The sequence below is a fragment of the Ruegeria sp. AH7 genome, from assembly GCF_056541325.1.
Genome location: NZ_JBQFYF010000007.1, coordinates 171,001 through 223,409, shown reverse-complemented (window position 1 = coordinate 223,409; position 52,409 = coordinate 171,001). Strand labels below are relative to the sequence as shown.

Here is a 52,409-nt window from a genome sequence, read left to right as displayed (position 1 = left end):
GCGGCAATTTCACCACATCGCCCTTAGGCGTGAAGCAGAAGACCTGGTCGGAGTACATTTCCAGCTTTACGGCTTCGAGGAAATCTTCGTGGTCTTCTTCGTTGTCGAACTGTTCAGTCAGGTTCGAAATCCACTTGGCCGGGTCCACGGCAAACGGGTTTTCAGTGCGCACGCCATCGCGATACGACCAATGCGCTGCGACCCCGGTTTCGGCGACGTCATGCATCTGACGGGTGCGGATCTGCACCTCAACCCTCTTACCATCGCGGCCCGACACGGTGGTGTGGATCGAGCGGTATCCGTTCGATTTCGGCTGGCTGATATAATCCTTGAACCGCCCAGGCACCGCGCGCCAACGCTGATGGATGGCCCCAAGCGTGCGATAGCAATCCTCCTCGGTCATGGTGATGATGCGGAACCCGTAGATGTCGGACAGCCGCGAGAAACCCTGGTCTTTCTCCTGCATCTTGCGCCAGATTGAATAGGGTTTCTTGGCGCGGCCAAAGACCTCGGCCTCAATCTCTGCCTTTTCCAACTCATGGCGCATATCGCCGGTGATCCGATGGATCACATCGCCGGTTTCGCGTTGCAGGGTGATAAAGCGGCGGATGATCGACTGGCGGCCTTCGGGGTTGAGAACGCGGAAGGCGAGGTCTTCCAGTTCCTCACGCATCCATTGCATCCCCATCCGGCCTGCAAGTGGCGCATAGATATCCATCGTCTCGCGCGCTTTTTGGACCTGCTTTTCGGGGCGCATCGCCTTGATCGTGCGCATGTTGTGCAGACGGTCAGCCAGCTTGACCAGAATGACCCGCAGGTCCTTGGACATGGCCATGAACAGCTTGCGGAAATTCTCAGCCTGTTTGGTTTCGCGGCTAGAAAGCTGCAGGTTGGTCAGCTTGGTGACGCCATCCACCAGCTTGGCGACCTCATCCCCGAACAGCTCGGCCACTTTGCCGTAGCTGGCTTTGGTGTCTTCAATCGTGTCGTGCAAAAGCGCCGTGATGATCGTCGCATCATCCAGACGCTGTTCGGTCAAAATGGCGGCAACGGCAACGGGATGGGTAAAATAGGGCTCGCCAGAATGGCGGAACTGCCCCTCATGCATCTGATGGCCAAACTCATAGGCCCGCTCGATGCGCTCGGCATTTGTCTTGGGATTGTAATTGCGGACCAGCGCAATCAGGTCTTCTGCTGAAATCATCCGGTCCGCACCTTTATCGCTGGGGTTAACCCTGGCCTTGCGCCTCCATCAGAGCACGCAGGAGCTTTTCTTCGGACATGTCGTCATCGGCGGGCTTGTCCGTTTCTGCACCCATCAGCAATGCCATCTGATCTTCTTCGGGCTCATCAACCTCGATCTGGGTCTGGTTGGCTTCGATCAGACGCTCGCGCAATTCATCCGCGCTCTGGGTTTCGTCGGCGATCTCGCGCAGCGACACGACAGGGTTCTTGTCGTTGTCACGGTCAACGGTGATCGGACCGCCGGCAGAAATCTCGCGCGCCCGGTGGGCGGCAAGCATCACCAGTTCGAACCGGTTCGGAACCTTGTCTACGCAGTCTTCAACCGTCACGCGGGCCATTGGGCGCTCTCCGTTACTGAGTCCATGTCAGGAAGAGGTTTATCTAAGGCCGATTGTACGCCTTGACAAGCAAGAAATGCTGCCCCTGCACCAATCACAGTGGCGTGACCTCAGCCACGTCTGCAGCGGGTAAGGCAGCCATCATCTGCATCACAGTCTTGTTCAGCACCGGATGCCGCCAGTCCGGCGCAATGTCGGCCATAGGAATCAGCACAAACGCCCTGTCCTGAAGACGCGGATGCGGTAGGATCAGCTCGTCCGGGGCCGCCCGCGCCTGCAGATCCGGATCAAGATCACACCAAAGATCGAAAGTGGCGCGATCTGGCAATACCTGATCCGCGTAGCAGATCAGATCCAGATCAAGGGTCCGCATGCCCCATCGCTGCGCGCGTTCTCGACCGAACTCATGTTCCACGGCATGCAAATCCTGCAACAACTCCACCGGAGCCTTGGCCGTTTCAATCGACGCAGCCGCATTCACATAATCAGGCCCCGCACCTGCGGGAAAACACGGTGTGGAAAAAAACCGGCTGACGTCGCGAATCACCAGGCCCTTCTCCGAAAGTGCCGAAAGCGCCTGCCGTAACGTCAAGTGCGGCTCAGTTCGTCCCAAACTGAGATTTGCCCCCAAGGCAACGATGGTTTTTGGCACAGAATCACTCATATGAGGCCGTATATTCGGTCAACTGCATACTTGCGATGCCCAACAAAAGCCCTAATTATAGGGGCACCAAAGCGCGACATTTTTACACCCACTCACACATCACTCACCGCGCTGTATTATACCGGAAGGGACTATTTATGTTTTATAAAGACGAACGGCTAGCGCTGTTCATCGACGGCTCCAATCTTTATGCGGCCGCCAAAGCGCTTGGATTTGATATCGACTACAAGCTGCTGCGACAGGAATTCATGCGCAGAGGTAAACTGCTTCGGGCTTTCTATTACACAGCGCTTCTGGAAAATGATGAATATTCTCCGATCCGTCCGCTTGTAGACTGGCTGCATTATAACGGCTTCACCATGGTGACCAAGCCGGCCAAGGAATACACCGACAGCATGGGGCGTCGGAAGGTCAAGGGAAACATGGATATCGAGCTTACCGTCGATGCGATGGAACTGGCACCGCGGGTTGATCATATCGTGCTGTTCTCGGGCGATGGGGATTTCCGCCCGCTGATTGCCAGCCTGCAACGACAGGGCGTGCGCGTTTCGGTGGTCTCGACCATCCGCAGCCAACCGCCGATGATCTCGGACGAGCTGCGCCGTCAGGCCGATAACTTCATCGAACTGGAAGACCTGCGCGACGTGATCGGGCGGCCCCCCCGCGAAATGCCGGTTGAACCCCGCAGCGTCGCAGTCGCTAGCGGAACCTGATCGAAGCTTAACCTCCAAAGGCTAGTAAGGTTGCGCGGCCAGGGCTCACTGATCTGGCCGCGCTTCATTAACTATAGCTTGGTGCTCAAACACCGGCTGGCTAACACCGATTCATGTCAGATGGATGACAGATCTGGCGGCTGGACCAATGCCGGGAAAAGACTTACCTGTGCCGTAAGGAGACACCGACATGATCAAGCCACCATTGACATTGTACCTGGCCGCGCCTCGCGGATTTTGTGCAGGCGTAGACCGGGCCATCAAGATCGTCGAAATGGCGCTGGAGAAGTGGGGGGCGCCTGTCTACGTGCGCCACGAAATCGTTCACAACAAGTTTGTCGTCGACGGTTTGCGCGACAAAGGTGCTGTCTTCGTGGCCGAGTTGGACGAATGCCCGGATGATCGGCCTGTGATCTTCTCGGCTCATGGCGTTCCAAAATCTGTCCCGGCTGAGGCATCCAGGCGCGAGATGCTGTTTGTAGATGCGACCTGCCCGCTGGTGTCAAAGGTGCATATCGAGGCGCAACGCCATTTCGATGCCGGTCTGCAGATCGTGATGATCGGCCATAAAGGGCACCCGGAAACGATTGGCACGATGGGACAGCTGCCCGAAGGCGAAGTGCTGTTGGTCGAAACGGTCGAAGATGTCGCTGATATCGAGGTACGAGACCCGGACAAGCTGGCGTTCGTGACCCAGACCACTCTGTCGATTGACGACACGAAAGACGTGATCGCCGCCTTGCAAGACCGCTTTCCAGCCATCGTAGGGCCGCACAAGGAAGACATCTGCTACGCCACCACAAACCGGCAAGAAGCTGTCAAAGCCGTGGCCCCAAAGTCAGACGCCCTGTTGGTGGTCGGCGCTCCGAACTCGTCAAACTCGAAACGTCTGGTCGAGGTCGCCTCACGCGCCGGATGCAGCTATGCGCAACTGGTTCAGCGCGCACCCGATATCGACTGGCGCGCCCTTGAGGGCATTGCCAGCGTGGCCATCACAGCCGGTGCCTCGGCCCCCGAGCAACTGGTGAACGAAGTCGTTGACGCTTTCCGCGAACGCTATGACGTTACAGTTGAGTTGGCTGAAAACGCCGTGGAAAACGTGGAATTCAAAGTGCCCCGTGTGCTTAGGCAGCCGGCATGAATGGTGTGCCCAGGGCCGCACTGTACTTAGGTCTGGCGGGGTTGATCCCGTTTATCTGGGGTGCTTTGACTTATCTAAACAGTGATCTGAACGCGTGGGGTTCACGGCAGTTTGGCGCGCGTTTCGTAGGGCCATATATCCAGCTGTTTTACGGCTCGGTCATTCTGAGTTTCATGTCGGGGGTGCTTTGGGGTTTTGCAACCAAAGCATCAGGTAGCCGAGCAACAGTGGGGTATACCCTGTCTGTTCTGCCTGCGCTCTGGGCCTTCTTCATGACAGGTGGCGGGCCTGTGAATGCAGGCAACAATCTGATTGCTGGCTTTGCGGGGCTTTTGGTCTTGGATGCCATCTTTTGGTACTGGGGTTTGGCACCCAACTGGTGGATGCGACTGCGCATTCTGCTAACCGTGATTGTACTGCTTTGCCTAGCAGTTGGAGTTTACCTGTGAGCAACCGCAACACCATATCCGTCTATGACGCTCAGGCGACGCGCTACGCCGAGCTGACGAATGAAGACAATAAGGGCGATCCTCAATTAGGTCGGTTCATCCAAGCAGTGCCCGCCGGTGGCAAAGTGCTGGATTTCGGGTGTGGACCGGGCGCATCCTCTGCAATCATGGCCAAGGCCGGATTACAAGTCGACGCAATGGATGCATCGGAAGAAATGGTGAAACTGGCCTCGGAACACCCCGGTGTATCGGCCAGACAAGCCACGTTTTCCGACCTTACAGTCGTGGGCATCTATGATGGCATCTGGGCCAATTTTAGCCTGCTGCATGCCACGCGGGCAGAATTTCCCAAACACCTGAGCGCTATTCACCGCGCACTGAAACCCGGTGGTGCGTTCTTTATCGCCATGAAACTGGGCGAAGGTGACGGGCCTGACCGTTTGGGTCGATATTACAGTTACTACTCCGAGGACGAATTGAAGACTTATCTGGAAGATGCCGGCTTCAACATCACGAACCGAAGACGAGGCAGCGGTACTGGACTTGACGGCTCGGTCTCGGAATACATCGCACTGGCCGCCCATGCCTGAACTGTTCGCCTACACGGACGGAGCCTGCTCTGGCAATCCCGGCCCCGGTGGTTGGGGCGTGCTGCTGCGCGCGATCGAGGGTGAGAAGGTCCTGAAAGAGCGCGAGTTAAACGGTGGCGAGGCCGAGACAACGAATAACCGCATGGAATTGCTGGCCGCAATCAGCGCCTTGGAAACGCTAGAACGCGCATCCCGTATCACCATCGTGACCGACAGCGCCTATGTAAAAAACGGCGTCACCGGCTGGATTTTCGGGTGGAAGCGTAACGGGTGGAAAACGTCGAACAAAAAGCCCGTTAAGAATGTGGACCTATGGCAACGTCTGGATACCGCGCAAGAACGCCATGATGTGACCTGGGAATGGGTCAAAGGCCATGCGGGTCATCCCGAAAATGAAAAAGCCGATGAACTGGCCCGCGCCGGCATGGCCCCGTTCAAACCCAAAAAGGCGCAGGCGTGAACGGGCTTGCACTGCTCGACTATGCCTCGGTCCTGATCTTTGCATTGACCGGCGCGCTGGTTGCAAGCCGGGCGCAGCTTGACCTTGTTGGGTTTGCATTCATGGCCTGCCTGACGGCGGTGGGCGGCGGCACCGTTCGGGACCTGCTACTGGATCGTCACCCTGTCTTTTGGGTTGGTCAGCCCGATTACATCCTGATCGCAGTCGGCGCCGCTGTTCTGGTGTTTTTCACCGCTCATCTGGTTGAAAGCAGATATAACTGGCTGGTCTGGCTTGACAGTTTCGCCCTATCCATCGCTGTTGCTGCCGGAACAGGTGCCGCGCTATCGCTGGGCCAATCCGGGATCATCGTGGTGTTGATGGGAGTTACAACCGGATGTCTGGGCGGCCTGATGCGCGATGTGGTTTGCAATGAGGTGCCTCTGGTACTGAAACAGGGTGAGCTCTATGTTTCCTGCGCCTTTGCGGGCGCGTTAAGCGCGGTTTTGGCCACCAAGTTCGAGTTGGAGGGCCTGCTGGCTCTTGGGTTATGTGCTCTTGTTTGCTGGGTTCTCAGAGCTGGCTCTTTGCTGTTTGGCTGGCAACTACCGGTTTACAAGGCCCGTCCACCGCGACAATAAGCTCGATACCAACGCACCATCTTTGGGCTGTTTGCAGTCTGCCAAACTTTGGAGATCAAAGACTGATGAAAGCATATGCGATTTTGACGGGTCTAACCGTCCTGACCGCCTGCGCGGAGCAATATACACCCGTCAGCTTTGTCGCCCGAGGGGATCAGATCATTGCGACCGGCACCATTGATCACACAACGCTGGAGGCGTTTGAAGAGGTGATTGGACAGAACCCCCAAGCCAAAACGCTGGTATTGCAGCAAATTGAAGGATCGGTCGATGACGATGCGAATGTCATCTTCAGCCGCGTTGTTCATGAGAGCGGGATGACTACGGTGGTGCCCTCTGACGGGTTGGTCGCATCGGGCGGGACCGACCTTTTTCTGGCCGGGAACACCCGTGTTCTACAACCCGGCGCCTGCGTCGGTGTCCACAGCTGGAGCGGTGGGGGATTGGTTGCAACAGAGTTGCCAGAGGATGACCCTGAACATGACCGCTATCTCGACTACTTCGAAGATATCGGCGTGGACGAAGACTTCTACTGGTTCACGCTCGAAGCCGCCCCGGCTGAAGACATGCACTGGATGACCGCGGCCGAAGCGAACCGGTTCGATATGACCAGTCTCACCGCAACTCGTCTGAGCTCAGCAACAGTTTGCGACGAACGCTAAGACGCGCATTGCATTTGCTCGGACAGCATAGGGCCAAAGAAGCTCGCTATCGACGACGAATTGCCTGCCAAATCCAGATCACCAGCAACGCCCCGAGTACAGCCCCCACAAATCCAGATAACCAGCCCATCATCGTCGCCAGGGCCCGCAGAAGGAAACCACCAACCAGCGCTCCTACAATGCCAATCAACATCGTCGTAGGGATATCGGATTCGATCCGCATCAAACGAGTCGCCAGAAAGCCCGCAGCGGCACCGATGATGATCAGGGCGATAACGGGCATGTCACTTCCTCCAATGGGTCGGCACGATGATCAGCGCCCCGATAGAGGACAAAACTGCATCCAGCCCCGGAGGACCAAAGCTGATGCCGAACATGATGCGCACGAAATAGAACAGAAATGCCCCGCCCACGCAGATGATGATAGATTGCAAATAGCCATTGTGAGTGAAGCGGGTTTTCTCGGACAGGTAGCCAACAATCCCGGCGATCACCACAGTACCCATCAAGACCATGAACATGAATGCGCTACTCCGATACCAATCGCGTGCCGGGTGGGATCGGCCAGCCCCGCAGGAAGGTTTCCCGATCCTGCGCACCTTTGCCTGCCCTTTGCAAGCGCAGTAGCTCAACCGCGCCCTGCCCGCAGGCCACCCGCAGATCATCGTTCAAAACTTCACCGGGCGCGCCCTGCCCCTCAACCAGGCGCGAGGACAACAGCTTGATCCGCTCTCCATCGATCTCGGTCCATGCACCGGGAAATGGAGAAAGGCCGCGTATCTGGCGATCAACCTCGGTAGCGCTGCGTGACCAGTCGATCCGCGCCTCGGCCTTGTCAATCTTCGAGGCATAGGTGACGCCTTCGTCGGGCTGCGGCTCGGGCGTCAGATCAGACAGGCGGTTCAGCGCTTCAACGATCAGCTCTGCTCCCATAACTGACAGGCGGTCGTGTAGCTGTGCTGTTGTCTCTTCGGTCTGGATCGGTGTTGCTTGCCGCAACAGGACGGGGCCTGTATCCAGCCCAGCCTCCATCTGCATGATACAGACGCCGGTTTCTGCATCCCCCGACATGATCGCACGATGTATCGGGGCCGCCCCGCGCCAGCGCGGCAATAGGCTGGCATGGATGTTCAAACAGCCCTGCGCAGGCGCATCCAGAATGGCTTGTGGCAGGATTAGCCCATAAGCGACCACAACCGCCACATCGGCGTTCAAAGCAGCAAAGGCGACCTGTTCTTCCGCTGATTTCAGCGACACCGGATGACGTACCATCAGGCCCAGCGCCTCGGCGCGTGCATGAACTGGCGTCGGGCGATCTTTCTTGCCGCGGCCCGCCGGACGTGGCGGCTGACAATAAACGGCGGCAATCTCATGCCCGGCCTCGACCAGCGCATCCAGAACCGGGACCGAGAAATCGGGCGTACCCATGAAGACGACGCGCATCGTTACCCCTGTTTTTTGGCTTTGCGCAACAGCATGTCACGTTTGACATTGCTGAGCCTGTCGAAATACATCTTGCCGTTCAGATGATCGATTTGGTGCTGCACGCTGGTGGCTTCGATCCCCACGAAATCGCGGCGGTCGATCATGCCGTTTTCGTTCAGGAACTTGACCGTTACGGCACGCGGGCGTTTCACCTTGGCCGAAACACCCGGCAGGTTGGGACTGGCCTCATCATGCTCTCGCAGCTCGATTGAACTGTGCAGGATTTCCGGGTTTGCCAAACGCACCGCCCGGCCCCGTTCGGTTGAGCCATCCACCACGGCCAACCGCAACATCACGCCGATCTGCGTGGCAGCAAGGCCAACGCCTGGCATCGCCTCCATCGTGTCGATCATGTCGTCCCAGATGGCGCGGATTTCATCCGTGATCTCGGTAACGTCTTCGGCCTTGGTGCGCAGGCGCTTGTCGGGCCAGGGCAGGCAAGTCCGAACGCTCATGCCCGCGCCTTTTCACGCTTCAGCTTCTGCATTTTGCGCGTGATCATCTGCCGTTTCAGTGGCTTGAGGTAGTCGATGAACAGCTTGCCATCCAGATGATCGATTTCGTGCTGCACACAGGTCGCCCAGAGCCCATCGAAGGTTTCTTGCTGCAGGTTGCCGTTCTGATCCATCCAGGCGACATCAACGACCTTGGGGCGCGTCACCTCGGCATATTGTTCGGGGATCGACAGGCAGCCCTCTTCATAGACATTGGTCTCATCGGAGGCGGCAATGACCTCGGGGTTGAACATGATCAACGGGCGCGGCGCCTCGCCCTCTTCCTTGACACAGTCCAATACGATCAACCTATCCAGTACACCAATCTGCGGCGCAGCCAGGCCAACGCCGGGCGCGTCATACATCGTCTCCAGCATGTCATCAGCCAGCTTGCGCAAATCATCCGTCAGGTCAGCCACCGGTGCGCAGACCTTTTTCAGACGTGGATCAGGGTGGATCAAAATAGTGCGTTTCATGGGGCTGATTTAGGACATCGCGCGCGCCGCCGCAACGCCCCCCTTGCACGTGCTGCAATTCCGGATAGCTTGCGAAACGATCATACAGGAGACACCCATGAGCTTTGACGACCTCATCAACCGCCACGGCACCCATTGCGCCAAGTGGGACATGATGGAGCCGGTCTACGGCGTGCCAGCCGATGACGGCCTTGCAATGTGGGTCGCCGACACCGACTTTCGCGCACCGCCACCCGTTTTGAATAAGATGCGCGAGTTGCTGGATCATGGCGTTTTTGGCTACGTAAACCTCGACCAACCCTACACGGACGCCATCCGCTGGTGGATGCGCACCCGTCACGACTGGGCGGTCGACGCGGATGCGATCTTTACAACCACGGGTCTGGTCAACGGGGTTGGTATGTGCCTGGACACCTTTACCAACCCGGGTGACGGGATCGTATTGTTCACCCCGGTCTACCATGCCTTCGCCAAAGTCATCCGGAATTCAGGGCGCGAAGTTGTTGAATGCAAGATGATCAATACCGATGGACGGTATGAGATGGATTTCGACGCCTATGACGAACAGATGACCGGCACCGAGAAGATAGTCATCCTGTGCTCACCGCATAATCCCGGCGGCCGCGTCTGGAGCCAGGACGAGCTGCAAGCCGTTGCCGATTTTGCCAAGCGTCATGACCTGCTGATCCTGTCGGACGAGATTCACCACGATCTGGTCTTTCCGGGTCACACTCATATCCCGATGCAAAACGCTGCCCCCGAGATTTCCGACCGCTTGCTGATGCTGACTGCGCCATCAAAGACGTTCAACATCGCAGGTCTGCACACCGGTCAAGTGATCATCCCCGACCCTGAATTGCGCGGCAAATTCGCCAAACGTATGGCTGCCTTGTCGCTTGCACCCAACTCGGTCGGCCAATTTGCAACGGCAGCCGCGTATTCGGCAGAAGGTGCGGCATGGGTGGATGATCAGGTCGCGTATATCGACGCGAACCGCCAGATGTTCGACACGGCCATCGCGGGCATCCCCGGCCTCAGGTCGATGCCGCTGGAAGCAACATACCTTGCCTGGATCGATTTCTCGGGAACCGGGATGGAACGTGCCGAATTCACCAACCGTGTCGAACAGACCGCAAAAATCGCGGTCAACCACGGCACAACTTTTGGTACAGGTGGTGAAAACTTCCTGCGCTTCAATCTGGGAACCCAGCGCGCGCGGGTTGAGGACGCCTGTGCGCGGCTGAAAGAGGCCTTCTCGGATTTGCAATAAGCGATCTGCTTTTGCGTAGAAAACACAAAGCCGGGCGTACTTCCTTACGGAGCACCCGGCTTCGATCTAGCCTTAAGGCCCTAGTCCTCGTGTCCCAACAACGCGATTGGTGCGTCCGGTGCGCGGTAGAAATCCAGCGGTGCCTTATCATGCGCCGCTGTGCTGCGCTTGAACTCGTATCGCATCTCGCCGCCTTCATCCTCATCCGCGATGATCAGGCACTGGTACAGATGGTTCGCCCCGTCGTAGATATCGACCAGCCCGCGCAGGCGTGGCGTGGTGGCAGCCTCAACCGTGAACCCATCTTTCCACAATTTCAGAATCTTGTAGGTATTGTCGCCCATCTCAACCCGCAAACGGCTGGATTTTTTCAGGGCAGCGATTCGAGCGGCATCTAATTCGGCGCGAATCTCCTTGGAAACATAAGTACTCATCAAACTATTCCCCCTCTTGTATCCATTATTGTGGGCACGCGAGCGTAAAAATCCAGTGAACTTCGTCACATAGACCTGAGCGGGTGGCAAAATGTTGCGCAGCCATCGCAGGCCTAACTGTGCAAAGGTGCAGGCCAGATGCGCATAAGCTGATGTGGCGTGGCTATCCCTGCGCTCCTATCTTTGCTGCAGCCTCAAAATGCGGAGGATGACCAATGGGTTTGCTAGTCGATGGGACATGGCACGATACCTGGTACGATACTAAGTCCACCGGCGGGGCGTTCAAACGCAGCGCCGCGCAATTTCGCAACTGGCTAACGGCTGATGGTAGCGCTGGACCATCTGGTAAGGCCGGGTTCAAGGCGGAACCGGATCGCTATCACCTCTATGTCTCTCACGCCTGCCCTTGGGCACATCGCACATTGATCTTCCGCGAACTCAAAGGGCTGCGTGATCTGATCCCCGTCTCAGTCGTGCATCCGGACATGCTGGACAAAGGTTGGACGTTCGAAACGGACAATCACGGCGCAACGGGCGATGACCTCTATGACCTCGATTTCGCCCATCAGATCTATAGCAAGGCCGATCCCGCCTATTCCGGTCGCGTTACCGTGCCGATCCTTTGGGACAAACAACAAGAGACAATCGTGTCGAACGAAAGCTCGGAAATCATCCGCATGTTCAACACGGCTTTCGACGGGATCACCGGCAACACAGATGATTATTGGCCCGAAGAGATGCGCGCTCAGATCGAAGAGGTCAACGCTCGCATCTATTCTGACGTCAACAATGGCGTCTACAAATCTGGCTTTGCCACCTCGCAAGAGGCTTACGATGCCGCCGTAGGTCCGTTGTTCGACACACTGGATTGGCTCGAAGACCGCCTAAGCCGAAATCGCTATTTGATGGGGGATCGCGTGACCGAGGCGGACTGGCGCTTATTCACAACCCTGATCCGGTTCGATCCGGTCTATCACTTGCATTTCAAGTGCAACAAGCGCCGGCTGGTCGATTACCCGAACCTTTGGGCCTACACCCGCGAGCTATATCAATGGCCCGGAGTCGCACAGACGGTGAATATGAACCACATCGTGCGGCACTATCATTATAGCCACGACAGCATCAATCCGCACCGGATCATCCCGGTGAACCCGGTGCTGGACTACATGGAACCGCATGGCCGCGATCAGCGACCTGCTGCGTAGTGTTCAACCATCGCCGCCAGATCCTCTGGCGGCGTGCCACTTTGCACATAGGCACAGGCATTGGGGCTATGGGCAAAGATCGAACCATCTGAGAAGAACGTTGTGTTGGTAACAAAGATCACCCGCGCCTCGGGGCGACGATAGCTGGCAAAGTCAGCCACAGCCAAGGCACTGCCGCTTTCCAGCACCAGATCCAGCACGATAATGTCAAACGCAGTGCTATAGAGCGCGAGGATCGCAGCCTCTTGCCCCGTGACCAGTTCAACATCTGCACCTTGTCTTTCAAGATGTCTTTTCCAGACCCGACCAAGGTCGGGGTTACTCTCAACAATCAGAACTTTCATTTGCAACAACCTCGGCACTTGGTATGGTGAGTGGTGCCGACCCCCGTGGTCTGTGATCCCGTTATTTCCTTAACAAAGTGTTAACGACACCAGCGACACGCGCTGATCACGCGGATTTGCTTGTCAAAACGGCAAAAATCCGCTTGAAGCAACGCGAATTCGGCGGTTGAGGCTTGAGGCGCGATGACTGAAAACATGTTGAATCCGCGCACCGAACGCGACCATGGCGGCGGGCTGGATCAGGCGATCAAGCACTATGGCGGCACCCGAAGCGATTGGATAGACCTGTCGACCGGTGTCAACCCACACCCCTATGACCTGCCAGCCTTCCAACCCGAAGATTGGGCCCAATTGCCCGATCATGGCGCTTTTGAACGGCTCTGTGAGGCAGCGCGGGGTTTTTGGAATGTGCCCGAAACTGCACATATACTGCCTGCCCCCGGCGCATCCGCTGTGATTGCACGCCTACCCGCGCTTGCGCCCGTTGGGCGGGTGCAAATCACGACGCCTACCTATAACGAACATGCTGCTGCCTTTGCCGTGCAAGGCTGGCAAGTTCAAGAATACGGGTCGGCCGATGCGCGCGTTCTGGTGCACCCGAACAACCCAGACGGACGCCTCTGGCGTGAAGAGGATGCCAATGCGCCCTTGACCGTGATTGATGAAAGCTTCTGCGACGTGAGCCCAGAGGCGTCTCTGATCCAGTTATCCGCCCGCCCAGGTGTCGTTGTACTAAAGAGTTTCGGCAAGTTCTGGGGCCTGGCTGGGCTGCGGTTGGGCTTTGCGATTGGTCAGCCTGGCATGATCTCTCGGCTGAACGACCTGACCGGTCCTTGGGCGGTATCCGGACCAGCGTTGCGAACGGGAACCGCCGCTTTGCAAGACAGGAACTGGGCCGAAGAGACGCGCGCGAAACTGGCAACCAACGCCGATCGTCTGGACACTTTGCTACTGGACAGCGGCGCGCAGCTGGTCGGCGGCACCACGCTGTTTCGTCTTTACAAGGTCGACAACGCACGAGGTTGGCGGGACCGTCTGGCCAGCACACACATCTGGAGCCGCATCTTCCCCTATTCCGACACCTATCTGCGCCTTGGACTGCCCCCATCAGACGGGTGGAGCCGGCTGGAAAACGCGTTATGAGCACGGCCTTTGTGCTGGCTTGCGCCATGCTGCTGGACGCGGCACTGGGCGAACCCGATTGGCTCTGGTCCCGCGTGCGTCACCCTGCGGTGATCATGGGGAAAGCGGTTGGCACGCTTGATAAGACCCTGAACCAAGAGCCATATCAACGCTTGAAGGGCGTAGGTGCTTTGATCCTACTGATCGGCCTAGCTGGCCTGTTGGGCTGGGCGCTGGCCTTACTTGGCCCGGTTGCCGAAGGAGTCATCTGCGCCATCCTTCTGGCCCAGAACTCACTTGTTTCGCATGTGCGAGCCGTAGGTAACGGGCTTCAACAGTCAGTGGAGGCAGGTCGAGCCAAGGTCGCCATGATCGTATCCCGCGACACGACGGATATGACCGAGGCTCAAATCGCCCGCTCGGCCATCGAAAGCGCGGCAGAAAACCTGAGTGACGGGGTCATCGCCCCTGCCTTCTGGTTCCTGATTGGCGGCTTGCCTGGGCTGTTGATCTACAAAATCGTCAACACCGCCGACAGCATGATCGGCTACCGCACGGAAAAGCACCACGCATTCGGATGGGCCTCGGCCCGGTTCGACGATCTGCTGAACCTGATCCCGGCACGGCTGACCTGTCTGATGATCATCGCTCTGTCGGGCCAATGGTCCCGCTGGTCCGAGATCATCGCAGATGCGCGCCGCCATATCTCGCCCAATGCGGGATGGCCTGAGGCTGCAATGGCGCGGGCCCTGAACATCGCATTGGCTGGGCCGCGCAGCTATGATGGACAGCTCCGCGATCTGGCCTGGGTAAACGGAAACGCCGAGCGTGAGATCGGAGCTGAGGAGATTTTCCGCGCATGTACCATCTTGTGGCGGGTCTGGGGGCTTGCACTCGGCCTTCTGTCAGTGTGGGTTGGGATCACGTTTATTTTCTGAAGGACATCCAATGCGTTTGTTGCCCTCTCTGTTCGCCGCCGCCCTGTTTGCAGCACCTGCCTTTGCCCAATGCGGTGGCGGTTTCAACCAATTCGTAAACGGGCTGAAATCCGAAGCCGCGCAAAAGGGCTTTGATCAGGCCACGGTGAATGCCTTCTTTCAAGGCGTCCAACAGGACCCAGCGGTGCTACGCGCTGACCGGGCTCAGGGGGTGTTTCAGAAACCTTTCATCGATTTCTCACGCCGCCTGATTTCGCAAAACCGGATCGACCGGGGGCAATCCATGTCGCGCAAATACGACGCGGTGTTTGACCGGATCGAGCGTGACTACGGCGTTTCACGAGGCGTTTTGCTGGCTTTCTGGGCATTCGAGACCGACTACGGCGCGGTTCAGGGTGATTTCAACACCCGCAACGCGCTGGTCACCCTGGCCCATGATTGTCGTCGCCCCGATTTGTTCCGACCACAGGTTTTTGCGGCCATCGAGCTGTTCAGCCAGGGTAACTTCGACCCGAACCGCACCACCGGGGCCTGGGCCGGTGAAATCGGCATGGTGCAAATGCTGCCGCAAGACATTCTGGACAATGGCGTCGACGGCGATGGCGATGGCAAGGTTTCCCTAAAAACATCGGCCCCCGATGCGTTGGTGTCCGGTGGCAAGATGCTGTCACATCTGGGCTGGCAACCGGGCCAGCCCTGGTTGCAAGAGGTGATAGTGCCTGCCCAGATGGATTGGTCTTTGTCTGGCCCTGGCAAATCACGTTCAATCGCGGATTGGCAGGCAATGGGCGTTCAGGCGCGCAGCGGGTCTCTGGCCAGCCTGCCCGCATCGCTGATCCTGCCACAGGGGCACAAAGGCCCTGCCTTCCTCGCCTATCCGAATTTCGACGTCTACTTCGAGTGGAATCAGAGCTTTGTCTATGTGCTGACCGCCGCCTATTTCGGCACCCGACTTGAAGGCGGTCAAATCTATGACGCAGGCAACCCTCCTGCGGGATTATCGGGTGCGCAGATGAAACAGCTGCAAACCAAATTGCAGGCCAAAGGCTATGACGTTGGCAAGATCGACGGCATTCTGGGTGCGGGTACACGCGCCGCGGTACAGGCTGAACAAAAGCGGTTGGGGCTACCTGCGGATGCTTGGCCAACCGCAGACCTACTGAACCGGCTGTAACAGGGCAGCCTTAGGCAACCTCGACCTGATCCAAAGCCTCGAACGGCCTGAACGAGTGTGCCCTGACCAAGGACCCCTCGGTTTCAATCGCCGTATTGGGTTGGATTTCGATCCAACCCTCATTGTTTCCATCCAGCGGCTCGGATGAGATGATGATGCCGTCCGTGCAGGTTCGGTAGTGCAGACTGGGCGCGTATTTGTCGGACGCATAGCGCGCTGCGTATACGCGTTCGCCATCTGACCAGCATGCCGCGAACCTCATGTACGGCAATACTCTTTGCTGACTGGATACCTGTTCCACCCGCGCAACGGCGCGTGCCATCGCACCAATCGGATCCGTTTCCAGCCCTTCACCATGCGCGATCAAGAAAATGGCTTCGCTTTCTGTGGCCCCAAACCGCTGCCCGTATAGATGCGCCGGAATCATCGCATCCAGTTCCTGCCGTATCAGATCATGCCCGCCCGCCTGACCATTATGCATAAAGCTCCAGTGATCAACGCCAAAGGGATGGCAATTATTCCGGGATGTGGCTGTGCCGGTAGAGGCTCGCACATGGGCCAGAAAAAGTCGCGACTGCGTGTGATGTGCCAGTTGTTTCAGGTTGGCGTCCGACCAGGCCGGATTTGTGTCTTTGTAAAAGCAAGGCATCTTTCGGTCTGAATACCAAGCAAGGCCAAACCCATCCGCATTGATCGGTGTCTTTCCGATCAGGGCATTGCGGCTTTGGATGACAAGAGATTGCTCTTGCTCCAGCACCAGTTCATCAAGATATCGCTGCTTGCCGACCCAAGCCAAAAACCGACACATCTAATCACTTTCTTCACCATTCGAGTCGAGGGAAGACTATCAAAGCAGTACGCAGATTTTTTTCGGTTTTGCCTTACGAATTTCCTCTTCTTTCGATCAAATGATCTTCCAAGAAGACAAAAGCGGGTCAATTAATTCGGTCGCACCGGATATCGATCGCCTTTTTGATCAATCAGGATCAATCGCTCGCCATTGCGCACATACAGATCACACCGGTCAAACCCATTGCGGTAGGCGATGCAGACACTGCCATCTTCAGCGATGGAGTATGTCCCAAAGGCCGCGTCGCCGCTGGAATAGGTGTAGGAATACGCCCCACCTGCCGAAAATCTGGCCTGACCGTCATCATAGAATGTCAGTGTTTGGCCTGCCAAAGCGTCCAATTCGTCAGAGGACAAAGGAATGTCACCAGATTTAGTGGGCCAATCAGCGGCAAAGATCGGGCTGGCAGCGATGAGGGCGGGGATCAGAATGCGTTTCATAGACCAAAGTTAGCGCGATAATCCCGACATGATCGTAACGATCCGGTGAGGGGTCAGGCGACCATCTGCTCGGCCTTCTTCAGATCGACCGAGACCAGCTGGCTGACGCCTTGTTCCTGCATGGTCACACCAAACAACCGGTCCATCCGCGCCATGGTCACTGCGTGGTGGGTGATGATCAGGAATCGCGTGTCAGTCTGGCGGCACATCTCGTCCAACAAATCGCAGAACCGCGTCACGTTGGCATCATCCAACGGCGCGTCAACCTCGTCCAGAACACAGATCGGAGCAGGGTTGGCCAGGAAGACGCCAAAGATCAGCGCGGTCGCGGTCAGCGTCTGCTCGCCACCCGACAGCAAGCTGAGGGTCGAGAGTTTCTTGCCCGGTGGCTGGCACATGATCTCAAGGCCTGCATCCAGCGGGTCGTCGCTTTCGACCATAACCAGATTGGCCTCACCGCCGCCGAACAGATGCTTGAACAGCATTGCGAAGTTTGAATTCACCTGTTCGAACGCAGTCAACAGACGCTCGCGCCCTTCACGGTTCAGGCTGGCGATACCACTGCGCAGGGCCTTGATCGCCTCTTCCAGGTCAGCTTTTTCGGTGTTCAGCGTGTCGAACTCTTCCTGAACCTCTTTGCTGTCCTCTTCGGCCCGCAGGTTCACAGCGCCCATCGCATCGCGCTGGCGCTTGTGGCGGTTAACCTCTGCCTCCAGTGCATCGGCGGCAGGCATCTGATCAGGGTTCACATCCAGCTGGTTCAATAATTGGTTTGGGGTCAACTGCTGATCTTCCGCGATCCGCTCTGCCGCCGCGACGACGCTTTCCTTGGCCGCATCACAGCGCGCTTCGGCCGCCGCTCGGATTTCGCGCGCTTCCGAGGCTAGTCGCTCCGCCTCGCGCTCGGCCATCACAACCTCGCGCTGCTGGGTTTCGGCAGTGGCCAGCTTGTCGGCAGCTTCAGCCCGGCGGGCCTCGGCGGTTTCGATCAGAGTGTTCAACTCGGCACGCGCCTCGGCGATTTCACTCGGCGCGGCGGTAGCCTCCGTCAGTTCTAGCTCAGAGCTTTCCTTGCGCTCAGCCAATTCGGAAATGCGTTTCTCGGCCGTTTCCAGGCGATGCCGCCATCCGCTAAGGTCCTTGGTGACCTCCTGCGAGCGCCGTGTCCGGGCGTCGCCTTCGCGGCGAAGTTCATCATGGGAAGAACGATGAGTCAGCATGGTAATGCGCGCCGCTTCGACCGTCTGTTTGATATCTTCAACCTGCGCCCGCGCACTATCAAGATCACCCAACCCTGTCAGGGTACCTTCGGCCTCGCGCAGTTGCGCGCGGGCAGCCATGGCGTCCTCTTTGTGGCGATCCACAGCCAATGTCAGGGTCTCAAGCTTGCCCTGCGCCAGATTGCGGTCTGCCTCTGCCCGGCTGAGCTGTCGGGCGGTTTCGGCCATACGCTGATCGGCTGCCCGGCGTGCCTCTCGTGCGCGGCGGTCAGCTTCAGTCACCTCTGCGAGTTGTTTTGACAGGGCCTCATGTGCCGCGCGCGCGCCATCGGCTTGTGCTTCGATCCGCGCAAGCTCTTGCTTAAGCGCTTCCAGCTTGTTCAGCTGTTCCAACCGCAAGGCCGCCGCGCTTGGGGCATCCTCAGCCCAGGCCCGGAACCCGTCCCAACGCCACAAATCGCCCGACCGAGAAACCAACCGCTGGCCCGGTTTCAACTGGGTCTGCAAACGCGCGCCCTGATCTGCATCCACCAGCCCGATCTGAGCGATCCGTCGGCTCAACCGATCCGGGCCGTTGATATGCAAGGCCAAAGGTTCGGCCCCTTCGGGCAAAGGTTGGTCGCTGTCATAGCCCGCCATCGGAACCCAGCCGGATGGCCCGTCGCCTTCGACCAGCGGCGCGCGCAAATCGTCGGCCAGTGCAGCGCCCAAAGCCTTCTCATAACCCGGTGCCACCCGAAGCATGTCCAACACTTGACCACCCTCAGCGGTATCGCGTTCGACCAGCTTGGCCAGCGCCATGGTTTCAGCGCGGATTGCACCCAACTCGCCTTCGGCCTCGGACCGTTGCGCCCGCGCTTCGGCCTCACGCGCCTGCGTTTCCGAGCGCTTCTCATCCGCTGCCGTCAACGCCTGTTCGGCCGCATCCGCTGCCACACGGGCCTCTTCCTCACCGACCTGCGCCGTCGCAAACGCTTCACTAGCACGGGTCAGGGCCTGTTTGGCATCGTCCACTGCGGCGCGGGCTTTGTCCTCTTCACCCTCCGAACGAGCCAAGGTTTTCCGGCTGTCCTCGACCAGACGCTGCGCCGATTGGTGACGGGCCACCAGCCGGGCCATATCTTCTGTTTCCTGCGACAAGTGATCTTCGCGCTGTTGCAAAACGGTGGCAGCTTCGCGGGCAATCTCAGCAGCTTGAGACACTTTGTCATCGTAACCTTCGGCGGCTTTGGCAAGCTCGCGAGCCTCCCATTCCAGCCGCTCGATCATCTCGCCCGCGTCACGATTCAGGCCGGATTCGCGTTCGATATCGTTGCCCAGCTGCTTAATCCGGTTAGTCAGTGTCTCAATCGTCTGACGCGCGCGCGTTTCCTGATCGGACAATTGATCGCGCTGAACCTGCTGGCGTTGCAGTACCGCAGCCGCAATAGCCTCTTCTTCGCGCAGGGGCGGCAGCGTATCTTCGATCTGGGCCCGCTCGACCCCGGCTTCACGGGCGGCGGCTTCGGCGCGTGAGGCTTCGGTGATCCGCTCGCGCAGCTTCTCTTCTGCCGACTGGCGCGCCATGTCAGCCTCTTTCCAACGGCGATACAGCAGCATGCCTTCGGCCTGGCGCAGCAACTCTCCAATCTCGCGATAGCGTGCTGCCTGCCGAGCTTGACGCGCCAACTGCGCCAGTTGGCCGCCCAACTGTTCCAGTACGTCATCGACGCGGGTCAGGTTGGCCTCGGTGCCTTTCAGCTTCAACTCGGCCTCGTGACGCCGTTGATAGAGGCCCGAGATCCCGGCGGCCTCTTCCAGAATCCGACGACGCGCACGGGGTTTGGCGTTAATTAGCTCGGCAATGCGGTTCTGCCCCACCAGCGCTGGCGAATGCGCACCAGTTGAGGCATCCGCAAAAAGCATCTGCACATCGCGCGCCCGTACATCTTTGCCATTGGTCTTGTAGGCGCTGCCCACATCGCGGGTGATGCGGCGCACAATCTCAAGCTGATCGCTTTCATTGAATCCCGACGGCGCGAGGCGTTCTGAATTGTCCATAGTCAGGACAACCTCGGCAAAATTGCGTGCAGGCCGGGTAGCCGCCCCGGCAAAGATCACATCTTCCATAGCGCCGCCGCGCATGGATTTGGGACGGTTTTCGCCCATTACCCAACGCAAAGCTTCGAGAAGATTGGATTTGCCGCAACCATTCGGACCCACGACCCCTGTTAACCCGTCCGCGATGATAAGATCGGTCGGGTCAACGAAGCTTTTGAAGCCGGTCAGTTTGAGTTTGCTAAAGCGCAATGGCTGCTCTTTGGATGATTCCTATGGATAAGAAGTCTGCGCAACGGATCACAGAGGTGTCAACGTGAATGCGCAGGATATGGCATATTGCGCCGACTTATCCACAATATCTTGCCGAAATACGAAGTGAAACCCGTGTTTCAATACGGCGTGCACTCGAACACTTCGTAAGCATAGCCACTGGATGCGCCATAATTTACGCATTCGTAATTGGGGCGTGAGATTGCAGTCAGCAGCAAACGTTCCCCGGCTTTGCGATCACAGCCCAGCACTCCAACCGTGACAGCAGCGTCGCCTAGCACATCCAAAATAGGACAACCGGACACCTGCGCCATGGCGAGTGCTGCCCGATCGCGAATTGGCCCCAACCGAGGCGCGTATTGAGCATTGACGCGGACCGCCTCGGCCAGCTCTCCGCGCACACGCACATCGAACACGCTGCCATTGACTGATACGCGCGTCGCAGGCAGATCGCGGAAATGTGGCGTGCCAGCCGAACAGGCCGCCAGCAGCAGAGGGACAAGATACCGGATCATGCCCGTAGGATTGCAGGGTATTGGTTAACAGAACCTTTCCGCACTCAAGCACGCAGCACGACACCTAAGCGGCGAATACCCTCGCGGATCGCGTCTTCGTTGGAATTCGAAAAACTCAGCCGGATCGTATTGGCACCGCTCCCGTCAGGAAAAAAGGCCCGACCGGGAACAAAAGCGACCTTCTCCGTCTCCAAAGCTCTCTCTAACAAGATGGCGCCATCGATATCTGACGGCAAAGTCAGCCAAACGAACATACCACCTTCGGGCCGGGTCCACTGAACACCATCTGGCATATGCTGTTCCAGCGCCACCAGCATCGCGTCGCGGCGCGCCTGATAGGCCGCACGGACTTTGGGGATATGCGTGTCGAAACAGGTCTCAGCCACATGGTGCACCGCCATCTGGTTGATGGTTGCCGAGTGCAGATCGGCGGCTTGTTTCAACAGCACCATCTGAGAAATGATCGGTTTGGCCGCGACGACCCAACCCATACGCAGCCCCGGTGATAGAGTTTTGGAGAAACTGCCGCAGTAAATCGTACGACACGCTTCGATCTTTCCTTTGCGCTCAAACTCCAGCGCCAGAATCGATGGTATGGCCTCTCCGTCATAGCGCAACGCTTGATAGGCCCCGTCCTCGATGATCGCACAATCAAGCTCCTCTGCCTGATCAAGCAACGCCTCGCGGCCGCGTAGATCAACGGTTTCCCCCGTCGGGTTTGAAAAGTCGGGCGACAGATAGGCGAACTTCACGGCCCCATCGCCGGCAGCATCCCGATATTCCGCCGCACCGCGATTGCCCTGAGGGTCAAGCCGGTCAAAACGTGGTTCATAGGCGTCAAAGGCGTTAATCGCTCCCAGATAGGTCGGCCAGCCGACCAACGCCGTATCACCAGGAGACAGGAATAGCTTGCCCAGATAGTCCAACGCTTGCTGCGAACCAGAGGTGATCAGGATGTTGTCAACATCACACTCCACACCGATCCCGCGCATATGATCCGCCAGCCATTCACGCAACGGGGCATACCCTTCGCTGACCGAATATTGCAGCGCCTGCGCCTGCTTCTCAGGCCCGAGTGCGTTCTGAAACGCCTCTGCGAATGCGTCCGCCGGAAACAAGTCCGGATCGGGAATGCCCCCCGCAAAAGAAATAATGCCCGGTTGGCCCAGCAGCTTCAGCAACTCACGGATTTCGGATGCCTTCATCCTCGATGTGCGGGTGGCGTATAGCTGATCCATCTATCTGGGCCTCCTCTGCCCCAGCGCAAAGATTAGGCACTTCACCCTCTAAGTCAACAATACTGACCTATTGTTTCAAGCACCGTGATCGGCTTGAACGCCGCCATCAATCGTGGTCAATTGACTTGACCAATTTTGGAACGTCTATGCCCTTTCAAAAAGTTCAAACCGAAAAACTGTCTCTGGCCGTCGTTCGCCAGATCGAGTTGCTGATCCTGCGCGGCATCCTGCGCCCGGGTGAGCGCCTTCCGTCCGAGCGCGAGCTGGCCGAGCGAATGGGAGTGTCACGCCCGTCGTTGCGAGACGCCATTTCCAACTTGCAGGAACAGGGGTTACTGACACCCAAAGCCGGATCAGGGATCTATGTGGCCGAAGTGCTGGGGTCGGCATTTTCACCGGCCTTGATCCGTCTGTTCAGCAGCCATGATGAAGCTGTGTTCGACTACTTGTCCTTTCGCCGTGACATGGAGGGATTGGCTGCGGAACGTGCGGCGCGCTTGGGATCCGACAGTGATCTGAAAGTGGTTCAGACCATATTCGACCGGATGCAATCTGCCCATGATCGCAATGCACCCGAGGACGAGGCACAACTGGATGCCGAATTTCACATGGCGATCATCGAGGCCAGTCACAACGTGGTCATGCTACATATGATGCGGTCGATGTATGATCTGCTGCGCCAAGGCGTATTCTACAATCGCCAGATGATGTTCCAGCAACGCGCCACTCGCGATGCATTGCTGGATCAGCACAGGGCGATCAATGCAGCCCTTCAAAGCCGTGACCCGGATGCAGCGCGTGTTGCGGTCGAACTGCATCTGGATTTTGTCGAACGTTGCATGCAGGATCAGCAGAAGGCCCTGCGTAACGAAGAGGTCGCCCAGCAGAGGTTGAAGCACGAGACTGGCGAGGCTTGATGTTCATCGGGCACCTGCCGGGGGCTTATCTGATCTTCCGGGCTACTGCGCCAAACCTTGGCAAACTTGCCCTTACAGCCACGATGATCGGGGCCGTCGCGCCCGATATCGACATGCTTTGGTTCTATCTTGTCGATGATCGCGGGCATCATCACCATTCCTACCTGACCCACCGCCCGATCATCTGGGCAGGCTTTCTATTTGCCGGGTTGGCACGGCGCCTGTGGGCCGTCAAGGCGGGCACCTTTCTGACCTTCTTTGGTGCAGGCGGGTTGGTGCATATGATGCTGGATACGATCACCGGGGCCGTTGCCTGGCTTTGGCCCTTTTCAGACGCCACCTACCCGCTGGTCGTGGTGCAGGCGACCCATTCGCACTGGATTTTGTCGTTCCTCAACCACTGGACGTTCAAAGTCGAGATCGCAATCACACTGCTTGCTCTGATGGTCTGGTTTGTCACTTGGCGCAGATCAAAACAAGCGCGCTGATAAGAAGAAAAAACCCGAAGGCCTGAGGCCCTCGGGTCTTTCAGAGACATATGCTCGTAGAGCTCAGTGCAGCTTGGCATCCACATCCGCAATGGACGCGTCAATCAGCTTGTTGGCTTGTGCCGCGCTCATTTGCTTGGCCAGAACCGCACTGGCTGCCGAGACCGCCACAGAAATCGCCTGATCGCGGACTTCTTTCACAGCCGAGGCTTCCGCCGATGCAATCTGGTCCTGAGCAGCCGCCAGACGCCGCTCGATTGAGTTTTGCAGATCAACCTTTGCCTGTTCAGCAGCACGGACAGCGTCTTCCTTGGCGGCGGCCACGATAGCGTCTGCCTGCGTTTGCACTTCGCGATGCTTACGCTCGTACGAGGCCAGCAGGCTGCGGGCTTCTTCGTGCAGTGCGCGGGCTTCGTCCAGTTCCGACTTGATGCCCTCGGCACGATTGTCCAAAGCTCCGCCGATCATGCCGGGGACCTTGAAGTAGAACAAAACCGCGATGAAGACGATGAATCCCAGCAGTACAACAAAGTCCGTGTTGCCCAACGAGAAGAACGGACCCTTGGCCGCCAAGGCTGGGCTGGCAGCGCCGAAGGTCAGGATAAGGGCAAGAGTGTTCCGCATGTCACTTATCCTTTCATCTGCGCGTCGATCGCACCGTCGATGGCTTTGGCATCCGCCTCGCCGCCCAGTGCTGTCACCAATTCAGCCGCCGTATCTTTGGCAACCACTTGAATGCTTTCCAGCGCGCCGGCACGGATTTCAGCAATTGCCTTTTCCGATTCAGCCGCTTTGGCAGCGATTTCCGCATCCGCCGTCGCAATCGCGTCATCCAGATCAGCCTGAATTTCCGCACGTGCTTCGGCAGCGATCCGCTGCGCCTCGGCACGGGCATCGGCCAGCGCCTTGTTATAGGCCTCTTCGGCCTCGACCGCTTTGGCCTTCAGATCTTCGGCCGCAGCCAGGTCATTTGTAATGGTCCCCTGACGTTCCGCCAGGATTGCCGCGATACGCGGCAGAGCCACGCGAGACAGGACCAGAAAGATGACGACCAGCGTGATGACCAGCCAGAAAATCTGGTTGGGGAACCAATCGAAGCAGAGCTGCGGCATCCCGATGGCAGAGCCATAGGAGTCGACGCACGAGCCGGCTACCTCTTTTGTAATGGGTTCAGTCGCCATGATATCCTCCGTCGGAAACTTGTCTTTACAACAGGTGGGCCGCCATGGCTTGGACCCACCTGCGCGTAAGGATCAGGTTCCGCAGATTATACGGCGAACATCAGCAGCAGCGAGACCAGGAATGCGAAGATCCCCAGGGCTTCTGCGAACGCGATACCGATGAAGAGGGTTGCGGTCTGCGAAGCAGCCGCCGAAGGGTTGCGCAGGGCGCCGGCCAGGAAGTTGCCTGCTACGTTGCCCACCCCAATTGCGGCTGCGCCGGAACCGATTGCTGCCAGGCCTGCGCCGATGTGTGCGAGATCGCCTTCCATGATGTATCTCCTTACGAATTGGAAGTTTCGATGTTGGGTTATCGTTCCTGTGCTCAGGGTTACCCCTGATCAGTGATGCGGATGCAAAGCGTCCTTCAGGTAAACACAGGTCAGAATGGTGAAGACGTAGGCCTGGATGAAGGACACGAGGACCTCGAGGCCGTACATTGCGGTGATCGCCAGAACGGACACGGGCGAGATCACGGCAATCGCGGCAAAGCCTGCGAAGACCTTGATCACCGCGTGGCCTGCCATGACGTTACCGGCAAGACGAATGGAGTGGCTGACCGGGCGCACGAAGTACGAGATCAGCTCGATAATCGCCAGAATGGGACGCAGCGCCAGAGGGGCGCTGGACACCCAGAACAGGCTCAGGAAGCCTGCGCCGTTTTTGACAAAGCCCAGCACGGTCACGGTCAGGAAGACCGACAGCGCCAGCGGGATGGTCACGGCGAAATGCGACGTTGTGGTGAAGGACATGGGAATCATGCCCAGGAAGTTCGCGCAGACGATGAACATGAACAGGGTCATGACATAGGGGAAGTACTTAACGCCTTCCTTGCCGCAGATGTCTTCCAGCATCTTGTAGATGAAGCCATAGGCCAGTTCTGCGACCGACTGCATCCGTGTCGGAACAATCGCGCGCTTCGAGGTCGGCACGATCAGCAGCAGAATGATGGCCACGATCGCAAGGAACAGCCACAGCGTCACGTTGGTGATCGTGAACATGCCAACCGCACCGTCGCCGAACAACGGCTTAACGATGAACTGGTCCATCGGGTGGAAAACCAGGCTGCTGCCTTCTGCTGCGGTGGTCTCAGTTGCCACGTTCAGTCCCTCTCGTCCTTCCCGGCCGCCTCAGCCGCCGCTTGTTTCTCTTGAACCTCTTTCGCGCTGCGGAGCATAACCTTCACGCCCGCGACAAGGCCCAACAATGTGAACAGCACCAGAAAGATCGGGATCGTCCCGAGCAGGCTGTCCAGCCCGTATCCGATGCCAAATCCGATCCCCAGACCGGATACCATTTCGATGACCATCCTCCAGGCAAGCTCGCCCCCGGACACGTCAGCATCTGCACGGGGCTTGGGCGCTTTGGCCTTTTTCGCCGCGTCGATCTTGGCCTCCAGCTGCGCCATACGCTGCTTTTGGTCATCATCGGTCAAGGGCGTTTTCCTCGCACAGTCTTGAGGCTAGGTGCTAAGGGCGAACAGGCACAGAGTCAACGCTATAGAATGCCCGAATTGCCGCATACTAACCTATTGTTTTATACATGATTTTCACGCCTTACTTCGCAAGCAAATCGACGCGAATACCCACTGCCACCGGAAATCAATGGAATTTCCGATATTCAACCAATCGGTTGACCAAACCCATGCAGTATGGTTCAGCGGGCCATGTCTAATGATCTGGATACCGTGTTCGCGGCGCTTGCCGATCCGACCCGGCGCGCCATCCTTGCGATGCTGCTTGAGGATGATATGGCCGTGACGGATGTGGCCGAGCCGTTCGAAATGTCGCTTGCGGCCATCTCGAAGCACCTAGTCATTCTGACCAAGGCCGGGTTGATCTCTCAGGAAAAACGAGGCCGGGTTAAGTGGTGCAAGCTGGAGCCAGACGCACTACGAGCCGCCTCGGTCTGGATGCAGGGATTCGGGCAGTTCGAGCCGGTCAACCTAGATGCGTTCGAACGGTTTTTGGAAGCGGAACTGCCCACGTCGCAGGATGGTCCTACCTGACCACAAAAACCGACACCTTGGCGTGTTTCGCCAGATACCCGGCATGACTTGAGAAGATATAGTCCGTGATGCGCGGCGTATGGGTTCCGACGACGATCAGATCCGCACCCAGTTCCTCTGCCGCGCGAGCCAGATCGCCATCCACCTCTGCCGCGACATCGACGGAATGAATGTTTCGGGTTTCGACCTGCACACCAGCTTTCGCTGTCAGATCCTTGGAAAGCGCAGCCAGCCCCTCAGCAACTGAATCTTGGGAAACAGGCGCGTCCCCAGGCTGCGTGCCCGTGACGCTGACAAGGGTCACCCTTGCGTTCTGCCATTTGGCGATGTCACCAGCCACGGCAATCGCCTTATGGACCTCGGGCGGCAAATGAAGGTCTACTGGGATCATGATATGTTGAAACATGGTGTCCTCCTCTCCTTACGGAAAAGCATAGACACCGGGTCCTTTCGGGACCTTGATCTGCCTCAACAGAGGTTTTGGCGCAAATTTAGCCCTGTATCACGCTGGTAATGACACCCGTTTGATCAGCGGAACATAACCACGGGTCGCTTTGACCTTCGGCTAGAACCGTTGTGACAGACCCCGTCGGGTTCGTTTGTGTTTCCTGCGCTTTGACGGCGTCGATACGCACACCACTTTCGGCTGAAACCAATGCCTCGCAACTGGCTTGCATGGTTGTCTCGTCACCGGAGCCTTGCAAATTGCTTTGCCCGCAAGCCGCCAATAGCAACACGACTGAGCTCGATAGAGTGAGTTTCATTGACCTACCCGACATTTTTTATCTTCACCGATTGCATGGTGCCAGACGCAGACGCGAACACAAGCCTCAATCCGCAGTGTATAAATCAGCGCTTGCGCTGGGATTTTCTTCCTTCAACAGCAAGAGTAAGGCCAAGACGGTCAGCGCGATACCGATGATAATCAACCCTGTTGGGGCGCCGTTGCCCAGGGCGATCTCCCACAGAATGACCCAACTGGGCACCAGATAGGTATAGGCCATAACCTTTGCCGAAGGCAGCCTGAGCGCCGCGAACTGTACCAGCACAAAGCTGACCGCCGTGGCGAAGAAGGAGACATATAATAGACCGATCCAAAAAATGGTCGGCAAACGCGACCAATCGGTGCTAGCCAAATCTGACCAGCCAAACGCCACCAATAGGGCGCATCCCGCGACCAAAGTGCCAAAGGCAAACACGACCGCAGGTTCGCCTCGGTTCAGCTTGCGGACCATCGGCGTGTAGATCGCATGGGCGACACAGCCAACAAAATAGATGACTTCACCTTGGCCAATCTGAAAGGCGCGAAAAAGCTGCCAATCGGCGCGAAAGATCACCCATAGCGCCCCGGTGGCCCCCACAGAAAGCGCAAGCGCCATCCTTGGGGTTGTGACCTGACGCAACAAGACCCATCCGGCAATGGCCGATAAGACAGGGGTGAGGGTAAACACAGCCGCTGCGCTGACCGGCGGGGCAGTCTGCAGGCCGTAGAACATCAGCACGAAATAGGTGGCAAACAAACCACCAAGAACCAAGTAGCGCCAGGGCGCTTGCAGCGCCGCACGCGACACACCGGTTGTAACGAAGGCGGCGATCCCGATCACAACCGCCGCAATTCCAAAGCGCACAGCATTCAGCGCAGCTGGCGCAATCTCATTCGCGATCATCGATCCCAGCGAAAAGCTGCCCGCCACCAGCGCCGAAAAGACCAGCATGGCCAGATGGCCACGGGTTTGCTCAGTCACAGATCCAATCCTTGGACTTCGCCTTCAGGAATTTAAGAAAAGCCTGGACCTTGGTGGTGCGGTGCAGATCGACATGGGTCACCAGCCACAGCTTTCCGGACCATTCCGGCAGACTGTTCATAACCTCTTCCAAATCGGGATATCGGGCCGCTTCCCAACGCGCCATAAACCCGATCCCGGCCCCGGCCCGGACCGCCTCGGCCACGGTGAAGTTGTTCGAGCATCGGAATGTCAGCGCCTCGGCTGGGGTATTGGCTCGCAACCACTGCGAAAAAGGCGCGCGGCTGTTTTCGTCATCATTGCCGACAAAAGCGTGCTGCGGAAATTCTTCAATACTCTCCGGCTTGCCCCGGCGGGCGATGTAGTCCTTGCTTGCATATAGCCCGACATCCTGCGTCACAAAAGGCTGCACCACATTGTCCGGCTGATCCGGCGCTGACCCGGCACGGATGGCAACATGCGCCTCGCCATACTCCAGCCGAAACAGGCGATCTCCGGTTAGATAGCGCACAATCAGGTCCGGGTGGGCTTGCTGGAACTCGCTGAGCGCAGGAGCCAATAAAGGTACGAGCGATGACAACGACGTCACCACCAACTCGCCCGAGACATCGTCACCCCGGCCCTTCATACGCCCCACCAACTGATTGAACTGATCCTCGGTCGCCTGCGCCACCCGCAGCAGGTCCTCGCCCGCTTCGGTCGGCGTGTATCCGCGGGCGTGACGCTGGAACAGCTTCACCCCCAACCGAGCCTCGATCGCATCGATATGACGAATGACAGTGGCATGGTGCACACCCAATACTTCGGCCGCGCCACTAACCGTCCCCATCCGGGCCACCTGGTAGGCCGTTCTCACTTCGTCCCAGTTATCCATAGCGCTTTCACTATTGTGCAATTTCTAACATTAGATGTTGGTATATTCGAGTTTTGTTCGAAAAAACAATATTCATATCATCGGTCATAAGATAACTCTCGACCAAAGGACATGAAAATGACCAAGACCATCCTGCACATTGACGCGTCGGCCCGCCGCAGCGGGTCTGCGACCCGAGATCTGTCTGACCGCATCGTCAAGCACTTGGGGGCAAGCCGGATTATCCGGCGTGATCTGGCATCGCCACTGCCGCTGTTAACTGAAGACTGGATCGCTGCCAACTTCACCCCCGCCGATCAGCGCGATGCAGTGCAACGGGATCAACTGGCCTTGTCGGATCAACTGGTCGAAGAGCTTCAGCAAGCTGATACAATTGTCATTGGTTTGCCAATCTACAACTTCTCGGTTCCCGCAGCATTCAAGGCTTGGGTCGACCTGGTGGCGCGGGCAGGCTTGACCTTTTCCTACAGTGAAAACGGTCCTAAAGGCCTGCTAGAGGGCAAGCGTGCTGTTCTAGCCATAGCCTCTGGCGGCACGGCAGTTGGGTCTGAGATCGATTTCGCAACCGGCTATGCGAAACATGTTTTGGGCTTTATTGGCATTCATGATGTCGATGTGGTTGCCGCTGACCAGTTGGCCATCGATCCGGACACTTCAGTTCAGAACGCGCACAAAGCAGTCTTGGAACTGGCGGCTTAATCGGTCTGGCCAATCTATTCAGAAATGTCCAATCTGCTGCTGATATTGGCTGCGGGTTGGACATAGACCATGAAGAAGATCGGAATACTTGGCGGCGTTGGCTGGGCTTCGACCGTCGACTATTATCGGGCCATTGCGGAAGGCTCTGGCCGACACTTCGCGGCACGTGGCCACGGGTCGCCGCTGCCTGTGCCACCGATGACAATCGAGTCGGTGACGCAAGCCAAAACCCGCGCCCTGCGCGGTGTCGCTGGCGATGAAAGCAGTTGGCAAGATTTTGATGCGGTATTCCGTAACGCTTTGATCACGCTCCAGCGCGCTGGGTGTGACTTTGGCATCATTGCATCGAACACCCCCCATGCACGACTTCATGCAATCCGCCAGGGTGTGACGATGCCGATCCTGAGCATTTTCGACGCGACCGCAGAGGCGACGAAAGCCACCGGTTGCAAGACAGCACTGGTGCTGGGGACAAGCGTCACAATGCAGGCTCGAAACTACGCAGATCGTCTGGCCCAAGAAAGTATTTCGGCAAATGACACTCTACCCGAGGCAGACATCGCCGAGATGCAAGCCATGATCGACCGTGATTTCTACGGCGGCACGTCAAGTACGGCACGCGCGCGGTTGGTGGCCTTCTGCAATCGGCATGCTGAACCTGGCACCGCAGTGCTGTTGGCCTGCACCGAGCTGCCATTGGCCTTTCCCGATCACCTGGACGATCCGGTGTTCGAGGCGGATGGACATTTGTTCGTGAACCCATCTGCCGCCCATGTCTCAGCCGCGCTTGCGCTGGCCCTGAAGGGGGCCTAGGGCAACCAGTTCACCTCGCATCCTGTCTTGTCGAAGAATGTCATCAGGGCGTCGCGCGGAATCGCAACGGTCCGGTCATTGACCAGGGGGTGCATATAGATGACATCCGCCTGCTGCGCGGCGCTGTCCATGAAAAACCGTACATCATTCTGAACGCCGTTGATCATCGCCAGGGGGCTTACGGCACCGGGGCGGATACCGAGGTTTTGCAACAGCCGATCCGCAGATCCAAAGGACAGGCTGCCAACCCCCAACTCGGCGCCCAGCGCTTTCAAATCGATCTCGCGGCTTTGCTCCAGCGTCACCAGATAGTTCCGCTTTTTCTTGTCGCGCAGATACAGGTTCTTGAGACGCAGCGCGTTTTCGCCAGGGATCACGAACTGATCTTCAACCGCCTTCGACTCCTCAACGGTGCGCAACGGGACATGAGTGTGTAGGCGGTAGGTCAACTCCCAAGCATCTAGCTGCGCCAACAGCGCATCCGAGCTGAGCGGCAATGTATCTTGAAGAGCGGAAGATGCGTCCATGGGAAACCTCCTGTCTGGCACGCTCATCGCGCAGCGTGCCGGCAAATACAAGCCACGACAGCCCTTATAATCGATGCTAGCGTGCCGCCATGAAAGTCACGCTCAATACGCCGGACCAGTTGATCCTAAGCCACAAACCCTGGTTTTTCGGCATCCTGTTTTCTTTGAACACGCTGATTTTTGCCGCATCTGGTCTGTTGCTGATCTGGGCCGGAGGCACCGCTTTATGGTACGGTCTGGCACTGATCATCGCCGGAGCTGCCTTTGGCGTCTGGAGTTTTTATCTTTTGGTTCGGCGCGTTCAGGTCATATTTGATCGCGCCAAAAGCACCATCGTTATTCGCCAGAAATCGATCTTGGGATATGAAGCCATCGAACACACGCTGTCCGAGCTATCGCATGCCGAAGTGGAAAGCGCAGCGCAAACGCCTTCTTGGGTGGCAAAACCGCGTTACAGACCCACTCTGGTTCTGGACAAGGGCATGAGCGCGGGACGTCATCCGATCATTCTGGCCTACTCACCGGGATCAGACGCGAAGCGCATCGTCGATGTCATCAACGACTGGCTATCAGTAGATACGGTTGACTCTGACAGCCAACCGACCTAAATCGCCCCCAAACATCCGGAAGCGTTTGACCTTCCGGTCCCTTGAGTCGTTCAGGGATCGCCCCCCACCAGCGAGTTTCGCCCGTGGGGGCAATGCCATTTGGCATTACCCCCACGTCTAATTCAGTGGGAGGGGGCGTTTGTGCATTTAACCGACGCATCCTATTTAGGACGCGCCACCAGATAACCGGCATAGGAGGCCGAAGGCATGTTTGAAAATCTATCCGAACGCCTTTCCGGCGTCTTTGACCGGCTGACCAAACAGGGTGCCCTGTCCGAAGAAGACGTCAAGACCGCCCTGCGCGAGGTTCGCGTTGCCCTGCTTGAGGCCGACGTCTCGCTGCCGGTGGCGCGTGAATTCGTCAAGAAGGTGCAGGAACAGGCCACCGGTCAAGCGGTTACGAAATCGATCACCCCCGGCCAACAGGTCGTCAAGATCGTACACGACGCGCTGGTCGATACCCTGCATGGTGAGGAAGACCCCGGCGCGCTGAAGATCGACAACCCGCCTGCCCCGATCCTGATGGTCGGTCTGCAGGGCTCGGGTAAGACCACGACCACCGGTAAGCTGGCGAAACGCCTGAAAGAGAAAGAGGGCAAGAAGGTCCTGATGGCCTCGCTGGACGTTTATCGCCCGGCGGCGATGGATCAGCTGGCCGTTCTGGGCACGCAGGTCGGCGTCGATACGCTGCCGATCGTGCCCGGCCAGAAACCGGTTGATATCGCCAAACGCGCCAAGCAGCAGGCAACGCTGGGCGGCTATGACGTCTATATGCTCGACACAGCCGGTCGTCTGCATATCGACGAAGTGCTGATGGACGAGGTCGAGCAGGTTCGCAATGCGGTTGATCCGCGCGAGACCCTGTTGGTCGTCGATGGTCTGACCGGCCAGGTCGCCGTTGAGGTGGCCGAAGAGTTCGACGCCAAGGTCGGCATTTCTGGCGTGGTCCTGACCCGGATGGACGGGGACGGACGTGGCGGTGCGGCACTGTCGATGCGCGCGGTCACCGGCAAGCCCATCCGCTTTGTCGGTCTGGGCGAAAAGATGGACGCGCTCGAAACCTTCGAGCCGGACCGGATCGCCGGTCGTATTCTGGGCATGGGCGACATCGTTGCCCTGGTCGAAAAAGCCCAGGAAACGATGGAGATGGAACAGACCGAGCGCATGATGAAGCGCATGGTCAAAGGTCAGTTCAACATGAACGACCTGAAAATGCAGCTGGAACAGATGATCCAGATGGGTGGCATGCAGGGCATGATGGGCATGATGCCGGGCATGGGCAAGATGGCCAAACAGGTCGAAGAGGCGGGCATGGATGACAAGGTGCTCAAGCGCCAGATCGCCATGATCCAGTCGATGACCAAACGCGAACGCGCCAATCCCCAACTGCTGCAAGCCAGCCGCAAGAAACGCATCGCCGCCGGTTCGGGGATGGAGGTCAGCGACCTCAACAAACTGCTCAAGATGCACCGGCAGATGTCGGACATGATGAAGAAAATGGGTAAGATGGGCAAAGGCAAGATGCTGAAACAGGCCATGAAAGGCATGTTTGGCAAAGGCGGCCCCTCACCCGAAGACATGGCCGCAGGCATGGACCCAAAAGCACTGGAACAGGCGGCCAAGGCGATGGGTGGCCGCGGCGGCCTGCCTGGACTGGGCGGCGGTATGGCCCTGCCACCGGGTCTCAGCGGTTTTGGGAAGAAAAAGTAACGTGACCCTTGCGCCCACCATATCTACCACGCGCCTGACACTGCGCCACCACCAGCTTGAGGATTTCGAGCCGATGGCGAAGCTGTTTGCGACCGATTGGGCGAAATACATGGATGGGCCGTACTCGGCGCAGGACCTGTGGTCTATGCTGGGCTCGGACGTGGCCAGTTGGCAGTTTCTTGGGTTTGGCGCGTGGGCGGTCGATCTGACAGAAACCGGCGAGTTCATTGGGCAGGTCGGGATCAACAAACCTCCGAAGTTCCCGGAAACTGAAATCGGCTGGTGCATTTTCCCCGGATTTGAAGGCAAGGGCTATGCATTCGAAGCGGCCTGCGCCGCGCGTGACTGGGCGTTTGGGAATACCGAACTGACGTCTTTGGTCAGCTATATCGATGCGCCTAACACCCGTTCAATCGCGTTGGCCAAGCGGCTTGGGGCAAGTGAAGACCCAAGCGCAGCGCGCCCGGACCCCGAGGATGTCGTCTATCGTCACCCTCACCCTGATGAGCGGCAAAGCGGATCGGAGGCCTACGCATGACCTTCCGGTTCGAAGCTGCGCCAAATGCTCAGGGGGCTGAACTGGCGGCTCGGGTGGCGGGTGCCATTCCAACGCTCGAAACCGAGCGTCTGGTTCTGCGCGCGCCGCAGTTGTCGGATTTCGACACCTACGCCCAGATCGTGGCCAGTCCGCGCGCGCGGTACCTAACTGTCATGTCGCGTGAAGACGCATGGTATGATTTCGCTCAGATGGTCGCCATCTGGTCGCTGCGCGGCCATGGCCTTTGGTCGGTTGTTGCGAAGGCAGACGGTCAACTGCTGGGGTTCGTGGTTCTGGGGTTCGAACCGGAAGACCCAGAGCCAGAGCTTGGTTTCATCTTCACCGAGGAAGGTGAGGGCCACGGCTATGCGTTTGAGGCTGCGAGCGCTGCGCGCGGTTTTGCGTTCGAGCAACTCGGCTGGGACACTTTGGCGAGCTTTATCGTCAAAGGGAATGAACGCTCTCAACGTCTGGCAGAACGGCTCGGCGCCTTTGTTGAACGCGAAATCGTTGAACAGGACGGCGTTACCTTGGTGTATCGCCACCTCGCCACCGATGTCGACGGCGGGATGGAGGCCTACGCATGACCTCATTCACTATTCCGACCGTTGAAACCGAGCGTCTGATCCTGCGTGCGCCGCATCTGGATGATCTGCCCGCGATGACCGCGTTTTTCGCAACTGAACGCAGCCATATGGTCGGCGGCCCCAAGGATGCGCGAGAAAGCTGGGGCTCTCTGGCCAACCGTCTGGGGCACTGGGCGCTCAAAGGCTTTGGCCTGTGGCATCTGACCCAGAAGACCAGCGGCGCATTTGTGGGCTGGGCCGGTATGATCGACGCCCCTGGATGGGCCGAGCCCGAACTGGGCTGGACGCTGATGGAGCACGCCGAGGGCAAGGGGCTGGGCTTTGAGGCGGCACAGGCTGCGCGCTCGCATGCCGCTCGGCATCAGGGGATGAACGGCGTGATCAGCTATATCGCCCATGCCAATGACCGCTCGCGCGCGCTGGCCGAACGGCTCGGTGCGACGCTGGAGATTGAAAACGCCGAGCTATTGGGCAAGCGCGCCCAGATCTGGCGGCACCCGCAGATTGACTTGACCACCGAAAGGACCGGCCAATGACCAACCCCGTGACACAGGCTGCCACGCTGTTGAAAGAGCATCGTGAAAGCATCGACCGGCTGGATGCGATCCTTGTCTATACGCTGGGCGAACGGTTCAAGCACACGCAGGCCGTTGGCAAGCTCAAGGCCGCACACGACCTTCCCCCGTCCGATCCGTCGCGCGAGGCAGCGCAGATCGCACGGTTAGAAGACCTGGCGAAAGAGGCCGATCTAGACCCCGATTTCGCCAAAGCTTTCCTGAATTTCATCATTCAGGAAGTCATCCGACACCATAAGAAACACCAGAACTAGCCGGGCCAGTCCCGGATACGCCATTCAAAGGAGATACCACCATGGCAATGAAAATTCGTCTCGCCCGCGGCGGCTCGAAAAAACGTCCCTTCTACCGCATCGTGGCTGCTGACAGCCGCATGCCTCGCGATGGCCGTTTCATCGAGAAACTGGGCACCTATAACCCGCTGCTGCCGAAAGACAGCGAAGAGCGTGTGAAAATGAACATGGAGCGCATCCAGTACTGGCTGGATCAGGGCGCACAGCCCACCGACCGTATCGCGCGTATGTTGGAAGCAGCCGGCGCACGCGACAAGGCCGAGCGCAACAACCCCAACAAGGGGACCCCGGGCAAGAAAGCTCAGGAACGCGCCGAAGAAAAAGCAGCAAAGGCTGCTGAGGCAACTGAAGCGGCTGAAGCTCCGGCTGAAGAAGAAGCTGCAGCGGCTGAAGAATAAGCAGGCGGGCGCGTGCGGGATCAGGCCTTCACCGACGACTTTCGCACGCAGTTCGATCTGTTGATGCGGCTCCGGCGCGATGTGCGTCGGTTCCGCACTGACGCAATTGACGAGGCAGTGCTGACGCGCTGCCTCGACGCGTTTCGGCTGGCCCCTTCGGTGGGGCTAAGCGAGCCCTGGCGCGTCATCCGCGTCGAAAGCCAAGTCGCACGTGATGCGGTGTTGAAGAATTTCCAAGCCGCAAACGCCGAGGCACTCAAAGGCTATTCGGGCGAAAAAGCGCAACTTTACAGCCAATTGAAACTGTCAGGTATGCAAGAGGCCCCGGTGCAACTGGCGGTGTTCTGCGATGACAGCACCGATAAGGGACATGGGCTCGGAGCAGAGTCCATGCCCGAGATGCGACGCTATTCTGTCGTCTCAGCGGTTACCCTGTTTTGGCTGACCCTGCGCAGCTATGGGCTTGGGTTAGGCTGGGTTTCCATTTTGGATCCCGACCGGCTGAGCCGGGACCTTAACGCGCCAGACTCATGGCGTCTGATTGGGTATTTCTGCATCGGCTGGCCGGAAGAGACGTCCGACACGCCAGAACTGGAACGAGCGGGTTGGGAATGCCGGGATGATACTCTTGCCATTGAGGTACGATAGCTGATGTTTGGATTGTTACGCCTTCCCATCCTGCTGGTGATCGCCTTTATTGTCGGTGTGTTCTTTGAACGCAGCAATCAACGCGAGGCCTGCGAGGGTCTGGGAGAGTGGAAAAGCGGCATATGCGTAACTTCGGGAGGTGCAAATGAGTGATCTGATCTGTGTCGGCACCATAGCGGGCTCTTACGGGGTGCGCGGCGAAGTGCGGCTAAAAAGCTATTGCGCTGAACCATCGGATATCGAGAGCTATTCTCCACTGACCGACGAAGCTGGCAAAGAACGCTATCCTTTGGTTCTGACCCGCACAATCAAGAACGGGTTCGCCGCACGATTGGGCGGAGTGGAAACTAAGGAAGAGGCAGACGATTTGAAGGGCCTGCGCCTGTTTGCGCGCCGCGATCAATTGCCATCTTTGCCCGATGACGAGTTTTACCACGCCGACCTGATCGGGCTTGAGGTTTTTGACACCGGCGGCACCCTGCTGGGACAGGTGAAATCCGTTCAGAACCATGGTGCAGCCGACCTATTGGAACTGCATGGGCCAGGGCTGAAATCAACTGTCCTGCTGCCCTTCACGCTTGAGGCGGTGCCGACAGTCGATTTGGACAAGGGCCGCATCGTTGCAGACCCGCCCGAAGGGCTGATCTGATGCGGCGCGTTTTGCTGCATCTTGGGCTGCACAAAACCGGCACCACTGCGGCGCAATCCTTTCTCTATGAAAATCGCGAGCTGATTTGGCCGCATTATTCACTGGTCTTGCCCTACAAAACGCGGAAATCGGGTCTGGCAAACGCAGCGACGCGCCATTCGGTCTATCGGCTGGACGACACGCTGGCCACATTCGGCAGCAAGATGAACATGTTTTTGGGGCAGATCGATTTCGGAACGCGCCGGGGTCTGATCCTCAGCGAGGAGAACTTTGGCGGCCTGCGGCCAAGCAGAAATCGCGCCGAAGGCTACGCCGCCATGCCCGAGCTTGCATCGACATTGGTGGGCACCATTCGCCGCCAACTGATCAGGGACGGGGTCGACATCACCATCTATCTGTCGCTGCGGGAACGCTCTGAATGGCTGCGCAGCCTTTGGGCTCATGATCTGCAGCGCCGACGCCTGGTTGAGGATTTCGATGCATTTTGCGCGGCGCTGGATCACCTTCCAGATTTGCCGACTGTCGCCGACAGAATCCAGGAAAGACTTCCCGAAGTGCATGTGCAGACAAGATGGCTGGAGCATTTGCAAGAAACCCGCTTTGGCCCTGGCACCCCCTTCGCAGAGTTTTTGGGGCTGCCGCAAGACAAAGCATCCAAGCTTGTACCGCCGTCAAAGTCCAACACCAGCCTGCCGCAGGATGCACTTATCGAATTGCTGGCACTCAATCGCTCCTCGTTGGAGGACACAGCGCTGGTTGCGCGGAAGAAAGCCCTTATCAAAAGCGCCCGGCACGCGCTGGCGGATCAGACATGACCGATAAACCAAGCAAATCCCACGGGCGCAAAGCCATCCGCCCAACCTTGAAACCACGAGAGTTGATGACGCCCACACCGGATTTGCATGGCGTGTGGAAGGCTAAGATCATAACCCTGTTCCCGGCCGCATTTCCCGGTGTCTTGGATGAAAGCCTGACAGGCAAAGCCCTACAGGACGGCTTATGGCAGCTGGAAACTGTGGATTTGCGACAGTTCGGTATCGGCAAGCATCGAAACGTGGATGACACACCCGCAGGTGGGGGCGCGGGTATGGTCCTGCGTGCAGATGTGTTGGGCGACGCCATCGAGCACTCGATGGCGAGTATTCAAGGCAACTGGCCGCTGATTTACCTTAGCCCGCGTGGCCGCCGGATGGACCAGAAGATGATGCAACACCTGGCGCGTTGCGAGGGCATGACTCTGCTATGTGGCCGGTTCGAAGGTGTCGATGAACGCGTGCTCGAGCATTATGGTGTACAAGAGGTCTCGCTCGGCGATTTCGTGATGACCGGGGGAGAAATTGCGGCACAGGCCTTGATCGACGCCACGGTCCGATTGATCCCCGGCGTTCTGGGCAATCAGGCCTCGACCGAAGAAGAGAGCTTTTCTTCGGGTCTGCTGGAGCACCCGCAATATACACGCCCCGCCGAATGGAAGGGCCGCCCAATACCAGAGATTCTGATGTCCGGCCACCACGGACGCATCGCCGAATGGCGTCGTCAGATGGCAGAACAGATTACGCGTGAACGACGCCCGGATGTCTGGGAGGAGTACAATGCTCAATTGGATGAGGACTCCAACTAAACCGACGATGTTCGCACAGATTTCGGCTTCAGAAGCCGCGATCCGCTGAGCGAGATTTCAAGGCACCCCGGCCTTCCATTGCGACCACACCTCGGGTGAGCTGTGAAAGACGTTGATATCCACCTTGCCCTGAACGCCCGGCACCAACCCGGTGCCGGTGTATTGCCAGAACCGCCAAACCGCTCGCGGATAAACCTTGCTCGGGTGCCCAGCGACTGACCTTAGCCAGAAATCGGTCTTGGGCAGGCGTCCGATCTGAGTGTCTTCGTAAAAATCCACGGTGGTATAGACGATGGGCCTGCGGCCATAGTGGCGTTCAAGGATGTCCAGGAAGCGCTGCGCCTCGGCCCGGACGGTGCGGCCATCGGGGCGTAAGGTGCAAGTTCTTGAATGTGGCGTCCATTCCATATCCAGCACGTGCGGCAGGTCTGCGCCCTTGGGCACATTCTGTATGAACCAACGCGCCTGTTCCCGCGCAGATCGGCAGAAATAATAGTAGTGATAGGCCCCCCACGGCACACCTGCTGCCTGCGCGCCCCGGCGATGATCCTGAAACAGCGGGTCTGCTACGTCACCGCCTTCGGTCGCCTTAAGGAAGGCAAAGCTGATCCCTGAGGCTTTGGCCTGGCGCCAATCAATCGGCCCCTGCCAGCGGGACACATCCAACCCATGCACAGGATAAAGCCCGGGATGCCGCCCCTCCCAATCATGCGGGTCGGCGTCACCGAAGTCCGGATAGATCACCGAAGGGGCCGTTCGATCCACGCCTAGAACCTGCTCGACAACCTGTGGCGGCGGCCCCTGTCGCCCGCATGAGATCACGGTAAGGCCCACAAGTGCCAGCAAAACGGAAAACCGCATGACATTGTCCTGTTTCTGAAATATCTGCTCGTTGAATTGAACCCAGAATGCCTGAACCGCCCGTCAAGGCAATGGCGCAGTTGCCGAGCGGCGAAATCTCACCGGCAACGCCTGCAATTTAGGCTTGATCCCTGCCCGCAAACCCCCTAAAGCAGCGCAATCCGGTGCCGCGAGACGCGGCTCCGGTGTTTTGGTTTGTTTTCTGACGTAACGCCCGGCTTTCTTCGGCCACGGCGCGACAGGAACGGGCCAGGCAAAAGGAACATTCGATCTGACCTCTGGCGGGCTGTTCGCAGGACCCGGTGAAGACCAAGAGCTCTCAGCCCGTGCTCAAACTTCGTGGACCAACCACGAGCAGATAGGAGTAAATGCGATGGACCTGATCGCACAGCTAGAGGCGGAACAGATTGCCGCCCTGGGGAAAGACATCCCCGATTTCAAAGCCGGAGACACCATTCGTGTCGGCTATAAGGTGACCGAAGGGTCGCGCACCCGTGTGCAGAACTACGAAGGCGTCTGCATCGCGCGCAAGGGCGGCGAAGGTATCGCCGGTTCGTTCACCGTTCGCAAAATTTCGTTTGGCGAAGGCGTGGAGCGTGTGTTCCCCCTGCATTCGACCAACATCGACAGCATCACCGTTGTCCGCCGCGGCCGCGTCCGTCGCGCCAAACTGTACTACCTGCGCACCCGTCGCGGTAAATCCGCACGTATCGCAGAAGTCACCAACTACAAGCCCAAGGCTGGCGCCGAGGCGTAAGGAGCGGAAAGATGAAAAAAGACATCCATCCCGATTATCACGTCATCGACGTCAAAATGACCGATGGCACCGTTGTTCAGATGAAATCCACCTGGGGTGCCGAAGGCGACCAGCTGGCTCTGGAAATCGATCCCTCCGTACACCCGGCATGGACCGGTGGTTCGTCGCGCCTGTTGGACGCTGGCGGCCGCGTGTCGAAATTCAAAAAGAAATACGAAGGTCTGGGCTTCTAAGTCTGACCCGGTTCGAATGCGAGAGGCCGTTCCTTGGGGCGGCCTTTTTCTTTGGGCCGTCCGCTGCGTGCTTGAATTAAGAAATCGTAATCTTTTGCTCATAAGGAAGGCAGATCGCATGAACATCTAAAGGGTACCAAAGCGTTACCCAGGAGGTTGCAATGCTATCGCCAACCAAATTGCTCGCCGTTACAGCAACTGCAGCTCTACTGTCCCACGCTGCTGTTGCAGGTCCAATGGATCACGACACCGACGTTTCTCCACAGGAGGAAAACTTAGTGGAAGGTATGCCCCTTTGGGGCCCGTTCACACCAGATTTCCCACTGTCCTTGCTGATCGAGAACTGGAACAGCAGGCAGCCCGCGCCACCGACAATGGTCTAGAAACAAAGTTGTTTTCAGTTTTGCGGACAGAATTCACAGCACAAGATCAATCGCTTCATAGGCTCATACCCAAATGGAAAGTGCTACCGGCAGCACAAGGATGGTCGTGAGTGTCGACACGAGAATGAACCCGGCTACATCGGGCCCATATTCCGGGACCTGCTGGTCAATGAACAGATAAGTCGCAACCGAAGATGGCATCAGGCAGCAAAGGATCAGCGCGCCCCGTTCTGTACCTGTGAAGCCAAAGAACCAGATCAGCGCGCTGGCGACCCCCACGGCCATGAGAAGATGCAGCCCGGTCAACAATACAGCGCGCCCAAGGCTAGATATCTTCAACGTAGCAAGCGTGTGGCCCAGCGTCAGGAGCATCAATGGGATAGACAACCCACCCAAGATATCGAACGACTTGGCAATAGGCTGCGGCAAGCTTGTGCCTGTACTCATCAGGATCAGCGATGCCGCCACCGCATAGATGATCGGTGAAGTCGCTAACTTTTTGGGTGAGAATTCTCCGGCGGGGATCCACATGCCCACCGTGAAGATACTGATCAACACCACAACAACAAACGCCATCGTATAAGCCATACCCGCATCCCCCAACGCCAGTAGCGTGATCGGCAGGCCGATATTGCCTACATTGCCATGCATCAATGGCGTCAAAAAAGCGCGCACCGGCAGGCGCAGCATCTTAAGTGCGGCAAATCCCAAAACGCCAAATCCCACCACGGCCAAAGCCGCAGCACTCATCATGTCCAGAAACGTACTCACATCCAGATTGGTGGCCGCCAGGTGAGATATGATCAGTGTTGGATAGCCGACTTTCGAGACAATCCCCCCAATCACCTTGTTGTCGAACGGCGTTTTGGTCAGCGCCAGCCCATACCCGATGCTTGCGCAAATCAGCACCGGCAAAACCACGTTGAAAACGTTCAGAAACAGATGCTCCAAACCCAAAACTCCGTGCCCGGCCTTTGATTGGACAGTGAATCAGCCGCACCAGTTTAGCAAGCACCCCGCGTTAACCCGCGAAGGGTGTTGAGTTTTCCAAAATTGTATCAGATATCGCCACAAACCACGGTCAGAGGTTCTTTTCATCCCTTCAGACACAACATATAGTGGGTTCTAACAACGTGTAGACAAGCACGGCGGGACTTGGGAATACAAGCATGGCACATATCATTGTAGTCGGGAATGAAAAGGGCGGCGCCGGGAAATCGACCGTCTCGATGCATGTAGCAACGGCACTGGCCCGTCTGGGCAACAAGGTCAGCACCTTGGATCTGGACCTGCGCCAGCGCAGCCTTGGTCGCTATTTTGAGAACCGCAGCAATTTTCTGAAAAGCGGCGATCTAACACTACCCAGCCCGTTGCACCACGACCTGCCTGAGATCGACGCGAGCACGCTGAAACCCGGGGAGAACATCTATGATCACCGCCTGTCCGCCGCTGTAGCCGAACTGGAAAGCGACAGTGACTTCATTTTGATCGACTGTCCGGGATCGCACACAAGGCTCAGCCAGGTGGCACATTCGCTGGCAGATACGTTAATCACGCCGCTGAACGACAGCTTTATCGATTTTGACCTGCTGGCGCGCATCGATTCAAAGGGTGAAAAGATTCTTGGACCCTCGGTCTATTCCGAAATGGTCTGGAACGCGCGTCAGCTGCGGGCGCAGGCCGGGCTGAAACCCATCGACTGGGTGGTCGTACGCAACAGGGTTGGGACCCAGCGCATGGTCAACAAGGAAAAGATGCAACGCGCGATTGAGATGCTGTCGCAGCGCATCGGCTTCCGCGTTGCCTCTGGCTTCTCGGAACGTGTGATTTTCCGCGAGTTGTTTCCCCGCGGGCTGACCTTGCTGGACCTTAAGGACATCGGGGTTAAACAGCTGAACATCTCAAACATCGCCGCCCGGCAAGAGCTGCGCGACATGATGCGTGAGCTGAACCTGCCGGGCGTGGAAATCGATTTCTGATCGCTCGACGCCCAAACACGAGCAGCCTTTCAGTGATACAGAACCGGGTCAACTTCTTCCGCCGGATCAACAATTGGATCAAGAACCAGCAGCAACCGGGTTTCGCCCGTGCCTTCAATGGGTGGTGATCGATGCAGGAGGCCTGATCTCGGGGTCTCCGGCCAACGGGTTCCGCGCAGCAGGATTGGCGATCCGGTCGGGACAGTGAACACACGGCTCGGATCTTCTCCATTGGAGGAGATGCCATATTGCGTTCCCGTCCCACGGTATGTGCAAACAAGCCGGGCTGTGACAGCATCAATGTGGAACCGTCGACAGGCATTTGTTGCGACAACGTCCAGGCGCAACCGCACCCATGTTGCCTGCATCACATCGGAAAACACTGCGGACAACGCGGCAACATCGTCGATCAGCCGGTCTCGCTCGACACACTCCGGGGTGCCCGAGGTTTGACAAATCTTGCCCAGTGCATCGCGCACCGCGTCCGGCCGAAGGATCATACGTGCCTTGGGCAGTTCTTCCGGTTCAAGCGCGTCCAGCCAGCCCTGAAAGCGGGTCAAGGGAGCTCTGCGCCAGATCGCAGCAGCACAGCCTGGGTGATGAATCGCGCTCAGATCTTCAGGGTTCGAGGCGACGCCAACACCTATAGCGGCATCCTTCACAACCTCCCGGACAAAGCTCATGCCGCAGCCTCGGCGCGTCGCCACAGCGGGAAGGGATCGGGCAGATCCGGCAGGTCTTCGACACGGGCCGCAGCCATGGCTGGCAGCAAAGCCGCATCCAGCCGCGCTTTGAGCGTCGGCCAGTCGATACCGCTGCCGATAAACACAATCTCTTGCCGGCGATCACCCCATGGCTCTTGCCAATGGGCCTGCATATAGGCCCGAGCGCTTTCGTGATCCGGGCGGCGATCTTCGGGAACCGTTGCCCACCAGGTGCCCAGCGGCTGAACCGAGGACAATGCGCCCGCTAGCGAGAACTCGGCCACCCAATCCGGGCGCGTGGCGATCCAGAAATGCCCTTTGGCACGGATCACGCCGGGCAAGTCCCCGTTCAGCACCTCAAGGACTTTCTCGGGCACGAAGGGCTGCCGAGCACGATAGACAAAGCTGGTAACGCCATATTCTTCGGTTTCCGGCACGTGATCCGCAAACCCATAGAGTTCTTTGGCCCACATTGGATGCTCATGAGCCTTCTCAAAATCGAACATCCCGGTATCGAGAATGGCATCAGCCGCGACATCGGAATGGTTCGTTTCGATAATTTTTGCATCTGCATTCAGGCTGCGAATGATCTTACGCGCGGCATCCACACGCTCGGGCCCTGCATCGTCAACTTTGTTTAGGATTACCACATCGGCAAACTCGATCTGGTCGGTCAGCAAATGTACCAGGGTACGCTCATCCTCTTCGCCCATCGTCTCGCCACGATCGCTCAGGAAATCATGGCTGGAATAGTCCTGTAGCAGGTTCACCGCATCGACCACTGTGACCATAGTGTCCAGTCGCGATACATCGGACAGGCTTTGCCCAAACTCATCGCGGAAATCGAATGTGGCGGCGACAGGCAAGGGTTCGGAGATTCCGGTCGACTCGATCAACAGATAGTCAAACCGGCCTTCACCGGCCAAACGGCGAACCTCGTCCAGCAGGTCGTCACGCAGCGTGCAGCAGATGCAGCCGTTCGACATTTCGACCAATGTCTCATCAGTGCGCGACAGTTCGGTGTCGGCACGCACCAGATCGGCGTCGATGTTCACTTCGGACATGTCATTGACGATCACCGCCACCCGGCGGCCATCGCGATTGTTCAGAACACGGTTCAACAGCGTGGTTTTACCGGCGCCGAGGAAACCTGAAAGAACTGTTACGGGAAGCCGGGTATCGGTCATAGCATGCTACCTGTTCTGTTAAATCTGGGTTGTTTGGTGCGTCAGACCGAACCGATCCGGGGTGCACCGAGCATAGCTATTTTTGTTATGTAATTACATTTGTATTGGCAAGGGGTCTTTTTCCGGTATCGCCCCTTAGGCCTCTATCAACTGTTCGGGTTGTAGACGGTAAACAGCTCTTTGGGCTCATTCACGCCACGCAGCATGTATCGCCCAACCGAGATCAGTTCGGGCTCGCACGGATCGGCCGCGCGTGCGACGTCGTCCGATACAAGGATTCTCTGACCCAGAGATTTGTGCATCCCCGCAATCCGTGCGGCCTGATTTACCGCCGGGCCAATCACTGTAAAGTCCAATCGGGTTTCCGATCCGATATTGCCATACAGAATCTCGCCGGAATGTAGGGCCAGCGTGTAGTTTGATACTGGAAGCCCTTCGGCCTCACGCCGCGTATTCAGCTCTTGCATCCGCGTTTGAAGCAGGGGTACTGCCGATAGCGCAGCACGGGCATCTGCGTCAATTTCACCGACATCGAACATGGCCATCAGCCCGTCGCCCATAAACTTGAGAATGTTTCCACCGCAATCGTGAACCACACTAACTGCGACCGCCAGATAGTCATTCAGCATTTCGATGATCTGATCTCCGGGCAGATCCTCGGACATATTGGTGAACCCTTCCAGATCGAAGGTCCAGATCACCGCATCAATCTGTTGCAAAGACCCGCGTCGTATTTCGCCGGACAATACCCGATCGCCGGCATCGCGCCCCAGATAAACCCGCATCAGATCCTTTGACATCACCTGGTTCTTTGCAGATTTCAGCGCCAACCCAAGATGCGGCAAAACCGCGTTGATCCGCGCTAGGTCACCATCTTCAAAACCCCTTGGCGCATCGCTGGTCCAAGACATCAGCACCCCGTCGCTGACCTTTTCGGGCCCGGTGTGGCGCACCTGTTCGGACAGATCAAAAGGGATGCCGGTCGCGTAATAATCCGTCGCACCTTCCTCTCGCAGCTCATTCAGCAGCGGAAATCGGCTTGGTTCATTTTGATCCACCAGTTTGACACGAATATCGTCCAAATCTTCGTTCAGCAAAGCATACAGGGGGCTGCGCAACCATTGCTCGCTTGGTGTGTCCGTGTTCTCGAATTTCTCAGATGTTCCGCCACTGGCCCGGTACCAACTGTAGCCAAAGCCGCCATAGGCGGGGTGCAGGGTCGACTGTGCCGCATGGAACCGCATCAAAGGGATACCCTGATCCACCAAAGTGGAACAGAAACCCTCCAACAGTTCTTCCTGCCCGGCACCTTCCAGTCCTTTCCGGACCAACCAATCAATCAGGTCGAAAAATGCAGGCGGAAGGCGGTCAGAAGGGATCATTTGAGCGTCCATGTAAATTCTTTGCAACAAATGGGTACGGATGCACCGTTCTACCAGAGGCTATTCGAAACCGGCCAGCCGTCTTAGCATTTTTCGCAGGATCGCAATCTCGTCTACATCAAACTGACCCGCCAGTTTCGCGTCATATTGCACGGCAATGTCCCGCAACTCGCGATAAGCCGATTCACCCATCGGTGTCAGTGCCAACCATTCGACGCGCCGGTCTTGATCATCCCGCGTGCGTTTCAAAAAACGGCGATTTTCCAGCTGATGCACAGCGCGGCTGATCTTGGTCTTGTGCGTCTTTGCCCGATGTCCGATCTGTTTGGCCGTCATGCTGCCAAAGAGCCCCAGATGAAACAAAACACGCCATTCGGTGCGCAGCATCCCATAGCGGTCCTTGTAGACTTTCTGAAAGTCGATCGAGGCGGATTCTGCCGCCTGATTAAGCAGGAATGGCAAAAAGTTCTGAAGGTCAAAACCGTCGGTATCGGGGAATTTATCGTTTCTCATGCTTGTTAGTTACAAAAACAACTATTATCCGACAAGCAGCAAACGGAGGAACCCCAATGAATCGTCCGGTAGAACCGCACAGTCTGACCCAGGCCAGCACGCCCGTTGGAACCCATTCCGGCTATATGCCCGGCTTTGGCAATGATTTTGAAACCGAGGCGCTGCCAGGTGCCCTGCCCCAGGGCATGAACAGCCCCCAACGCTGCAACTATGGCCTGTATGGTGAGCAGCTTAGCGGCACCGCCTTCACCGCAAACCCGCCCGAACGAACCTGGTGCTATCGCATCCGCCCCTCGGTCAAACACTCGCACCGGTATGAGAAGATCGATCTGCCTTATTGGAAATCCGCCCCCTGCATCGATCCGGATGTAATCTCTTTGGGCCAGTACCGCTGGGATCCGGTTCCACATTCCGACGCTGGTCTGACCTGGCTAACCGGTATGCGCACCATGACCACGGCAGGGGATGTGAACACGCAGGTCGGGATGGCCAGCCATATCTATCTTGTCACCGAGTCGATGGTTGATGACTACTTTTTCTCGGCCGATTCCGAGCTGTTGGTCGTGCCACAGGAAGGTCGGCTGAGATTCATCACCGAGCTCGGTATCATCGATCTGGAGCCTAAGGAAATCGCCATTCTGCCGCGCGGGCTGCTGTATCGCGTCGAAGTGCTGGAAGGGCCGGCACGTGGGTTTGTGTGCGAGAATTATGGGCAGAAATTCGAACTGCCAGGCCGTGGCCCAATCGGGGCAAACTGCATGGCCAACCCCCGCGACTTCAAGGCCCCGGTTGCTGCGTTTGAAGACCGCGAAGTGCCCTCGACCGTAACCATCAAATGGTGCGGGCAATTCCACACCACTCAGATCGGTCACAGCCCGCTGGATGTGGTTGCATGGCACGGCAACTATGCACCGTACAAATATGATCTGCGCACCTACTGCCCGGTTGGGGCCATCCTGTTCGACCACCCGGACCCGTCGATCTTTACCGTCCTGACGGCACCGTCGGGCCAACCCGGCACGGCCAATATCGACTTTGTCCTGTTCCGCGAACGCTGGATGGTGGCAGAGGATACGTTCCGCCCGCCTTGGTATCACAAGAACATCATGTCCGAGCTGATGGGCAACATCTACGGCCAGTATGATGCGAAGCCACAGGGCTTTGTCCCCGGCGGGATGAGCCTGCACAACATGATGATCCCGCATGGGCCAGATCGCGAGGCGTTCGAAAATGCCTCGAACGCCAATCTTGGGCCCGACAAGCTGGACCGGACCATGTCATTCATGTTCGAAACACGCTTCCCGCAGCACCTGACCGAGTTTGCAGCCAATGAAGCGCCTTTGCAGGACGATTACATCGATTGCTGGACTTCGCTGGAAAAGAAATTCGACGGCACCCCTGGCAAAAAGTGAGTCTGAGATGAGCTTTGATGTTTGGATCACTTATGCCGCCACGGTCCTGCTGCTGATGAGCACTCCGGGGCCCAGCCAATTGTTGATGCTGTCTAACTCGGCAACAAATGGCTTGGGGCGCGGGCTTTTCACGGCGGCGGGGGACCTAACGGCCAATTTGCTGCAAATGCTGGCCGCTGGGCTTGGTTTGGCCGCCATCATTGCGACCTCGGGGGCGGCTCTAGCTGTCATCAAATGGCTGGGTGTGGCCTATTTGGTATTCCTCGGGGCCAAGATGATCTTGGGGGCAAAACGCGAAACCACACAAGCCGCGCCACGCACCAGCCGCAAGGCGCTATGGATGCAAGGGTTTGTCACGTCGGCTGCCAACCCCAAAGCTGTGGTATTCTTCGCGGCTTTGTTTCCCTTGTTTATCGACGGTGCGCTGCCATTCTGGCCCCAATTTGCCATCCTATCTGCCACTTATCTGGTCATAGACGGGCTTTTTCTGACCGCATATGGCGGTAGCGCCAGCTGGCTGGCCGCACGACTAAGGGGCACGGCCCGGTTATGGTTGGATCGGGCTGGCGGCGGTTTCATGATACTTGCCGCCCTTTTGCTAGGGCTGAAATCCCTACGTGACGCGCAATAGACTTTAGAGACAAGGATCACAGATGCCTTTGATGAAATCCTGGGTAACTTCGGCCAATGACCCGGCCCACCCCTTTCCGCTGAACAACCTGCCATATGGTGTCTTCTCGGTTGCGGAAGATGATCTGCGTTGCGGCGTGGCCATCGGTGACATGATCCTCGATGTAACGGCAGCCGAAGAAACTGGGCTGGTCGTGCTTGGCGAGGACCCGCTGTTTGACCTGCCCTTCTGGAACCCTCTGATGGAACAAGGGCCTGCCGTATGGGCCGCATTGCGCAACAGACTGACCGAGCTGCTGTCAGTAGGCGCAGGGGAGCAGGACAAGGTCGAACCTCTGCTGGTGTCGCAAGACGACGTGCAGATGCACATGCCTTTGGCAGTCAGTGAATACACTGACTTCTACGCAGGTCGACACCATGCCACGAATGTGGGCACCATGTTCCGCGGGCCGGAAAATGCGTTACCCCCCAACTGGCTGCACATCCCGATTGGCTATAACGGGCGCGCCTCATCCGTCGTGGTGTCTGGCACGGATATTCGCCGCCCTTGGGGCCAGTTGAAGGGACCCAACGATGCCCTGCCCCGTTTTGCGCCATCGCAGCGGTTCGATATCGAGCTTGAAATGGGTGCCATTGTAGGAACCCCATCTGACGGTCCGATCTCGGTACAGGAAGCGGATGACAACATCTTTGGCTATGTGCTGCTGAATGATTGGTCGGCCCGAGATATCCAGGCGTGGGAATACCAGCCATTGGGGCCGTTCCAGGCAAAGGCCACCGCCACTTCGATCAGCCCCTGGATCCTCACCAAAGCCGCGCTCGAGCCGTTTCGCTGCGACACCCCTGCAAGAGAGTTCGAATTGCTCGATCACCTGAAGGATTGCGGCCCGATGCTCTACGATATCGATCTCGAAGTGACGATGGCCCCTGCGGGACAGTCAGAGACAGTGATCGCCCGGACCAACTACAACGAGATGTATTATTCCGCAGCCCAGCAGTTGGCCCATCACACGACATCTGGCTGTCCGATGAACACCGGGGATCTGCTGGGATCGGGCACCATCTCTGGCCCTGAAAAGCAAAACCGTGGATCGTTGCTGGAACTCAGCTGGGGGGGCAAAGAGCCTCTGACGCTGGATAGCGGTGAAACCCGCAGCTTTGTTCAGGATGGCGATACGCTGACCTTGAAGGGACATGCCAAGGGCGACGGCTATGTGATCGGGTTTGGCACCTGTACGGGAACGATCCTTCCTGCGCTTGAAGATCCTTACAAAAGGTGAGGCGCTGATCTTAGCTTGCGCGATGCGCCTATCAGAGGTGAAGAATGAATGAGACCATCTTGTATGACTACTGGCGTTCTTCGGCCAGTTATCGGGTACGGATTGCGCTTAATCTGGCCGGGATTGCGTATCGATCGGTTTCGGTCGACCTGACGAAGGCGGCGCACAAATCTGACCAGCATCTGGGTCGAAATCCGCAGGGGCTGGTGCCCGTGCTTGAGATTGACGGCCTGCAACTGACCCAGTCATTGGCCATCATCGACTATCTGGATCAGACCCGACATCTTGGCCTTCTGCCCACCGAACCAGCGGCACGCGCCAAAGCGCAGGCATTGACGCAGTCGATTGCGATTGACATACACCCGGTTTGCAATCTGTCAGTGGCCCGATATGCGACGCATCTGAGCGGTAATGCCGAAGGGATGCCCGGGAATTGGATGAAGCGCTTTATCCGTCCGGGGCTGTTGGCGTTTGAAACCCTGCTCGGCAATTTCGAACAAACCCCCTACTGCACCGGCAAACAGCCGGGCCTTGCTGATCTGTGCCTGATCCCACAGCTATACAACGCACGCCGGTATCAGGTTGATCTGGCTGATATGCCCTGCCTTCTGAGCGTCGAGGCCGCCTGCGCAAACCACCCGGCCTTTGCCGACGCGCACCGGGACCGGCATCAGCAATAATCTCGCACACAGGACCTGTGTAGAGCTACAAGTATGCCTGTCAGAAGTCGCTGTTGCGGCTATCGCAATCTACTGATCGAGAGGCCCGAACTTAAGACCTGTGTGGCCAGCTGTTCTTGGGTTACTTTTGGTCCTTCTTCACCAACTGCGCCGCGAAGGCAACGCCGGTCCCCGGACCTGCATAGGTGACCATGATTACATCATCTACGTAGACGCCATTGAAGATTCCGGATGACACATCATCCCCCGATATACCGGCCTCAGCCAACACAAATCGGGTAGGATCATCCAGACTGAAGGTGCCCATGGCTTCTTCGACAATCCACTCGGTCTCACCGATACGTCGCCAGCGGTTGGTGGCGGTGATCAGGTTGCCGTCCAGCTTGGTGATCTCCAGCTCCATCTCTGTGCGCAGCAGACCTTTGTCGTGGTTCGGGTTCGATTTGGCAAAAGCCACCAGATAGGTGCCGTGCCAAGTACCGACGATCTGAGGGAAGCCGCTGCCATCGTCGGCAGAGACGGTGGTTGCGAATATCAAAGCGATGGAGAGGGCGAGGCCACGAGCAAAAAATTGTATCATAGAAAACGGTTCCGATTGCTGGGTTGAATGCTCCCACGCTATCGTAGTGCAGACGTTTGGCAAGCTTTCTAAGCGCATCTCATGTTATGCTTGGTCTTTCCACTTAGGCTATCGAACGTTGCCAATCGTCTTAGGTTCAGGTGGAATTCGCTTCACGTTGTGGTTCTGGCTCAGGGATTTGTTCGATGCCGAAAGCTGTTGTTTACACTGGTGGATGCCTGTGCGGGAACATCCGGTTCGAAGCCCTTGGGCCAGCACTCAACCCACATACGTGTTCTTGCAGGATGTGTCAGCAGCACACCGGTGCACTAACAGCCGTATGGGTCGAGTTTGCCAGGGACTCAGTAGCTTGGACTGGACCCGGAGGCGCACCCACCGCCCATCGGTCCTCTGACCATTCCAGTCGCGCTTTCTGCCCAAAATGCGGAAGCAGTTTGGGCGCGATCGATGATGCGCCAACAATTGCGCTGTTGACAGGATGTTTCGACAGCCCAGGTCGGAAGGATTTGATCC

General features: G+C 57.7%; 68 protein-coding genes (2 of these 68 only partly in view). 36 read left to right on the top strand and 32 right to left on the bottom strand.

Annotated features, from left to right (window positions below):
- The 3 genes from ACR0JX_RS17110 to folK form a co-directional block, all read right to left on the bottom strand.
- A protein-coding gene (locus ACR0JX_RS17110; RefSeq protein WP_480544991.1) for a RelA/SpoT family protein crosses the window boundary here: on the bottom strand, window positions 1-1,204 show its 5' portion. Its footprint begins 929 nt before the window's first position; 1,204 of the gene's 2,133 nt are visible here — the first part of the coding sequence; the start codon lies at window positions 1,202-1,204; the stop codon falls past the left edge of the window.
- A gap of 25 nt (window positions 1,205-1,229) precedes the next feature.
- On the bottom strand, window positions 1,230-1,583 hold the full coding sequence (rpoZ, locus tag ACR0JX_RS17105) for a DNA-directed RNA polymerase subunit omega (RefSeq protein ID WP_142639234.1): 354 nt from the start codon (window positions 1,581-1,583) through the stop codon (window positions 1,230-1,232).
- A gap of 94 nt (window positions 1,584-1,677) precedes the next feature.
- Window positions 1,678-2,247, bottom strand: coding sequence for a 2-amino-4-hydroxy-6-hydroxymethyldihydropteridine diphosphokinase (gene folK / locus ACR0JX_RS17100; RefSeq protein WP_480544990.1), 570 nt, complete (start codon window positions 2,245-2,247; stop codon window positions 1,678-1,680).
- A gap of 137 nt (window positions 2,248-2,384) precedes the next feature.
- Between folK and ACR0JX_RS17095 the strand changes: the two genes are divergently transcribed.
- The 7 genes from ACR0JX_RS17095 (at window position 2,385) to ACR0JX_RS17065 (ending at window position 6,882) form a co-directional block, all read left to right on the top strand.
- A complete protein-coding gene (locus tag ACR0JX_RS17095) occupies window positions 2,385-2,960 on the top strand; it encodes a LabA-like NYN domain-containing protein (RefSeq protein ID WP_353013357.1) in 576 nt (191 codons plus the stop codon).
- Between the two features lie 190 nt (window positions 2,961-3,150).
- The gene (ispH, locus tag ACR0JX_RS17090; RefSeq protein ID WP_480544988.1) at window positions 3,151-4,101 is read left to right on the top strand and encodes a 4-hydroxy-3-methylbut-2-enyl diphosphate reductase; all 951 of its coding nucleotides are present in this window, start codon (window positions 3,151-3,153) and stop codon (window positions 4,099-4,101) included.
- Window positions 4,098-4,550: a DUF3429 domain-containing protein gene (locus ACR0JX_RS17085; RefSeq protein WP_480544987.1), complete on the top strand. Its 453-nt coding sequence runs from the start codon at window positions 4,098-4,100 to the stop codon at window positions 4,548-4,550. The genes ispH and ACR0JX_RS17085 overlap by 4 nt, the downstream gene beginning before the upstream one ends.
- A complete protein-coding gene (locus ACR0JX_RS17080) occupies window positions 4,547-5,140 on the top strand; it encodes a class I SAM-dependent methyltransferase (RefSeq protein WP_480544986.1) in 594 nt (197 codons plus the stop codon). The genes ACR0JX_RS17085 and ACR0JX_RS17080 overlap by 4 nt, the downstream gene beginning before the upstream one ends.
- Window positions 5,133-5,600 (top strand): ribonuclease HI, encoded by a 468-nt coding sequence (gene rnhA, locus ACR0JX_RS17075; protein WP_480544985.1) that lies wholly within the window; start codon window positions 5,133-5,135, stop codon window positions 5,598-5,600. The genes ACR0JX_RS17080 and rnhA overlap by 8 nt, the downstream gene beginning before the upstream one ends.
- Window positions 5,597-6,220, top strand: a complete 624-nt coding sequence (locus ACR0JX_RS17070; RefSeq protein ID WP_480544984.1) for a trimeric intracellular cation channel family protein — start codon at window positions 5,597-5,599, stop codon at window positions 6,218-6,220. Before rnhA ends, ACR0JX_RS17070 begins: the two co-directional genes overlap by 4 nt.
- A 65-nt stretch (window positions 6,221-6,285) precedes the next feature.
- Complete coding sequence (locus tag ACR0JX_RS17065; RefSeq protein WP_480544983.1) at window positions 6,286-6,882, top strand: COG3904 family protein; 597 nt, start codon at window positions 6,286-6,288, stop codon at window positions 6,880-6,882.
- 46 nt (window positions 6,883-6,928) lie between these two features.
- Here ACR0JX_RS17065 and ACR0JX_RS17060 read toward each other — a convergent pair whose 3' ends face one another.
- From ACR0JX_RS17060 to def (ACR0JX_RS17040), 5 genes are read right to left on the bottom strand one after another with little or no spacing between them, the layout of a single operon-like run.
- Complete coding sequence (locus ACR0JX_RS17060) at window positions 6,929-7,165, bottom strand: GlsB/YeaQ/YmgE family stress response membrane protein (protein WP_170531376.1); 237 nt, start codon at window positions 7,163-7,165, stop codon at window positions 6,929-6,931.
- Between the two features lies 1 nt (window position 7,166).
- Window positions 7,167-7,403 carry a hypothetical protein gene (locus ACR0JX_RS17055; RefSeq protein ID WP_480544981.1) on the bottom strand — a complete coding sequence of 79 codons (237 nt, stop codon included), beginning with the start codon at window positions 7,401-7,403 and terminating at the stop codon, window positions 7,167-7,169.
- Between the two features lie 7 nt (window positions 7,404-7,410).
- Window positions 7,411-8,325, bottom strand: coding sequence for a methionyl-tRNA formyltransferase (gene fmt, locus ACR0JX_RS17050; RefSeq protein ID WP_480544980.1), 915 nt, complete (start codon window positions 8,323-8,325; stop codon window positions 7,411-7,413).
- Between the two features lie 2 nt (window positions 8,326-8,327).
- Window positions 8,328-8,822: a peptide deformylase gene (gene def, locus ACR0JX_RS17045; protein ID WP_480544979.1), complete on the bottom strand. Its 495-nt coding sequence runs from the start codon at window positions 8,820-8,822 to the stop codon at window positions 8,328-8,330.
- Window positions 8,819-9,337 (bottom strand): peptide deformylase, encoded by a 519-nt coding sequence (gene def / locus ACR0JX_RS17040; RefSeq protein ID WP_480544978.1) that lies wholly within the window; start codon window positions 9,335-9,337, stop codon window positions 8,819-8,821. Before def (ACR0JX_RS17040) ends, def (ACR0JX_RS17045) begins: the two co-directional genes overlap by 4 nt.
- 97 nt (window positions 9,338-9,434) lie before the next feature.
- Between def (ACR0JX_RS17040) and ACR0JX_RS17035 the strand changes: the two genes are divergently transcribed.
- On the top strand, window positions 9,435-10,607 hold the full coding sequence (locus ACR0JX_RS17035) for a MalY/PatB family protein (RefSeq protein ID WP_480544977.1): 1,173 nt from the start codon (window positions 9,435-9,437) through the stop codon (window positions 10,605-10,607).
- A gap of 80 nt (window positions 10,608-10,687) precedes the next feature.
- Here ACR0JX_RS17035 and ACR0JX_RS17030 read toward each other — a convergent pair whose 3' ends face one another.
- Window positions 10,688-11,041 carry a hypothetical protein gene (locus tag ACR0JX_RS17030; RefSeq protein WP_170531387.1) on the bottom strand — a complete coding sequence of 118 codons (354 nt, stop codon included), beginning with the start codon at window positions 11,039-11,041 and terminating at the stop codon, window positions 10,688-10,690.
- Between the two features lie 215 nt (window positions 11,042-11,256).
- Here ACR0JX_RS17030 and ACR0JX_RS17025 point away from each other — a divergent pair, with 215 nt between their 5' ends.
- Entirely contained in the window at window positions 11,257-12,246 is a 990-nt protein-coding gene (locus ACR0JX_RS17025) for a glutathione S-transferase family protein (protein WP_480544976.1), read from the top strand.
- On the opposite strand, the gene ACR0JX_RS17020 is transcribed toward ACR0JX_RS17025, so the two are convergent.
- Entirely contained in the window at window positions 12,228-12,590 is a 363-nt protein-coding gene (locus tag ACR0JX_RS17020) for a response regulator (protein ID WP_170531391.1), read from the bottom strand. The genes ACR0JX_RS17025 and ACR0JX_RS17020 overlap by 19 nt on opposite strands.
- Window positions 12,591-12,773: 183 nt before the next feature.
- On the opposite strand from ACR0JX_RS17020, the gene cobD reads away from it, so the two are divergent.
- From cobD to ACR0JX_RS17005, 3 genes are read left to right on the top strand one after another with little or no spacing between them, the layout of a single operon-like run.
- Window positions 12,774-13,733, top strand: a complete 960-nt coding sequence (gene cobD / locus ACR0JX_RS17015; RefSeq protein ID WP_480544975.1) for a threonine-phosphate decarboxylase CobD — start codon at window positions 12,774-12,776, stop codon at window positions 13,731-13,733.
- On the top strand, window positions 13,730-14,650 hold the full coding sequence (gene cbiB / locus ACR0JX_RS17010) for an adenosylcobinamide-phosphate synthase CbiB (protein WP_480544974.1): 921 nt from the start codon (window positions 13,730-13,732) through the stop codon (window positions 14,648-14,650). Before cobD ends, cbiB begins: the two co-directional genes overlap by 4 nt.
- Window positions 14,651-14,660: 10 nt before the next feature.
- A complete protein-coding gene (locus ACR0JX_RS17005; protein ID WP_480544972.1) occupies window positions 14,661-15,824 on the top strand; it encodes a lytic murein transglycosylase in 1,164 nt (387 codons plus the stop codon).
- A gap of 10 nt (window positions 15,825-15,834) precedes the next feature.
- On the opposite strand, the gene ACR0JX_RS17000 is transcribed toward ACR0JX_RS17005, so the two are convergent.
- The 5 genes from ACR0JX_RS17000 to ACR0JX_RS16980 all read right to left on the bottom strand — a co-directional run bounded on the left by ACR0JX_RS17000 (window position 15,835) and on the right by ACR0JX_RS16980 (window position 22,397).
- Entirely contained in the window at window positions 15,835-16,632 is a 798-nt protein-coding gene (locus tag ACR0JX_RS17000) for a class II glutamine amidotransferase (RefSeq protein ID WP_480544971.1), read from the bottom strand.
- Window positions 16,633-16,763: 131 nt separating this feature from the next.
- Window positions 16,764-17,114, bottom strand: a complete 351-nt coding sequence (locus tag ACR0JX_RS16995) for a hypothetical protein (protein ID WP_480544970.1) — start codon at window positions 17,112-17,114, stop codon at window positions 16,764-16,766.
- 53 nt (window positions 17,115-17,167) lie between these two features.
- Window positions 17,168-20,623 carry a chromosome segregation SMC family protein gene (locus tag ACR0JX_RS16990; RefSeq protein ID WP_480544969.1) on the bottom strand — a complete coding sequence of 1,152 codons (3,456 nt, stop codon included), beginning with the start codon at window positions 20,621-20,623 and terminating at the stop codon, window positions 17,168-17,170.
- Window positions 20,624-20,763: 140 nt separating this feature from the next.
- On the bottom strand, window positions 20,764-21,159 hold the full coding sequence (locus tag ACR0JX_RS16985; RefSeq protein WP_480544968.1) for a hypothetical protein: 396 nt from the start codon (window positions 21,157-21,159) through the stop codon (window positions 20,764-20,766).
- Window positions 21,160-21,203: 44 nt separating this feature from the next.
- On the bottom strand, window positions 21,204-22,397 hold the full coding sequence (locus ACR0JX_RS16980) for an aminotransferase-like domain-containing protein (protein ID WP_480544967.1): 1,194 nt from the start codon (window positions 22,395-22,397) through the stop codon (window positions 21,204-21,206).
- A 146-nt stretch (window positions 22,398-22,543) separates the two neighbouring features.
- On the opposite strand from ACR0JX_RS16980, the gene ACR0JX_RS16975 reads away from it, so the two are divergent.
- Both ACR0JX_RS16975 and ACR0JX_RS16970 read left to right on the top strand, forming a co-directional pair.
- Complete coding sequence (locus ACR0JX_RS16975) at window positions 22,544-23,314, top strand: FadR/GntR family transcriptional regulator (protein ID WP_480544965.1); 771 nt, start codon at window positions 22,544-22,546, stop codon at window positions 23,312-23,314.
- Window positions 23,314-23,802 (top strand): metal-dependent hydrolase, encoded by a 489-nt coding sequence (locus ACR0JX_RS16970; protein WP_480544964.1) that lies wholly within the window; start codon window positions 23,314-23,316, stop codon window positions 23,800-23,802. Before ACR0JX_RS16975 ends, ACR0JX_RS16970 begins: the two co-directional genes overlap by 1 nt.
- 63 nt (window positions 23,803-23,865) lie before the next feature.
- Here ACR0JX_RS16970 and ACR0JX_RS16965 read toward each other — a convergent pair whose 3' ends face one another.
- The 5 genes from ACR0JX_RS16965 to ACR0JX_RS16945 all read right to left on the bottom strand — a co-directional run bounded on the left by ACR0JX_RS16965 (window position 23,866) and on the right by ACR0JX_RS16945 (window position 26,457).
- Window positions 23,866-24,426, bottom strand: a complete 561-nt coding sequence (locus ACR0JX_RS16965) for a F0F1 ATP synthase subunit B (protein WP_480544962.1) — start codon at window positions 24,424-24,426, stop codon at window positions 23,866-23,868.
- Window positions 24,427-24,431: 5 nt separating this feature from the next.
- A complete protein-coding gene (locus ACR0JX_RS16960) occupies window positions 24,432-24,983 on the bottom strand; it encodes a F0F1 ATP synthase subunit B' (protein WP_480501553.1) in 552 nt (183 codons plus the stop codon).
- 86 nt (window positions 24,984-25,069) lie between these two features.
- Complete coding sequence (locus tag ACR0JX_RS16955) at window positions 25,070-25,294, bottom strand: F0F1 ATP synthase subunit C (RefSeq protein WP_005981269.1); 225 nt, start codon at window positions 25,292-25,294, stop codon at window positions 25,070-25,072.
- A 69-nt stretch (window positions 25,295-25,363) separates the two neighbouring features.
- Window positions 25,364-26,122 (bottom strand): F0F1 ATP synthase subunit A, encoded by a 759-nt coding sequence (locus ACR0JX_RS16950; protein ID WP_480544961.1) that lies wholly within the window; start codon window positions 26,120-26,122, stop codon window positions 25,364-25,366.
- Window positions 26,123-26,124: 2 nt separating this feature from the next.
- Window positions 26,125-26,457, bottom strand: a complete 333-nt coding sequence (locus ACR0JX_RS16945; protein WP_480544960.1) for an AtpZ/AtpI family protein — start codon at window positions 26,455-26,457, stop codon at window positions 26,125-26,127.
- Window positions 26,458-26,688: 231 nt separating this feature from the next.
- Here ACR0JX_RS16945 and ACR0JX_RS16940 point away from each other — a divergent pair, with 231 nt between their 5' ends.
- A complete protein-coding gene (locus ACR0JX_RS16940) occupies window positions 26,689-27,030 on the top strand; it encodes an ArsR/SmtB family transcription factor (protein WP_480544959.1) in 342 nt (113 codons plus the stop codon).
- Here ACR0JX_RS16940 and ACR0JX_RS16935 read toward each other — a convergent pair.
- The 4 genes from ACR0JX_RS16935 to ACR0JX_RS16920 form a co-directional block, all read right to left on the bottom strand.
- Window positions 27,023-27,436 carry a universal stress protein gene (locus tag ACR0JX_RS16935; protein ID WP_480544958.1) on the bottom strand — a complete coding sequence of 138 codons (414 nt, stop codon included), beginning with the start codon at window positions 27,434-27,436 and terminating at the stop codon, window positions 27,023-27,025. The two genes, ACR0JX_RS16940 and ACR0JX_RS16935, sit on opposite strands and share 8 nt — an antisense overlap.
- Before the next feature lie 85 nt (window positions 27,437-27,521).
- The gene (locus ACR0JX_RS16930) at window positions 27,522-27,794 is read right to left on the bottom strand and encodes a hypothetical protein (RefSeq protein ID WP_480544957.1); all 273 of its coding nucleotides are present in this window, start codon (window positions 27,792-27,794) and stop codon (window positions 27,522-27,524) included.
- Window positions 27,795-27,860: 66 nt separating this feature from the next.
- The gene (locus ACR0JX_RS16925; protein WP_480544955.1) at window positions 27,861-28,775 is read right to left on the bottom strand and encodes a DMT family transporter; all 915 of its coding nucleotides are present in this window, start codon (window positions 28,773-28,775) and stop codon (window positions 27,861-27,863) included.
- Window positions 28,768-29,649, bottom strand: coding sequence for a LysR family transcriptional regulator (locus tag ACR0JX_RS16920; protein ID WP_480544953.1), 882 nt, complete (start codon window positions 29,647-29,649; stop codon window positions 28,768-28,770). Before ACR0JX_RS16920 ends, ACR0JX_RS16925 begins: the two co-directional genes overlap by 8 nt.
- A gap of 117 nt (window positions 29,650-29,766) precedes the next feature.
- Between ACR0JX_RS16920 and ACR0JX_RS16915 the strand changes: the two genes are divergently transcribed.
- Together ACR0JX_RS16915 and ACR0JX_RS16910 are read left to right on the top strand one after the other, a co-directional pair.
- Window positions 29,767-30,348, top strand: a complete 582-nt coding sequence (locus ACR0JX_RS16915; RefSeq protein ID WP_480544952.1) for an FMN-dependent NADH-azoreductase — start codon at window positions 29,767-29,769, stop codon at window positions 30,346-30,348.
- 69 nt (window positions 30,349-30,417) lie between these two features.
- Window positions 30,418-31,161: an aspartate/glutamate racemase family protein gene (locus tag ACR0JX_RS16910; RefSeq protein WP_480544950.1), complete on the top strand. Its 744-nt coding sequence runs from the start codon at window positions 30,418-30,420 to the stop codon at window positions 31,159-31,161.
- Here ACR0JX_RS16910 and ACR0JX_RS16905 read toward each other — a convergent pair.
- Window positions 31,158-31,688, bottom strand: a complete 531-nt coding sequence (locus ACR0JX_RS16905; RefSeq protein ID WP_480544949.1) for a prolyl-tRNA synthetase associated domain-containing protein — start codon at window positions 31,686-31,688, stop codon at window positions 31,158-31,160. The genes ACR0JX_RS16910 and ACR0JX_RS16905 overlap by 4 nt on opposite strands.
- An 89-nt stretch (window positions 31,689-31,777) precedes the next feature.
- On the opposite strand from ACR0JX_RS16905, the gene ACR0JX_RS16900 reads away from it, so the two are divergent.
- The 11 genes from ACR0JX_RS16900 to trmD all read left to right on the top strand — a co-directional run bounded on the left by ACR0JX_RS16900 (window position 31,778) and on the right by trmD (window position 39,315).
- A complete protein-coding gene (locus ACR0JX_RS16900; protein ID WP_480544948.1) occupies window positions 31,778-32,296 on the top strand; it encodes a hypothetical protein in 519 nt (172 codons plus the stop codon).
- A gap of 207 nt (window positions 32,297-32,503) precedes the next feature.
- A complete protein-coding gene (ffh, locus tag ACR0JX_RS16895) occupies window positions 32,504-34,006 on the top strand; it encodes a signal recognition particle protein (RefSeq protein ID WP_480544947.1) in 1,503 nt (500 codons plus the stop codon).
- Window position 34,007: 1 nt separating this feature from the next.
- Window positions 34,008-34,544 carry a GNAT family N-acetyltransferase gene (locus tag ACR0JX_RS16890; RefSeq protein ID WP_480544946.1) on the top strand — a complete coding sequence of 179 codons (537 nt, stop codon included), beginning with the start codon at window positions 34,008-34,010 and terminating at the stop codon, window positions 34,542-34,544.
- Window positions 34,541-35,131: a GNAT family N-acetyltransferase gene (locus ACR0JX_RS16885; protein ID WP_480544945.1), complete on the top strand. Its 591-nt coding sequence runs from the start codon at window positions 34,541-34,543 to the stop codon at window positions 35,129-35,131. The genes ACR0JX_RS16890 and ACR0JX_RS16885 overlap by 4 nt, the downstream gene beginning before the upstream one ends.
- Window positions 35,128-35,667 (top strand): GNAT family N-acetyltransferase, encoded by a 540-nt coding sequence (locus tag ACR0JX_RS16880; RefSeq protein WP_480544944.1) that lies wholly within the window; start codon window positions 35,128-35,130, stop codon window positions 35,665-35,667. Before ACR0JX_RS16885 ends, ACR0JX_RS16880 begins: the two co-directional genes overlap by 4 nt.
- A complete protein-coding gene (locus ACR0JX_RS16875) occupies window positions 35,664-35,960 on the top strand; it encodes a chorismate mutase (protein ID WP_074737903.1) in 297 nt (98 codons plus the stop codon). Before ACR0JX_RS16880 ends, ACR0JX_RS16875 begins: the two co-directional genes overlap by 4 nt.
- 41 nt (window positions 35,961-36,001) lie before the next feature.
- Window positions 36,002-36,397: a 30S ribosomal protein S16 gene (rpsP, locus tag ACR0JX_RS16870; RefSeq protein WP_480544943.1), complete on the top strand. Its 396-nt coding sequence runs from the start codon at window positions 36,002-36,004 to the stop codon at window positions 36,395-36,397.
- A gap of 12 nt (window positions 36,398-36,409) precedes the next feature.
- Window positions 36,410-37,045 carry a 5,6-dimethylbenzimidazole synthase gene (gene bluB / locus ACR0JX_RS16865; protein WP_480544942.1) on the top strand — a complete coding sequence of 212 codons (636 nt, stop codon included), beginning with the start codon at window positions 36,410-36,412 and terminating at the stop codon, window positions 37,043-37,045.
- 145 nt (window positions 37,046-37,190) lie between these two features.
- Complete coding sequence (gene rimM / locus ACR0JX_RS16860; protein ID WP_480544941.1) at window positions 37,191-37,694, top strand: ribosome maturation factor RimM; 504 nt, start codon at window positions 37,191-37,193, stop codon at window positions 37,692-37,694.
- Window positions 37,694-38,509 (top strand): hypothetical protein, encoded by an 816-nt coding sequence (locus tag ACR0JX_RS16855; protein WP_480544940.1) that lies wholly within the window; start codon window positions 37,694-37,696, stop codon window positions 38,507-38,509. The genes rimM and ACR0JX_RS16855 overlap by 1 nt, the downstream gene beginning before the upstream one ends.
- Entirely contained in the window at window positions 38,506-39,315 is an 810-nt protein-coding gene (gene trmD, locus ACR0JX_RS16850) for a tRNA (guanosine(37)-N1)-methyltransferase TrmD (protein ID WP_480544939.1), read from the top strand. The genes ACR0JX_RS16855 and trmD overlap by 4 nt, the downstream gene beginning before the upstream one ends.
- Before the next feature lie 57 nt (window positions 39,316-39,372).
- On the opposite strand, the gene ACR0JX_RS16845 is transcribed toward trmD, so the two are convergent.
- A complete protein-coding gene (locus ACR0JX_RS16845) occupies window positions 39,373-40,176 on the bottom strand; it encodes a glycoside hydrolase family 25 protein (protein ID WP_480544938.1) in 804 nt (267 codons plus the stop codon).
- Window positions 40,177-40,549: 373 nt separating this feature from the next.
- Here ACR0JX_RS16845 and rplS point away from each other — a divergent pair, with 373 nt between their 5' ends.
- Window positions 40,550-40,933, top strand: a complete 384-nt coding sequence (gene rplS, locus ACR0JX_RS16840) for a 50S ribosomal protein L19 (RefSeq protein ID WP_170531453.1) — start codon at window positions 40,550-40,552, stop codon at window positions 40,931-40,933.
- Window positions 40,934-40,944: 11 nt separating this feature from the next.
- Window positions 40,945-41,166 (top strand): 50S ribosomal protein L31, encoded by a 222-nt coding sequence (gene rpmE / locus ACR0JX_RS16835; RefSeq protein WP_010437577.1) that lies wholly within the window; start codon window positions 40,945-40,947, stop codon window positions 41,164-41,166.
- 446 nt (window positions 41,167-41,612) lie between these two features.
- On the opposite strand, the gene ACR0JX_RS16830 is transcribed toward rpmE, so the two are convergent.
- A complete protein-coding gene (locus ACR0JX_RS16830) occupies window positions 41,613-42,500 on the bottom strand; it encodes an AEC family transporter (RefSeq protein WP_480544937.1) in 888 nt (295 codons plus the stop codon).
- 218 nt (window positions 42,501-42,718) lie between these two features.
- Here ACR0JX_RS16830 and ACR0JX_RS16825 point away from each other — a divergent pair, with 218 nt between their 5' ends.
- Complete coding sequence (locus ACR0JX_RS16825) at window positions 42,719-43,528, top strand: division plane positioning ATPase MipZ (protein WP_480544936.1); 810 nt, start codon at window positions 42,719-42,721, stop codon at window positions 43,526-43,528.
- Window positions 43,529-43,557: 29 nt separating this feature from the next.
- Here ACR0JX_RS16825 and ACR0JX_RS16820 read toward each other — a convergent pair whose 3' ends face one another.
- From ACR0JX_RS16820 to ACR0JX_RS16805, 4 genes are all read right to left on the bottom strand, one after another.
- A complete protein-coding gene (locus ACR0JX_RS16820; protein WP_480544935.1) occupies window positions 43,558-44,211 on the bottom strand; it encodes a DUF1826 domain-containing protein in 654 nt (217 codons plus the stop codon).
- Window positions 44,208-45,419, bottom strand: a complete 1,212-nt coding sequence (locus ACR0JX_RS16815; protein WP_480544934.1) for a GTP-binding protein — start codon at window positions 45,417-45,419, stop codon at window positions 44,208-44,210. The genes ACR0JX_RS16820 and ACR0JX_RS16815 overlap by 4 nt, the downstream gene beginning before the upstream one ends.
- 146 nt (window positions 45,420-45,565) lie before the next feature.
- Window positions 45,566-46,801, bottom strand: a complete 1,236-nt coding sequence (locus tag ACR0JX_RS16810; protein WP_480544933.1) for an adenylate/guanylate cyclase domain-containing protein — start codon at window positions 46,799-46,801, stop codon at window positions 45,566-45,568.
- A gap of 60 nt (window positions 46,802-46,861) precedes the next feature.
- Window positions 46,862-47,314, bottom strand: a complete 453-nt coding sequence (locus ACR0JX_RS16805; RefSeq protein WP_480544932.1) for a MarR family winged helix-turn-helix transcriptional regulator — start codon at window positions 47,312-47,314, stop codon at window positions 46,862-46,864.
- A gap of 56 nt (window positions 47,315-47,370) precedes the next feature.
- Between ACR0JX_RS16805 and hmgA the strand changes: the two genes are divergently transcribed.
- The 4 genes from hmgA to maiA are packed head-to-tail and all read left to right on the top strand — an operon-like array spanning window position 47,371 to window position 51,316.
- A complete protein-coding gene (gene hmgA, locus ACR0JX_RS16800) occupies window positions 47,371-48,726 on the top strand; it encodes a homogentisate 1,2-dioxygenase (RefSeq protein WP_480544931.1) in 1,356 nt (451 codons plus the stop codon).
- A 7-nt stretch (window positions 48,727-48,733) separates the two neighbouring features.
- Window positions 48,734-49,357, top strand: coding sequence for a LysE family translocator (locus ACR0JX_RS16795; protein WP_480544930.1), 624 nt, complete (start codon window positions 48,734-48,736; stop codon window positions 49,355-49,357).
- Between the two features lie 22 nt (window positions 49,358-49,379).
- Window positions 49,380-50,636, top strand: coding sequence for a fumarylacetoacetase (gene fahA / locus ACR0JX_RS16790; protein WP_480544929.1), 1,257 nt, complete (start codon window positions 49,380-49,382; stop codon window positions 50,634-50,636).
- Between the two features lie 44 nt (window positions 50,637-50,680).
- Window positions 50,681-51,316 (top strand): maleylacetoacetate isomerase, encoded by a 636-nt coding sequence (gene maiA, locus ACR0JX_RS16785; protein WP_480544928.1) that lies wholly within the window; start codon window positions 50,681-50,683, stop codon window positions 51,314-51,316.
- Window positions 51,317-51,437: 121 nt separating this feature from the next.
- On the opposite strand, the gene ACR0JX_RS16780 is transcribed toward maiA, so the two are convergent.
- The gene (locus ACR0JX_RS16780) at window positions 51,438-51,896 is read right to left on the bottom strand and encodes a hypothetical protein (protein ID WP_480544927.1); all 459 of its coding nucleotides are present in this window, start codon (window positions 51,894-51,896) and stop codon (window positions 51,438-51,440) included.
- A 185-nt stretch (window positions 51,897-52,081) separates the two neighbouring features.
- Here ACR0JX_RS16780 and ACR0JX_RS16775 point away from each other — a divergent pair, with 185 nt between their 5' ends.
- Window positions 52,082-52,409, top strand: partial view of a GFA family protein gene (locus ACR0JX_RS16775; RefSeq protein ID WP_480544926.1) — the 5' portion only. It continues 65 nt past the right edge of the window; only the first 328 of its 393 coding nucleotides appear in the window; the start codon lies at window positions 52,082-52,084; its stop codon lies off the right edge, out of view.

What these genes read in the sequence shown, in the direction of transcription:
- rpoZ (WP_142639234.1), bottom strand. Translation starts at nt 1,583, where the DNA reads ATGGCCCGCGTGACGGTTGAAGACTGCGTAGACAAGGTTCCGAACCGG.
- folK (WP_480544990.1), bottom strand. Translation starts at nt 2,247, where the DNA reads ATGAGTGATTCTGTGCCAAAAACCATCGTTGCCTTGGGGGCAAATCTC.
- ACR0JX_RS17095 (WP_353013357.1), top strand. Translation starts at nt 2,385, where the DNA reads ATGTTTTATAAAGACGAACGGCTAGCGCTGTTCATCGACGGCTCCAAT.
- ispH (WP_480544988.1), top strand. Translation starts at nt 3,151, where the DNA reads ATGATCAAGCCACCATTGACATTGTACCTGGCCGCGCCTCGCGGATTT.
- ACR0JX_RS17085 (WP_480544987.1), top strand. Translation starts at nt 4,098, where the DNA reads ATGAATGGTGTGCCCAGGGCCGCACTGTACTTAGGTCTGGCGGGGTTG.
- rnhA (WP_480544985.1), top strand. Translation starts at nt 5,133, where the DNA reads ATGCCTGAACTGTTCGCCTACACGGACGGAGCCTGCTCTGGCAATCCC.
- ACR0JX_RS17065 (WP_480544983.1), top strand. Translation starts at nt 6,286, where the DNA reads ATGAAAGCATATGCGATTTTGACGGGTCTAACCGTCCTGACCGCCTGC.
- ACR0JX_RS17060 (WP_170531376.1), bottom strand. Translation starts at nt 7,165, where the DNA reads ATGCCCGTTATCGCCCTGATCATCATCGGTGCCGCTGCGGGCTTTCTG.
- ACR0JX_RS17055 (WP_480544981.1), bottom strand. Translation starts at nt 7,403, where the DNA reads ATGTTCATGGTCTTGATGGGTACTGTGGTGATCGCCGGGATTGTTGGC.
- fmt (WP_480544980.1), bottom strand. Translation starts at nt 8,325, where the DNA reads ATGCGCGTCGTCTTCATGGGTACGCCCGATTTCTCGGTCCCGGTTCTG.
- def (WP_480544979.1), bottom strand. Translation starts at nt 8,822, where the DNA reads ATGAGCGTTCGGACTTGCCTGCCCTGGCCCGACAAGCGCCTGCGCACC.
- def (WP_480544978.1), bottom strand. Translation starts at nt 9,337, where the DNA reads ATGAAACGCACTATTTTGATCCACCCTGATCCACGTCTGAAAAAGGTC.
- ACR0JX_RS17035 (WP_480544977.1), top strand. Translation starts at nt 9,435, where the DNA reads ATGAGCTTTGACGACCTCATCAACCGCCACGGCACCCATTGCGCCAAG.
- ACR0JX_RS17030 (WP_170531387.1), bottom strand. Translation starts at nt 11,041, where the DNA reads ATGAGTACTTATGTTTCCAAGGAGATTCGCGCCGAATTAGATGCCGCT.
- ACR0JX_RS17025 (WP_480544976.1), top strand. Translation starts at nt 11,257, where the DNA reads ATGGGTTTGCTAGTCGATGGGACATGGCACGATACCTGGTACGATACT.
- ACR0JX_RS17020 (WP_170531391.1), bottom strand. Translation starts at nt 12,590, where the DNA reads ATGAAAGTTCTGATTGTTGAGAGTAACCCCGACCTTGGTCGGGTCTGG.
- cobD (WP_480544975.1), top strand. Translation starts at nt 12,774, where the DNA reads ATGACTGAAAACATGTTGAATCCGCGCACCGAACGCGACCATGGCGGC.
- cbiB (WP_480544974.1), top strand. Translation starts at nt 13,730, where the DNA reads ATGAGCACGGCCTTTGTGCTGGCTTGCGCCATGCTGCTGGACGCGGCA.
- ACR0JX_RS17005 (WP_480544972.1), top strand. Translation starts at nt 14,661, where the DNA reads ATGCGTTTGTTGCCCTCTCTGTTCGCCGCCGCCCTGTTTGCAGCACCT.
- ACR0JX_RS17000 (WP_480544971.1), bottom strand. Translation starts at nt 16,632, where the DNA reads ATGTGTCGGTTTTTGGCTTGGGTCGGCAAGCAGCGATATCTTGATGAA.
- ACR0JX_RS16995 (WP_480544970.1), bottom strand. Translation starts at nt 17,114, where the DNA reads ATGAAACGCATTCTGATCCCCGCCCTCATCGCTGCCAGCCCGATCTTT.
- ACR0JX_RS16985 (WP_480544968.1), bottom strand. Translation starts at nt 21,159, where the DNA reads ATGATCCGGTATCTTGTCCCTCTGCTGCTGGCGGCCTGTTCGGCTGGC.
- ACR0JX_RS16980 (WP_480544967.1), bottom strand. Translation starts at nt 22,397, where the DNA reads ATGGATCAGCTATACGCCACCCGCACATCGAGGATGAAGGCATCCGAA.
- ACR0JX_RS16975 (WP_480544965.1), top strand. Translation starts at nt 22,544, where the DNA reads ATGCCCTTTCAAAAAGTTCAAACCGAAAAACTGTCTCTGGCCGTCGTT.
- ACR0JX_RS16970 (WP_480544964.1), top strand. Translation starts at nt 23,314, where the DNA reads ATGTTCATCGGGCACCTGCCGGGGGCTTATCTGATCTTCCGGGCTACT.
- ACR0JX_RS16965 (WP_480544962.1), bottom strand. Translation starts at nt 24,426, where the DNA reads ATGCGGAACACTCTTGCCCTTATCCTGACCTTCGGCGCTGCCAGCCCA.
- ACR0JX_RS16960 (WP_480501553.1), bottom strand. Translation starts at nt 24,983, where the DNA reads ATGGCGACTGAACCCATTACAAAAGAGGTAGCCGGCTCGTGCGTCGAC.
- ACR0JX_RS16955 (WP_005981269.1), bottom strand. Translation starts at nt 25,294, where the DNA reads ATGGAAGGCGATCTCGCACACATCGGCGCAGGCCTGGCAGCAATCGGT.
- ACR0JX_RS16940 (WP_480544959.1), top strand. Translation starts at nt 26,689, where the DNA reads ATGTCTAATGATCTGGATACCGTGTTCGCGGCGCTTGCCGATCCGACC.
- ACR0JX_RS16935 (WP_480544958.1), bottom strand. Translation starts at nt 27,436, where the DNA reads ATGTTTCAACATATCATGATCCCAGTAGACCTTCATTTGCCGCCCGAG.
- ACR0JX_RS16930 (WP_480544957.1), bottom strand. Translation starts at nt 27,794, where the DNA reads ATGAAACTCACTCTATCGAGCTCAGTCGTGTTGCTATTGGCGGCTTGC.
- ACR0JX_RS16920 (WP_480544953.1), bottom strand. Translation starts at nt 29,649, where the DNA reads ATGGATAACTGGGACGAAGTGAGAACGGCCTACCAGGTGGCCCGGATG.
- ACR0JX_RS16915 (WP_480544952.1), top strand. Translation starts at nt 29,767, where the DNA reads ATGACCAAGACCATCCTGCACATTGACGCGTCGGCCCGCCGCAGCGGG.
- ACR0JX_RS16910 (WP_480544950.1), top strand. Translation starts at nt 30,418, where the DNA reads ATGAAGAAGATCGGAATACTTGGCGGCGTTGGCTGGGCTTCGACCGTC.
- ACR0JX_RS16905 (WP_480544949.1), bottom strand. Translation starts at nt 31,688, where the DNA reads ATGGACGCATCTTCCGCTCTTCAAGATACATTGCCGCTCAGCTCGGAT.
- ACR0JX_RS16900 (WP_480544948.1), top strand. Translation starts at nt 31,778, where the DNA reads ATGAAAGTCACGCTCAATACGCCGGACCAGTTGATCCTAAGCCACAAA.
- ffh (WP_480544947.1), top strand. Translation starts at nt 32,504, where the DNA reads ATGTTTGAAAATCTATCCGAACGCCTTTCCGGCGTCTTTGACCGGCTG.
- ACR0JX_RS16885 (WP_480544945.1), top strand. Translation starts at nt 34,541, where the DNA reads ATGACCTTCCGGTTCGAAGCTGCGCCAAATGCTCAGGGGGCTGAACTG.
- ACR0JX_RS16880 (WP_480544944.1), top strand. Translation starts at nt 35,128, where the DNA reads ATGACCTCATTCACTATTCCGACCGTTGAAACCGAGCGTCTGATCCTG.
- ACR0JX_RS16875 (WP_074737903.1), top strand. Translation starts at nt 35,664, where the DNA reads ATGACCAACCCCGTGACACAGGCTGCCACGCTGTTGAAAGAGCATCGT.
- rpsP (WP_480544943.1), top strand. Translation starts at nt 36,002, where the DNA reads ATGGCAATGAAAATTCGTCTCGCCCGCGGCGGCTCGAAAAAACGTCCC.
- rimM (WP_480544941.1), top strand. Translation starts at nt 37,191, where the DNA reads ATGAGTGATCTGATCTGTGTCGGCACCATAGCGGGCTCTTACGGGGTG.
- ACR0JX_RS16855 (WP_480544940.1), top strand. Translation starts at nt 37,694, where the DNA reads ATGCGGCGCGTTTTGCTGCATCTTGGGCTGCACAAAACCGGCACCACT.
- trmD (WP_480544939.1), top strand. Translation starts at nt 38,506, where the DNA reads ATGACCGATAAACCAAGCAAATCCCACGGGCGCAAAGCCATCCGCCCA.
- ACR0JX_RS16845 (WP_480544938.1), bottom strand. Translation starts at nt 40,176, where the DNA reads ATGCGGTTTTCCGTTTTGCTGGCACTTGTGGGCCTTACCGTGATCTCA.
- rplS (WP_170531453.1), top strand. Translation starts at nt 40,550, where the DNA reads ATGGACCTGATCGCACAGCTAGAGGCGGAACAGATTGCCGCCCTGGGG.
- rpmE (WP_010437577.1), top strand. Translation starts at nt 40,945, where the DNA reads ATGAAAAAAGACATCCATCCCGATTATCACGTCATCGACGTCAAAATG.
- ACR0JX_RS16825 (WP_480544936.1), top strand. Translation starts at nt 42,719, where the DNA reads ATGGCACATATCATTGTAGTCGGGAATGAAAAGGGCGGCGCCGGGAAA.
- ACR0JX_RS16820 (WP_480544935.1), bottom strand. Translation starts at nt 44,211, where the DNA reads ATGAGCTTTGTCCGGGAGGTTGTGAAGGATGCCGCTATAGGTGTTGGC.
- ACR0JX_RS16815 (WP_480544934.1), bottom strand. Translation starts at nt 45,419, where the DNA reads ATGACCGATACCCGGCTTCCCGTAACAGTTCTTTCAGGTTTCCTCGGC.
- ACR0JX_RS16810 (WP_480544933.1), bottom strand. Translation starts at nt 46,801, where the DNA reads ATGATCCCTTCTGACCGCCTTCCGCCTGCATTTTTCGACCTGATTGAT.
- ACR0JX_RS16805 (WP_480544932.1), bottom strand. Translation starts at nt 47,314, where the DNA reads ATGAGAAACGATAAATTCCCCGATACCGACGGTTTTGACCTTCAGAAC.
- hmgA (WP_480544931.1), top strand. Translation starts at nt 47,371, where the DNA reads ATGAATCGTCCGGTAGAACCGCACAGTCTGACCCAGGCCAGCACGCCC.
- ACR0JX_RS16795 (WP_480544930.1), top strand. Translation starts at nt 48,734, where the DNA reads ATGAGCTTTGATGTTTGGATCACTTATGCCGCCACGGTCCTGCTGCTG.
- fahA (WP_480544929.1), top strand. Translation starts at nt 49,380, where the DNA reads ATGCCTTTGATGAAATCCTGGGTAACTTCGGCCAATGACCCGGCCCAC.
- maiA (WP_480544928.1), top strand. Translation starts at nt 50,681, where the DNA reads ATGAATGAGACCATCTTGTATGACTACTGGCGTTCTTCGGCCAGTTAT.
- ACR0JX_RS16780 (WP_480544927.1), bottom strand. Translation starts at nt 51,896, where the DNA reads ATGATACAATTTTTTGCTCGTGGCCTCGCCCTCTCCATCGCTTTGATA.